Source organism: Anaerococcus groningensis, assembly GCF_046365465.1.
Taxonomy (GTDB): Bacteria; Bacillota; Clostridia; order Tissierellales; family Peptoniphilaceae; genus Anaerococcus; species Anaerococcus groningensis.
The window spans coordinates 57,672-109,043 of the sequence record NZ_JBGMEG010000009.1 but is presented as its reverse complement, the minus strand read 5'-3'; the positions used below and the strand labels follow the sequence as shown (position 1 = coordinate 109,043).

At 31.9% G+C, this 51,372-nt stretch carries 49 protein-coding genes, 12 tRNA genes, 1 rRNA gene, 1 CRISPR repeat array and 1 other annotated feature (1 of these 64 cut by a window edge); of the genes, 55 read left to right on the top strand and 7 right to left on the bottom strand.

The annotated features are described in order from the left end of the window. Nucleotides 1-167 precede the first annotated feature (167 nt). The 29 genes from rrf (at nucleotide 168) to AB9Q04_RS05780 (ending at nucleotide 18,974) form a co-directional block, all read left to right on the top strand. Nucleotides 168-284: ribosomal RNA gene (rrf, locus tag AB9Q04_RS05920) — 5S ribosomal RNA — on the top strand. Between the two features lie 77 nt (nucleotides 285-361). Further along, nucleotides 362-436: transfer RNA gene (locus AB9Q04_RS05915), tRNA-Asn, on the top strand. 97 nt (nucleotides 437-533) lie between these two features. Next, nucleotides 534-610: transfer RNA gene (locus tag AB9Q04_RS05910), tRNA-Met, on the top strand. A gap of 51 nt (nucleotides 611-661) precedes the next feature. After that, a tRNA-Met gene (locus tag AB9Q04_RS05905) sits at nucleotides 662-738 on the top strand. Nucleotides 739-796: 58 nt separating this feature from the next. Continuing rightward, a tRNA-Glu gene (locus AB9Q04_RS05900) sits at nucleotides 797-871 on the top strand. Nucleotides 872-1,034: 163 nt separating this feature from the next. After that, nucleotides 1,035-1,109, top strand: a tRNA-Glu gene (locus AB9Q04_RS05895). A 100-nt stretch (nucleotides 1,110-1,209) separates the two neighbouring features. Continuing rightward, a tRNA-Val gene (locus AB9Q04_RS05890) sits at nucleotides 1,210-1,285 on the top strand. Between the two features lie 136 nt (nucleotides 1,286-1,421). Beyond that, nucleotides 1,422-1,497: transfer RNA gene (locus AB9Q04_RS05885), tRNA-Thr, on the top strand. Nucleotides 1,498-1,602: 105 nt separating this feature from the next. Beyond that, nucleotides 1,603-1,679, top strand: a tRNA-Asp gene (locus tag AB9Q04_RS05880). Nucleotides 1,680-1,711: 32 nt separating this feature from the next. Beyond that, nucleotides 1,712-1,786: transfer RNA gene (locus AB9Q04_RS05875), tRNA-Gly, on the top strand. A gap of 55 nt (nucleotides 1,787-1,841) precedes the next feature. Further along, a tRNA-Gly gene (locus AB9Q04_RS05870) sits at nucleotides 1,842-1,915 on the top strand. A gap of 114 nt (nucleotides 1,916-2,029) precedes the next feature. Further along, nucleotides 2,030-2,106 (top strand) — tRNA-Arg (locus AB9Q04_RS05865). A gap of 127 nt (nucleotides 2,107-2,233) precedes the next feature. Beyond that, on the top strand, nucleotides 2,234-4,390 hold the full coding sequence (gene cas3 / locus AB9Q04_RS05860) for a CRISPR-associated helicase Cas3' (protein WP_410024431.1): 2,157 nt from the start codon (nucleotides 2,234-2,236) through the stop codon (nucleotides 4,388-4,390). Nucleotides 4,391-4,423: 33 nt separating this feature from the next. Next, nucleotides 4,424-4,681 (top strand): hypothetical protein, encoded by a 258-nt coding sequence (locus AB9Q04_RS05855; RefSeq protein ID WP_410024430.1) that lies wholly within the window; start codon nucleotides 4,424-4,426, stop codon nucleotides 4,679-4,681. Between the two features lie 203 nt (nucleotides 4,682-4,884). After that, on the top strand, nucleotides 4,885-5,613 hold the full coding sequence (cas5c, locus tag AB9Q04_RS05850; RefSeq protein ID WP_410024429.1) for a type I-C CRISPR-associated protein Cas5c: 729 nt from the start codon (nucleotides 4,885-4,887) through the stop codon (nucleotides 5,611-5,613). Beyond that, the gene (cas8c, locus tag AB9Q04_RS05845; RefSeq protein ID WP_410024428.1) at nucleotides 5,610-7,571 is read left to right on the top strand and encodes a type I-C CRISPR-associated protein Cas8c/Csd1; all 1,962 of its coding nucleotides are present in this window, start codon (nucleotides 5,610-5,612) and stop codon (nucleotides 7,569-7,571) included. The genes cas5c and cas8c overlap by 4 nt, the downstream gene beginning before the upstream one ends. Further along, nucleotides 7,558-8,430 carry a type I-C CRISPR-associated protein Cas7/Csd2 gene (gene cas7c / locus AB9Q04_RS05840; RefSeq protein WP_410024427.1) on the top strand — a complete coding sequence of 291 codons (873 nt, stop codon included), beginning with the start codon at nucleotides 7,558-7,560 and terminating at the stop codon, nucleotides 8,428-8,430. The genes cas8c and cas7c overlap by 14 nt, the downstream gene beginning before the upstream one ends. Further along, nucleotides 8,431-9,078 carry a CRISPR-associated protein Cas4 gene (cas4, locus tag AB9Q04_RS05835; RefSeq protein ID WP_410024426.1) on the top strand — a complete coding sequence of 216 codons (648 nt, stop codon included), beginning with the start codon at nucleotides 8,431-8,433 and terminating at the stop codon, nucleotides 9,076-9,078. It abuts the gene before it with no gap. After that, on the top strand, nucleotides 9,079-10,110 hold the full coding sequence (gene cas1c / locus AB9Q04_RS05830) for a type I-C CRISPR-associated endonuclease Cas1c (protein WP_410024425.1): 1,032 nt from the start codon (nucleotides 9,079-9,081) through the stop codon (nucleotides 10,108-10,110). It begins immediately after the preceding gene. A gap of 5 nt (nucleotides 10,111-10,115) precedes the next feature. Continuing rightward, nucleotides 10,116-10,409 carry a CRISPR-associated endonuclease Cas2 gene (gene cas2, locus AB9Q04_RS05825; protein WP_410024424.1) on the top strand — a complete coding sequence of 98 codons (294 nt, stop codon included), beginning with the start codon at nucleotides 10,116-10,118 and terminating at the stop codon, nucleotides 10,407-10,409. Nucleotides 10,410-10,531: 122 nt separating this feature from the next. Further along, nucleotides 10,532-11,564: a CRISPR direct-repeat array (repeat unit 32 nt; unit sequence GTCACCTCCCATACGGAGGTGTGGATTGAAAT). Nucleotides 11,565-11,803: 239 nt separating this feature from the next. Beyond that, on the top strand, nucleotides 11,804-13,078 hold the full coding sequence (locus tag AB9Q04_RS05820; RefSeq protein ID WP_410024423.1) for a S1C family serine protease: 1,275 nt from the start codon (nucleotides 11,804-11,806) through the stop codon (nucleotides 13,076-13,078). Between the two features lie 174 nt (nucleotides 13,079-13,252). Beyond that, nucleotides 13,253-13,576 carry a YlxM family DNA-binding protein gene (gene ylxM / locus AB9Q04_RS05815; RefSeq protein ID WP_410024422.1) on the top strand — a complete coding sequence of 108 codons (324 nt, stop codon included), beginning with the start codon at nucleotides 13,253-13,255 and terminating at the stop codon, nucleotides 13,574-13,576. An 11-nt stretch (nucleotides 13,577-13,587) separates the two neighbouring features. Further along, a complete protein-coding gene (gene ffh, locus AB9Q04_RS05810) occupies nucleotides 13,588-14,940 on the top strand; it encodes a signal recognition particle protein (RefSeq protein ID WP_410024421.1) in 1,353 nt (450 codons plus the stop codon). A 62-nt stretch (nucleotides 14,941-15,002) separates the two neighbouring features. Next, nucleotides 15,003-15,248, top strand: coding sequence for a 30S ribosomal protein S16 (gene rpsP / locus AB9Q04_RS05805; protein ID WP_394011277.1), 246 nt, complete (start codon nucleotides 15,003-15,005; stop codon nucleotides 15,246-15,248). Between the two features lie 4 nt (nucleotides 15,249-15,252). Further along, nucleotides 15,253-15,477, top strand: a complete 225-nt coding sequence (locus tag AB9Q04_RS05800; RefSeq protein WP_262122006.1) for a KH domain-containing protein — start codon at nucleotides 15,253-15,255, stop codon at nucleotides 15,475-15,477. Continuing rightward, nucleotides 15,474-15,959 carry a ribosome maturation factor RimM gene (gene rimM / locus AB9Q04_RS05795; protein ID WP_410024420.1) on the top strand — a complete coding sequence of 162 codons (486 nt, stop codon included), beginning with the start codon at nucleotides 15,474-15,476 and terminating at the stop codon, nucleotides 15,957-15,959. Before AB9Q04_RS05800 ends, rimM begins: the two co-directional genes overlap by 4 nt. Beyond that, complete coding sequence (trmD, locus tag AB9Q04_RS05790) at nucleotides 15,952-16,659, top strand: tRNA (guanosine(37)-N1)-methyltransferase TrmD (RefSeq protein WP_410024419.1); 708 nt, start codon at nucleotides 15,952-15,954, stop codon at nucleotides 16,657-16,659. Before rimM ends, trmD begins: the two co-directional genes overlap by 8 nt. Further along, the gene (gene rplS, locus AB9Q04_RS05785; RefSeq protein ID WP_410024418.1) at nucleotides 16,646-16,993 is read left to right on the top strand and encodes a 50S ribosomal protein L19; all 348 of its coding nucleotides are present in this window, start codon (nucleotides 16,646-16,648) and stop codon (nucleotides 16,991-16,993) included. Before trmD ends, rplS begins: the two co-directional genes overlap by 14 nt. Nucleotides 16,994-17,732: 739 nt before the next feature. Next, nucleotides 17,733-18,974, top strand: coding sequence for an aminotransferase class I/II-fold pyridoxal phosphate-dependent enzyme (locus AB9Q04_RS05780; RefSeq protein WP_410024417.1), 1,242 nt, complete (start codon nucleotides 17,733-17,735; stop codon nucleotides 18,972-18,974). A gap of 41 nt (nucleotides 18,975-19,015) precedes the next feature. Here the strand turns inward: AB9Q04_RS05780 and AB9Q04_RS05775 are convergent, their stop codons facing one another. Further along, nucleotides 19,016-20,758: a phosphoenolpyruvate carboxykinase gene (locus AB9Q04_RS05775; protein WP_410024416.1), complete on the bottom strand. Its 1,743-nt coding sequence runs from the start codon at nucleotides 20,756-20,758 to the stop codon at nucleotides 19,016-19,018. Nucleotides 20,759-20,993: 235 nt separating this feature from the next. Here AB9Q04_RS05775 and ylqF point away from each other — a divergent pair, with 235 nt between their 5' ends. Genes ylqF through topA form a run of 5 tightly spaced genes read left to right on the top strand, consistent with a single transcriptional unit; the run spans nucleotide 20,994 to nucleotide 25,935 of the window. Then, on the top strand, nucleotides 20,994-21,830 hold the full coding sequence (gene ylqF, locus AB9Q04_RS05770; protein ID WP_410024435.1) for a ribosome biogenesis GTPase YlqF: 837 nt from the start codon (nucleotides 20,994-20,996) through the stop codon (nucleotides 21,828-21,830). Next, a complete protein-coding gene (locus tag AB9Q04_RS05765) occupies nucleotides 21,827-22,450 on the top strand; it encodes a ribonuclease HII (RefSeq protein WP_410024415.1) in 624 nt (207 codons plus the stop codon). The genes ylqF and AB9Q04_RS05765 overlap by 4 nt, the downstream gene beginning before the upstream one ends. Continuing rightward, nucleotides 22,447-22,794, top strand: a complete 348-nt coding sequence (locus AB9Q04_RS05760; RefSeq protein ID WP_410024414.1) for a YraN family protein — start codon at nucleotides 22,447-22,449, stop codon at nucleotides 22,792-22,794. Before AB9Q04_RS05765 ends, AB9Q04_RS05760 begins: the two co-directional genes overlap by 4 nt. Next, nucleotides 22,784-23,875 carry a DNA-processing protein DprA gene (dprA, locus tag AB9Q04_RS05755; RefSeq protein ID WP_410024413.1) on the top strand — a complete coding sequence of 364 codons (1,092 nt, stop codon included), beginning with the start codon at nucleotides 22,784-22,786 and terminating at the stop codon, nucleotides 23,873-23,875. The genes AB9Q04_RS05760 and dprA overlap by 11 nt, the downstream gene beginning before the upstream one ends. Before the next feature lie 5 nt (nucleotides 23,876-23,880). Further along, nucleotides 23,881-25,935: a type I DNA topoisomerase gene (topA, locus tag AB9Q04_RS05750; protein WP_410024412.1), complete on the top strand. Its 2,055-nt coding sequence runs from the start codon at nucleotides 23,881-23,883 to the stop codon at nucleotides 25,933-25,935. Nucleotides 25,936-25,950: 15 nt separating this feature from the next. Here topA and AB9Q04_RS05745 read toward each other — a convergent pair whose 3' ends face one another. From AB9Q04_RS05745 to mscL, 5 genes are all read right to left on the bottom strand, one after another. After that, nucleotides 25,951-26,613, bottom strand: coding sequence for a hypothetical protein (locus AB9Q04_RS05745; RefSeq protein ID WP_410024411.1), 663 nt, complete (start codon nucleotides 26,611-26,613; stop codon nucleotides 25,951-25,953). A gap of 52 nt (nucleotides 26,614-26,665) precedes the next feature. Beyond that, the gene (locus AB9Q04_RS05740; RefSeq protein WP_410024410.1) at nucleotides 26,666-27,328 is read right to left on the bottom strand and encodes a hypothetical protein; all 663 of its coding nucleotides are present in this window, start codon (nucleotides 27,326-27,328) and stop codon (nucleotides 26,666-26,668) included. Nucleotide 27,329: 1 nt separating this feature from the next. Next, the gene (locus AB9Q04_RS05735; RefSeq protein ID WP_410024409.1) at nucleotides 27,330-28,193 is read right to left on the bottom strand and encodes an ATP-binding cassette domain-containing protein; all 864 of its coding nucleotides are present in this window, start codon (nucleotides 28,191-28,193) and stop codon (nucleotides 27,330-27,332) included. Next, the gene (locus AB9Q04_RS05730; protein WP_410024408.1) at nucleotides 28,186-28,557 is read right to left on the bottom strand and encodes a GntR family transcriptional regulator; all 372 of its coding nucleotides are present in this window, start codon (nucleotides 28,555-28,557) and stop codon (nucleotides 28,186-28,188) included. The genes AB9Q04_RS05735 and AB9Q04_RS05730 overlap by 8 nt, the downstream gene beginning before the upstream one ends. 131 nt (nucleotides 28,558-28,688) lie before the next feature. After that, a complete protein-coding gene (gene mscL / locus AB9Q04_RS05725) occupies nucleotides 28,689-29,120 on the bottom strand; it encodes a large conductance mechanosensitive channel protein MscL (RefSeq protein ID WP_410024407.1) in 432 nt (143 codons plus the stop codon). A 126-nt stretch (nucleotides 29,121-29,246) separates the two neighbouring features. On the opposite strand from mscL, the gene AB9Q04_RS05720 reads away from it, so the two are divergent. The 11 genes from AB9Q04_RS05720 (at nucleotide 29,247) to AB9Q04_RS05670 (ending at nucleotide 39,324) form a co-directional block, all read left to right on the top strand. Further along, entirely contained in the window at nucleotides 29,247-29,825 is a 579-nt protein-coding gene (locus tag AB9Q04_RS05720; protein WP_410024406.1) for an NUDIX hydrolase, read from the top strand. Between the two features lies 1 nt (nucleotide 29,826). Continuing rightward, entirely contained in the window at nucleotides 29,827-30,657 is an 831-nt protein-coding gene (locus tag AB9Q04_RS05715) for an aminoglycoside 6-adenylyltransferase (RefSeq protein WP_410024405.1), read from the top strand. Between the two features lie 8 nt (nucleotides 30,658-30,665). Beyond that, nucleotides 30,666-31,874: a D-alanyl-D-alanine carboxypeptidase family protein gene (locus AB9Q04_RS05710; RefSeq protein ID WP_410024404.1), complete on the top strand. Its 1,209-nt coding sequence runs from the start codon at nucleotides 30,666-30,668 to the stop codon at nucleotides 31,872-31,874. 212 nt (nucleotides 31,875-32,086) lie between these two features. Then, nucleotides 32,087-32,163, top strand: a tRNA-Arg gene (locus tag AB9Q04_RS05705). A gap of 69 nt (nucleotides 32,164-32,232) precedes the next feature. Further along, the gene (locus AB9Q04_RS05700; protein WP_410024403.1) at nucleotides 32,233-32,763 is read left to right on the top strand and encodes a nucleoside deaminase; all 531 of its coding nucleotides are present in this window, start codon (nucleotides 32,233-32,235) and stop codon (nucleotides 32,761-32,763) included. 86 nt (nucleotides 32,764-32,849) lie between these two features. Then, nucleotides 32,850-33,800: an NAD(P)-dependent oxidoreductase gene (locus AB9Q04_RS05695; protein ID WP_410024402.1), complete on the top strand. Its 951-nt coding sequence runs from the start codon at nucleotides 32,850-32,852 to the stop codon at nucleotides 33,798-33,800. After that, complete coding sequence (gene udk / locus AB9Q04_RS05690) at nucleotides 33,797-34,417, top strand: uridine kinase (protein WP_394018584.1); 621 nt, start codon at nucleotides 33,797-33,799, stop codon at nucleotides 34,415-34,417. Before AB9Q04_RS05695 ends, udk begins: the two co-directional genes overlap by 4 nt. Before the next feature lie 5 nt (nucleotides 34,418-34,422). Further along, nucleotides 34,423-36,240: a 1,4-alpha-glucan branching protein GlgB gene (gene glgB / locus AB9Q04_RS05685; RefSeq protein WP_410024401.1), complete on the top strand. Its 1,818-nt coding sequence runs from the start codon at nucleotides 34,423-34,425 to the stop codon at nucleotides 36,238-36,240. Further along, nucleotides 36,224-36,682, top strand: coding sequence for an acyl carrier protein (locus AB9Q04_RS05680; RefSeq protein ID WP_410024400.1), 459 nt, complete (start codon nucleotides 36,224-36,226; stop codon nucleotides 36,680-36,682). Before glgB ends, AB9Q04_RS05680 begins: the two co-directional genes overlap by 17 nt. Continuing rightward, complete coding sequence (locus tag AB9Q04_RS05675; protein WP_410024399.1) at nucleotides 36,679-37,785, top strand: FAD:protein FMN transferase; 1,107 nt, start codon at nucleotides 36,679-36,681, stop codon at nucleotides 37,783-37,785. Before AB9Q04_RS05680 ends, AB9Q04_RS05675 begins: the two co-directional genes overlap by 4 nt. Before the next feature lie 63 nt (nucleotides 37,786-37,848). Further along, nucleotides 37,849-39,324: a DUF1846 domain-containing protein gene (locus AB9Q04_RS05670; RefSeq protein ID WP_410024398.1), complete on the top strand. Its 1,476-nt coding sequence runs from the start codon at nucleotides 37,849-37,851 to the stop codon at nucleotides 39,322-39,324. A 24-nt stretch (nucleotides 39,325-39,348) separates the two neighbouring features. Here AB9Q04_RS05670 and AB9Q04_RS05665 read toward each other — a convergent pair whose 3' ends face one another. After that, the gene (locus AB9Q04_RS05665; protein WP_410024397.1) at nucleotides 39,349-41,508 is read right to left on the bottom strand and encodes a metallophosphoesterase family protein; all 2,160 of its coding nucleotides are present in this window, start codon (nucleotides 41,506-41,508) and stop codon (nucleotides 39,349-39,351) included. Between the two features lie 159 nt (nucleotides 41,509-41,667). Beyond that, nucleotides 41,668-41,880, top strand: a binding site (T-box leader). Nucleotides 41,881-42,190: 310 nt separating this feature from the next. On the opposite strand from AB9Q04_RS05665, the gene AB9Q04_RS05660 reads away from it, so the two are divergent. The 10 genes from AB9Q04_RS05660 to AB9Q04_RS05615 form a co-directional block, all read left to right on the top strand. Continuing rightward, a complete protein-coding gene (locus tag AB9Q04_RS05660; RefSeq protein WP_410024396.1) occupies nucleotides 42,191-43,318 on the top strand; it encodes an ABC transporter substrate-binding protein in 1,128 nt (375 codons plus the stop codon). A 10-nt stretch (nucleotides 43,319-43,328) separates the two neighbouring features. Further along, nucleotides 43,329-44,378: an ABC transporter permease gene (locus AB9Q04_RS05655; protein WP_410024395.1), complete on the top strand. Its 1,050-nt coding sequence runs from the start codon at nucleotides 43,329-43,331 to the stop codon at nucleotides 44,376-44,378. Next, nucleotides 44,375-45,121 carry an ABC transporter ATP-binding protein gene (locus tag AB9Q04_RS05650; protein ID WP_410024394.1) on the top strand — a complete coding sequence of 249 codons (747 nt, stop codon included), beginning with the start codon at nucleotides 44,375-44,377 and terminating at the stop codon, nucleotides 45,119-45,121. The genes AB9Q04_RS05655 and AB9Q04_RS05650 overlap by 4 nt, the downstream gene beginning before the upstream one ends. Before the next feature lie 268 nt (nucleotides 45,122-45,389). After that, nucleotides 45,390-46,298, top strand: coding sequence for a hypothetical protein (locus tag AB9Q04_RS05645; RefSeq protein WP_410024393.1), 909 nt, complete (start codon nucleotides 45,390-45,392; stop codon nucleotides 46,296-46,298). After that, nucleotides 46,288-48,294, top strand: a complete 2,007-nt coding sequence (locus AB9Q04_RS05640) for a DHH family phosphoesterase (protein WP_410024392.1) — start codon at nucleotides 46,288-46,290, stop codon at nucleotides 48,292-48,294. The genes AB9Q04_RS05645 and AB9Q04_RS05640 overlap by 11 nt, the downstream gene beginning before the upstream one ends. Next, nucleotides 48,272-48,721, top strand: a complete 450-nt coding sequence (rplI, locus tag AB9Q04_RS05635) for a 50S ribosomal protein L9 (protein ID WP_394011309.1) — start codon at nucleotides 48,272-48,274, stop codon at nucleotides 48,719-48,721. The genes AB9Q04_RS05640 and rplI overlap by 23 nt, the downstream gene beginning before the upstream one ends. After that, nucleotides 48,721-50,052, top strand: a complete 1,332-nt coding sequence (gene dnaB / locus AB9Q04_RS05630) for a replicative DNA helicase (protein ID WP_410024391.1) — start codon at nucleotides 48,721-48,723, stop codon at nucleotides 50,050-50,052. Before rplI ends, dnaB begins: the two co-directional genes overlap by 1 nt. A gap of 1 nt (nucleotide 50,053) precedes the next feature. Beyond that, on the top strand, nucleotides 50,054-50,617 hold the full coding sequence (locus AB9Q04_RS05625) for a GNAT family N-acetyltransferase (RefSeq protein WP_410024390.1): 564 nt from the start codon (nucleotides 50,054-50,056) through the stop codon (nucleotides 50,615-50,617). Further along, nucleotides 50,607-51,338 carry a DnaD domain-containing protein gene (locus AB9Q04_RS05620; RefSeq protein ID WP_410024389.1) on the top strand — a complete coding sequence of 244 codons (732 nt, stop codon included), beginning with the start codon at nucleotides 50,607-50,609 and terminating at the stop codon, nucleotides 51,336-51,338. Before AB9Q04_RS05625 ends, AB9Q04_RS05620 begins: the two co-directional genes overlap by 11 nt. Then, nucleotides 51,328-51,372, top strand: the 5' portion of a protein-coding gene (locus AB9Q04_RS05615; protein ID WP_410024388.1) for an ATP-binding protein. 924 nt of this gene lie beyond the right edge of the window; 45 of the gene's 969 nt are visible here — the first part of the coding sequence; its start codon is at nucleotides 51,328-51,330; its stop codon lies off the right edge, out of view. The genes AB9Q04_RS05620 and AB9Q04_RS05615 overlap by 11 nt, the downstream gene beginning before the upstream one ends.

Below are 51,372 nucleotides of genomic sequence, written 5' to 3'. Positions count from 1 at the left end.
ATACTAATACTTATAATCTTGACTGGAAATATTGTCTGCTATTTAAAAGTTCATAAACACCAACTCAAACTTTAAGCTGATAGGGTCGGCTACAAGACGAAATCAGAGATTTCTGTTTCGCGACATCTGACCTACCAGCGAAAACAAGTTTTCGGGTTAGGTCATAATATAGTGACGATGGCAGTAAGGATACACCTGTTCCCATACCGAACACAGAAGTTAAGCTTACTAACGCCGATGGTACTCGGAGGGTGACCTCCCGGTAGAGTAGGAAGTCGCTAAACATCTAATACATACTAGCCACATTGGCTAGTAGAGTATTAAATGGAAAAATATTAAATTAGATTAAGTATAGATATATGCTTAGGTAGCTCAGTGGTAGAGCATCCGGCTGTTAACCGGCAGGTCGTGGGTTCGAATCCCACCCTGAGCGCCAATTAGGTGTATGCTTTATATAGTATAGGTAAAATTTATTAATTTACTAGTGTGCATTTAAATCACTTAAATATTGCAAAAGAGCAAGTTTTAACTATCGCGGGATGGAGCAGTTTGGTAGCTCGTCGGGCTCATAACCCGAAGGTCGTAGGTTCAAATCCTGCTCCCGCAACCATTTTTAAGTAAAATATGATAGGTTAATTTTACTATAAAATAATTATTATATGGCGAAGTAGCTCAGCTGGCTAGAGCATTCGGTTCATACCCGGAGTGTCGGCGGTTCAAGTCCGTCCTTCGCTACCATTTTTTAATATCTTTTACTCTGTTGAGATTTTCAATAGAGTGATCCTTATTAATCTTTGGCCCCATGGTCAAGCGGTTAAGACATCGCCCTCTCACGGCGGGTTCTCGGGTTCGAATCCCGATGGGGTCACCATAATGTTGAAAGAGGCCCTATAATCAGCAGATCATTTCTCACCAATCGGTTAAAGCCTTTTGGGAAATGAGTTGCATGGAACCTACTAAAGCTCGCTATCGTTAACTAAGTTAGGTTCGTAAGCTGGTTAAAATAAATATCTATCATATATATTATTATATATGGCCCTATGGTCAAGCGGTTAAGACACCACCCTTTCACGGTGGTATCCCGGGTTCGAATCCCGGTAGGGTCACCAACAGCAAGCCCCTCCGGATCATGGAGGAGTCGTGCAACAGCACGAAATACCGCAGGATGAAGTCCGAGGACTATAAAAGTTCTGTGAGTATTGCTCATATGGAAGTATAGCTCAGTTGGGAGAGCATCTGCCTTACAAGCAGGGGGTCACAGGTTCGAGCCCTGTTACTTCCACCATATAAGAATTAGCTTGATTATCTTGTCTTTCCGCCTGCACGGAATGATCGCGGGGTGTTAACACGATGATATATGGCTAGTTAAATAAACTCTAGGGTATAAATTTTACCCTAGCCCAACCCTTTACATAAGGCACGCTGATGTAGCTCAATTGGCAGAGCAATTGATTTGTAATCAATAGGTTGTAGGTTCAAGTCCTATCATCAGCTCCAAATAAGTCTACCTGGCTTAATGATTATTATCCTTGGAAGTTTAATTTTTTGTTTAACAAAATTATTCTGCGAAGGGTTATTCATTAGCTATAGAGGCTTGTTATTGGCCTGGTAGTTCAGCTGGTTAGAATGCCGCCCTGTCACGGCGGAGGTCGTGGGTTCGAATCCCATCCAGGTCGCCATTTAAATTTAATTAAATTATTATGTTAGTTATGCGGATGTGGCTCAGTGGTAGAGCATCGCCTTGCCAAGGCGAGGGTCGCGAGTTCGAATCTCGTCATCCGCTCCATAATATCACCAGATATCCCGAACAGTCGATGTTTGGTTTGGTGATTTTTTAATATGCGGGTGTAGCTCAGTGGTAGAGCCCCAGCCTTCCAAGCTGGTTGCGAGGGTTCGATTCCCTTCACCCGCTCCAAGTCACTTGAGTTTTTAGGTGCATAGCATCTGAAAACTTTGAGATGATCGTATCGAATTAAAAGAACTTAGTGAAAGAATCGTAAGCTTCTAGAGCGCATGAAAACAAATATTTGTGCCATTAGCTCAGCTGGATAGAGCGTCTGGCTACGGACCAGAAGGCCTGGGGTTCGAATCCTCAATGGCACGCCAACATTTTAGCACCCGGTAGGGTGCTTTTTTTATGCTTATTTTTAAAAAATATATAAATTAATATATTAATCCTATAAAATATATTAAAATAGTACTTAGATATAATTTTATCAATAATGGAGGAACTATGATTATAGCTCACAAAGATGAAAATGGTAGGGAACAATCGTTATTTAATCATTTGATAAATGTAGGCGACGCAAGTTTTAGCTTAGGTAAACAACTAAATATTGAGTATATGTCCTTAATAGTTGGCTTTTTACATGATCTTGGTAAGGCTGACCCCTTGTTTCAAGATAAAATAAAAAATAATAAATATAATAGTGTAAATCACTCTTCAGCTGGTGCAAAATATTTATATCAAATTTATTGCGATATAGGAGATAAAAATGAAGACTTTAAAAGTCCTATATGCCAATCTTATACGGAAATTTTAATGTATGTCATAGAGGCCCACCATGGAGTTTTTGACATAGGTACTTATAATAAAAAAGTTATCAACAGTATATATCAAAGGCTTGAATATGATATCCAAAATAGAAAATACAATTATAGCTCTGTAAAGAATTATGCAAATAATATTAGTAAATATTGCTATGAAAATTATAAGCTTTCCCTTGAAGGTATCTTTAAAAAAGGATTTGAAGAATACAGAGATATTATAAATAAAGTAGAATTAGAAAAATCAAATAATCCTAACGTAGACTTTTATTATTATAACCACTGCATAATCAGACTTATCCTTTCTATACTAAAAAATGAGGATATTTATGACACTATAAATGCCTATGAAAAAATTATTGATAGAAAAACTAATAATGAAAGTCAAGATGTCATAGAATATTTTTACCAGCAATTAGAAGCTGAATACGAGTCTTATCCTACACCAACTAGTGATATAAATAAGGTAAGGGCAAGCATAGTAGATGATATCCGCACTAGGTATGACACGGATAGCAATGGGATTTACAAACTAGATTTACCTACAGGAGCTGGCAAAACTAAACTATCATTGTTATATTCTCTTCACCAAATGAAAAATAATAATAAAAATAAGATGATTTATATAGCGCCTTTCTTATCAATTCTTGAGCAAAATGCCTTTGAGTATAGAAAAACCCTAGCGAATGATAGTTATATATTAGAGCACCATACAAATGTTGTTAATAATGATTCTTTTGATAATGAAGACACTGACGATAACAATAAGGCTGCTATGAGAGAGTATATAAAAGAATCTTGGGATCAAGTAGTAATATTATCTACCATGGTACAATTTGCCAATACCTTGTTTAAGTCAAAATCATCAAGCCTTAGAAGATTTTATAACTTAAGCAATAGTGTAATCATTTTGGATGAAGTTCAATCTTTGCCAGAGAATATGACCCATATCTTTAATCTAATGCTTAATTTTATAAGCAAAGTGATGAATTCTATAATTATCTTATGTTCAGCTACCCAACCTAGTCTCAACCATGATTCTATCAGACATAAAATTATATATGGTGGTTCAAATAATGAAGACTATGATTTGATAAATCTAGATGATAAGCAAAAACAGATCTTTGACCGAGTAGAAGTAAGTTTACTAAATGATGGAAAAGAGTCTAAACTAACTGACATATATAATTCTGTTTTAAGTGATCATCAAAAATCTACCCTTATAATTTTAAATACGAAAAAATCTGTTATGACCTTGTATAAGATGTTTGAATTAAATATAGAAAATACAGAAAATTTATATTATTTAACTACAAATATGTGCCCAAAACACAGGCTTGATATCATAAATGAGATAAAAGGAAAATTAAACAAAGATATAGCTGTAATAGTTATAAGCACTTCTTTAATAGAAGCAGGAGTAAATTTAGATTTTAGAAGATTATATAGGTCATATGCAGGATTTGACTCTATTATCCAAGCCATGGGTAGGTGCAATAGAGAAGGAAAATACGATAAGGGGGAGACCTACCTAGTAAATCTAAATAAAGATGATGAAAATCTAAGAAGTTTAAAGTCTATTAAGAATAAGAAAAATATAACAAAAAAAGTATTAGATAATTACGATGGAAAATTTGATATAGACGTTTTAAATAAAAGATATTATGCTAAACTTTTTTCTAATTTAGATGATTTAGACAAGAGAGTATCAGCCAACAAAACTCTAATAGATTTACTTTCTGTAAACAAAGAAATTAGAGAAACTGGATATATTAATGGGGTAAATATCCAAGCTCTTAAAGAAGCCTCTGATCAGTTTAGTCTAATAGAAGATGATGGATAATCAGTAATAGTTTACTATGGTGAAAGTTTTGATTTGATAGAAGAACTCATAGCTGCCATAGAAGAATTTAGAGGTTATGATGGCAATAAAGAAAAGATTAATGAAATCAAAGATTTACTAAATAAACTACAACCTTACACTATAAATATATATAATACTAAAGATTTTGAAGATAAATTAGTAAATGTAGATGGATTAGATATATTTGGAATAAAAATATTAAATGAATCAAATTATGATGAGAAAGTTGGATTGACTGAAGAATCTAAGTTGGAAAGTTTTATGCTTTGATATACCAAATAGAAAAGAAATGAACTTTTCTATTTGAGTATAAATAAGACATATTTTCAATCCGCTAGTAAGTGTTACTAGATACAACATAGATTATACTTTTTATTTATATAAAAGCATTTGACTTTTTTATTTTAAAAGTATATTATAAATACGGAGATGTTAGAAGCATAAATAAAACATAGAATAGAAAAGGAGGTAAGATGAATCAATCAAAAACTTTTTTTGCGAAGATTTATGGGGATTATGCATTATTTAGCTCCCCATCTTCCAAGAGCTCCGGTGATAAAGCAAGCTATCAAGTTCCCACAAAAGAAGCCCTACGTGGGATAGCTGATCAAATTTATTTTAAACCAACTTTCAAGAATGTAATCGAAGAAGTGAAAGTTCTAAATGAAATAAAAACAGAAGCTATGGGTGCTAGAACTCTAATGATGGGTGGGTCTAATGATTTGAACTCTTACACTTATTTGAAAGATGTATCTTATCTAGTCAAGTTCTACTTTGAGTGGAACCTAGATAGAGAAGACTTAGCCCATGATAGAAATATCAAGAAACATGAAGCTATCATGGAGAGATCTTTAAAAAAGGGTGGTAGAAGAGATGTTTTTCTAGGTACTAGAGAATGTTTTGCTTTAGCGGAGCAAATAGATAAAGAAGAATATGAAAATGCCAAAAGTTTCTATGACGGTCAAAGTCTATCCTTTGGTATCATGTTTTCTGAATTTATCTACCCTACTGAGCCAGGTGGAGAATTGATATCATGTTTTACAGAAACTAGTATGGAGAACGGAGTTATTACCTTTAAAGATAGCAAAGACTGTGAGATAAAAAATACATTGGACACCTATAGTTTTAAATACCCAAATGAAATAAAATCTGTTAAAGATGAGTATGCTGATTACGAGAATTTTGAGGATGGTAGTATATGAATGCACTAGAAGCACTGCTTAACTCATATAATTATGCTGAAAATATTGGACTAGTAGATAATAACGATTATCCAGCATTGCTCCCTATCTACCATAGCAAATTAAGATCTAATGGGACAAACATTATAAAAGTTGAGATTAAAAAAGATTCAAGCTTATACCAAGCTTCCTACTTAGACCAATATAAAAGTAAGGCTGATGAAGAAAATAAGATAAGTGATGTAATAATTTTTCCAGTAACAAAAGATTCAGCATCAAGGTCAGGTAGGAAGGCCCCATCCCACGCTCTAGTAGATAAAGTTAAGTATATATTTAATGAAGATGGAAACTTACTTGAAGGCTATAAGGAAAATCTACTAGCCTGGATAGATTTTGAAGATGATAAAGATATTAAAAAGTTCATCAAGACTATTTTTGATTTTCTAGATAAAAAATATGCTTTAAAAAATATAGCTAGTAATTTAGTAAGTGATTTTAAAAATTTAAATGGCTATGATATAGAATATGAAGATAAAAAAGTAGATATATCAGATGTCTTTTTAGAGTTTGAGATAAGCTCATTTATAGGTGAAAAAGATATGAGCGTAAGCTCTTATAAAAACTTGCACAAGTCATTTATAGACTTTACTAACTATGTCGATACTCCAAATGGAGTATGCCATATATCAGGAGCTAAAGAATATATAACTCAAAAACATAGGGGGCTTTTAGGTAATGCAAAACTTATAAGTGTGAGCAATAACAAAGAAGCTTATGTAGGCAGGCTTAATAAAGATACTAGCAGTTTAAAGGTGGGCAGAGAAACATCTGAAAAAATCCACCTAATGCTCGCCTATCTTATAGAAAATAATAAGTCACATATAAGAATAGCTGAAAAACAATATTTAATAACTTGGTTTTCTGAAGATGTTAAAAACTCTCAAAATATAGATATAACCTTTAAAAAATCCAGTGGAAAAGACTTAGACTTTCTTAACCAACTTGCAAGTATTAGCAGTAAAGCAAGTCCTGCTAATATAAATACTGAAAATATAAGTCAGTCATTTAAGCTAGGAAAAGCAAATTATAGTGATGATTCGGACTTTTATTGTATGATAATTGACTCATTTAACCCTGGCAGGGTAGTCATAAAATACTTTAACCAACTAAAAGTATCAGAGTTACAAGATAACCTTAAGAAATGGGAGGATAGATATAATTGGAGTAAATATAACGAAAATATTGAAGATTTTATCCCTCTTACCCCTTCATTTTATAGTATCTTTATAAATGCGTATGGCATAGAGAGAGACCTAAAACTTGGCAGGGGTCTAGACTATGATAATAAAAACTTTATGAATAACCAGTACGTTTCTTTGGTAACTAGTCTACTTAATGGAAGTTTTTTACCTAAAAATATAGAAAATAAATTTAAACAAAATATTAGAAAAAGAAATAGTTATAAAGATCCTAGGGTCTGGAACAATTTGTTATTTGTAGCAAGAGCAGTACTTAAAAACTCAAATGAGGAGAATTTTACAAGAATGATTGATAAAGATAATAATGATAGGTCTTATCTTCTGGGAAGGTTACTTAGTGTCTATCACAATATTGAACTAAGCACATATCAGAATAAAAATATAATAGAAAATGGAGAATACCAACCACAAAGACTAACAAATGCTGAAAAATTTTGGAGTAACTATCTAGATAGACCAGCGACAACAATTACTATATTAGAAAAAAAGACCAATACTTATCTAAATAAGCTAAAGACAACAGATTATAGAATGTATAAGGGACTAGATAAAATAAAATCCCAGTTGCTTACAAAAATTAGTGAAAACTATAAGCTAGATGATAAAAGTTTTAATGCACCCTTAGACTATAAATTTTTGTTTGGATATACCGCTCAAAATAGCTCTATATATGGACTAAGAAATCAAGTAAATGAGGAGAGAGAAGATGATAAAGAATAAAGTTGATTTTTTAATGACAATTGAAGTAAAAAATGCCAATCCGAATGGGGATCCTTTAGCAGGAAATATGCCTAGGATAGACTCACTAGGCTATGGAATAATCTCTGATGTATGTATCAAAAGAAAAATTAGAAATAGAATGCAAGACCAATTTAAGGAAAATGACTTGGGAGAAGGTTATGATATCTTTGTAAAGGCAAATGATAGAATAGACGATGACTTTAGATCCTTAGAAAAAAGATACAAGGCCTACTTTGATAAAGAAAAGGATAATGAGGTAATAGAAAAATCCATGAACGAAAAATGGATAGATGTAAGATCCTTTGGTCAAGTAGTAACATTTAACAATAAATCAATTGGCATCAGAGGACCTGTATCAATATCTATTTCTAAATCCCTAGACCCAGTCATCACAGAAACAATGCAAATAGTTAGAAGCACCAATGGCAAAGATGCAGGAGAAAAGAGAGCATCAGATACCATGGGTAACAAAAACTTTGTTGACTATGGAGTTTACCTAGTACAAGGAAGTGTAAATTCATTTTACTCAGAAAGAACAGGTTTTGATGAAAAAGACCTCGAAATATTAAAAGAAGCTCTAAAAACATTATTTATCAACGATGTATCAAGTGCTAGACCAGATGGAAGTATGGAAGTAAAAGAGATTTACTGGTTTATCCACAGCAACAAACTAGGCAATGTATCAAGTGCAAAGATAAAGCAATTAGTAAAATATGATGAATTAGACATAAATAATACCAATCCTTCCTATGAAGATTATAATTTTAGATTAGATGAAGAAAAGTTAAGGGAATACAAAGATAAGGGACTAACACTCGAAATTATTGAGGGAATCTAAATGCCGGCCCCAGATGACTACCTAATGCTAAGTGGCATCCAACACTTTTACTTTTGTAAAAGACAATGGGCCTTAATCCATATAGAACAAGTATGGTCTGACAACTCATTTACAGCAGAAGGCAATGAGCTCCATGAAATAACAGATAATCCCTACCTAAAAGAAAAAAGAAAAGATATTATTATCTCTAGAGCTATACCAGTTAGTTCAAAAATCTTAGGCCTATCAGGTATCTTAGATACTGTAGAATTTATAAAAGGTGATAAGGGTATAGAAATTGCCAATAAACAAGGTTTGTGGATGCCAAATGTAGTCGAATATAAGAGAGGGAAAGCCAAAAGAGATAATAGGGATGTAGTACAATTAGTTGCCCAAGTAATGTGTTTAGAAGAAAAATATAATATTAATATAGAAAATGCAGATTTATTTTATTTTTCTACTAAGAAAAGAGAAAGTATAGCTATAACAGATAAGCTAAAAGATGAAGTTAGAGATATTGCAGAACAAATGCATATTATGTATGAAAATAAACTAACTCCAGATGCCGAGTATTTTAAAAATTGCACTATGTGCTCCCTATACGATTTATGCATGCCCAGACTTACAAAAAAGAAAAAGTCAGTTAAAAACTACTTATTAGGTGATTAGATGAAAAAGTTACAAAATATTTTATACCTTACTATAGAAGATGCTTACCTATCAAAAGATGGGGAAAATGTAGTGATAATACAAGATTCTAAAGTTTTAAAGAGGTTCCCTATCCATATACTAGATGGGATTATGTGTTTTAACTACACAGGAGTGAGTCCAGCTTTGATGAAATTTGCTATGGAAAATAATTTGCTCATATCCTTCTTTACTCCAGAAGGTAGATTTTGTGGTAGGATAATAGGTAAGACAAATGGTAATGTGCTTTTAAGAAGACGTCAATACCAGATAGCCGATAGTGAAGAAAGTTTAGAATTTGTACAAAATATTATCTATGCAAAAATCTTTAATTCTAGAAAAGTACTAAAAAGAGCAATAAGAGATCATGGTCAAAAAATAGACTCTGAAAAACTATTAAAGACGATAGAATTTATAGATATTTCTTTAAAAAGTATATGGCAGGCAGATAATAAAGATAGCCTAAGAGCCATTGAGGGCAATGTAGCTAGTAGGTACTTTGCTTGCTTTGACGAGATGATAGTATCCCAAAGAGATGAATTTTATTTTATAGATAGGAATAGAAGACCTCCAGAAGATAATACAAATGCCCTCTTATCATTTATGTATTCGCTTTTAACATATGAGATGCAATCTGCTTTAGAAGGTGTAGGTATTGACAGTTATGTAGGATTTTTTCATGTCGATAGACCAGGCAGAAGCTCCATGGCCCTAGATATGATAGAAGAACTAAGAGCCTATATGTGTGATAGACTTGCCCTTACAATGATAAACAAAAACATTATTACTTCCAAAGATTTTGAGAAAAAAGAAACAGGAGCAGTACTGTTAAATGATAAGGGCAGGGCAAAGGTACTAGAAAATTGGCAAAAAAGAAAGCAAGATGAGATTAACCATCCCTTTATAAATGAAAAAATAAAGATAGGACTCATCCCTCATGTTCAAGCAATGCTATTAAATAGATATATAAGAGGGGATCTAGAAGCTTATCCACCATTTTTGATGAAAGGATAATAATTATGATGGTACTAATTACCTATGATGTAAATACAAAGTCACAATCGGGTACAAAGAGATTAAGGAAAGTAGCTAAACAATGCGTAAACTATGGTCAAAGAGTACAAAACTCAGTTTTTGAATGTTCACTCACTCCAGCGCAATTAGTAAATCTAAAGAACAAGTTACTAGAAATAATAGACCAAGACCATGATAGTGTAAGGTTTTACAATTTAGGTAAAAATTGGCAAAATAGAGTAGAAACTATAGGAAAAGATGATAGCTATGATCCCGACAAAGATCTTCTTATAATATAGACGACCCCAAGCACCCATAAAACACCGAGGCACTCGCGCTAGATATGACCATAATATGATGAATTTTATGAGTTTTCGTATTTTTTCTAATAAAATTCATACAAAAACCCCTAAAAAATGCGGTCACCTCCCATACGGAGGTGTGGATTGAAATTTTGTGTCATCTGATAAAACTGTTACACCATTTATGTCACCTCCCATACGGAGGTGTGGATTGAAATAAAGATAAAAAATTAGGTGTTTTAGCGGCATTTTTGTCACCTCCCATACGGAGGTGTGGATTGAAATCACCTAATATCTAGGCCTTTTATATAAGTCTCTGTCACCTCCCATACGGAGGTGTGGATTGAAATAACGATAAATTTAATAACAATAAACCTGCCAGAAGTCACCTCCCATACGGAGGTGTGGATTGAAATCTGTATGCGGACTTTGGGATTCGGACTGACCCTTGTCACCTCCCATACGGAGGTGTGGATTGAAATCCAGATTTTAAAGATGATAGCGTTTTTAATGATAAGTCACCTCCCATACGGAGGTGTGGATTGAAATCTTGTCCAGTCCATGGAGTTTGTTATAGGCAACTGTCACCTCCCATACGGAGGTGTGGATTGAAATTTTTAGTATCAGTGAGCAAAAAAGATAACCAGCTGCGTCACCTCCCATACGGAGGTGTGGATTGAAATTATAAATGAGTTTTTTAGCTTGTTTTGTGTCTGTCTGTCACCTCCCATGCGGAGGTGTGGATTGAAATATCATTAAAATAAAAAATGGAGTCTTTATCATAGAGTCACCTCCCATACGGAGGTGTGGATTGAAATACCGCGCCTAGCTCCAGTATAAATGGATAGTCTCATGTCACCTCCTATACGGAGGTGTGGATTGAAATTCCAAGCATAGTTTTTGTCTCTAACTCATTAGATGTCACCTCCCATGCGAAGGTGTGGATTGAAATTTTAAATAATTTTGGACTGCCAACATTTCTACTTAGTCACCTCCCATGCGGAGGTGTGGATTGAAATTTTGCCTCTTTTTAAGGCATTACTTATCGGGTCATGTCACCTTCCATACGGAGGTGTGGATTGAAATTACTCCTACTATATATATTATAGATTACATTTTTGTCACTTCCTATACGGAGGTGTGAATTGAAATAGGTGCTTTGCTAACTTTAATTGTAGAGGGTTTGGGGTCACCTCCCATACGGAGGTGTGGATTGAAATAGTGCTACCTATATAGTCAATCACAGATTTCCAAGTCACCTCCCATACGGAGGTGATTTTTAATTACGCACGAAACCCCCGTAACTTTAAAACCTTTATATCCTCTTAACACTAATTGGAGTATGATATTAATACAAATAAATATTAATATTTATAGAAAGGAATAAATTTATGTCTAATAGGCGAGAAAATAGTAATAAATCAGGTTCATCTTTTTTATCTGCTCTTGCTGGGGCTTTGATTGGTGGGCTTTTGGTGTTTTTGTTAACTAGTGGTTTCGGGGCAAAGGAGAATGAAAATTCCACTCCTGATCCAGTTGAAGCTCCTAAAACTGAGCAAAAAAGTGAATCTGAGGTTTCTAAAAAGGAAATTGATAAGAGCATAGGCAATTTAGATTCTAAAGATGTTGACGAATCTATGGAATCTACAGTTGTTAAAAAATCTATAGATAGTGTTGTAGGGATTACTACTAAAGCTCAGGTGACTCAGCAAACATATTTTGGTCCTCAATCAGGTTATGTAGAAGGTATTGGCTCTGGATCTATTGTATCTAGCGATGGATATATTCTAACTAATTCTCATGTTGTAAGTAATGGAGAGGCTAGTGATATCAGTGTTTTATTTAATGATGGATCAACCACTCCTGCAAAACTTGTGTGGAATGATTCTACCCTTGACCTAGCTATCTTAAAAGTAGAAAAGGATAATCTTCCAGCTGTGAAACTAGCTGATAGTGATGATGTGGGTGTTGGCGATAGGGTTGTTGCTATTGGAAATCCACTTGGTTTTGAACTTCAATCGACAGTAACTAGTGGAATTATATCAGGTCTTAACCGTACAGTTAATTTTCAAAATGGTGCTCAAATGGATGGGTTAATGCAAACTGATGCTGCTATAAATTCTGGTAACTCAGGTGGAGCCTTACTAAATTCAAAGGGAGAACAAATAGGTATAAACTCTGCTAAGGCAGGTAATAGTGATGGAATTGGTTTTGCTATTCCAATAAATACTGTAAAAAACGTAATAAATAAAATTATTGAAAATGGAGAATATAATTCAGTTTACCTTGGTATAACTGGTCAATCTCTAGACTACTTTAGACAATTCCCACAAGCTAATATGGGAGTACTAGAAGATGTAGAAGGCGTTTATGTATTTAGTGACTTTGATGAAAATGGAGTTTTTGAAAAAGGAGATGTTATAACTGCTATTGATGGCAAAAAAGTAACTGACATGGCATCTCTTAGAAAAGTTCTGCTTGACTATCAGGTGGGTGAAAGTGCAAAAATTACTATAATAAGAGATGGCAAAGAACAAACCCTTGACTTTACTTTTTCTATAGATTCTTCAAATGTTGATCAATACAAAGAAGCTAGTCCAGAAAATAAAGTAGAAACAGATCAAAACACTAGAGGAAGATTAAATCCATTTTCAAATATGCCATAATAAAAGAAAGCTTACTATATAAAATAGTAGGCTTTTTTGTTGGTCAAAAATTAATCGTTTCACGGTCAAGAAATTTTCTTGACACCACTATTAATTCGTTGTATAATGCATAGGTCAAGTAAAAAACTTGACTAGGTAATTTGTTGAAAATTACAATAATATTAGTGGAGCATTATGGAAAAAATTGTTAAAGTGGCCGAACTATTCGACATTTATGGACCACTACTAAATGAAAAACAACGTGATGTTATAAATTGCTATTATAACGAGGATTTATCCTTACAAGAAATTGCGGATAATAATAACAAATCCAAACAGGCAATATCTGATATGATGACTCGTTCAGTTGACAAATTATTTGAGTTTGAAGATGAGCTTTCTTTGCTAGAAAAAAAAGAGGGGCTCAAAGATGCTCTTATGAGTATAAGAGAGCTGATGGAAAGTTCAAATTATGAAAAAGCAATTGAAAAAATAACAGAAGAAATTGAAAAAATTTAGGGAGTGATAATATGGTGTTTGAAGGCCTATCCGATAGACTCCAAGAAACCCTTGGTAAGCTAACCGGAAAAGGAAAATTAACAGAAAAAGACATCGATAGTGCAATGAGAGAGATAAGACTTTCACTTCTTGAAGCTGATGTTAACTACAAAGTTGTAAAAGAGTTTGTAAAAACAGTTAAAGAGCGTGCATTAGGTGAAGATGTCATGCAGTCACTAAGCCCAGGTCAAATGGTAGTTAAAATCGTAAATGAAGAACTAACCAATTTGATGGGAAAAGAAAACTCCAAACTAGATCTTAAAGGCAGCACGCCACATATGGTTATGATGGTAGGTCTTCAAGGTTCTGGTAAAACCACTCACTCAGGTAAATTAGTATATAAATTAAAAAATGAAAACAGAAACCCAATGCTAGCTGCCCTAGATATTTATAGACCAGCAGCTATAGATCAATTAAAAGTAGTTGGTAACAAGGCAGGAGTTCCTGTTTTTGAACAAGGTAAGCAAGACCCAGTAGTTACTGCAAAAGAGGCTAGAGATTATGCTCGTGCAAATAACTATGATACGGTCATCCTTGATACCGCAGGTCGTCTTCAAATAGATACTGATTTGATGGAAGAGCTAAAAGAAATCAAAGAAGCAACCAAACCTGACGAAATCCTTCTAGTAGTAGATGCGATGACAGGTCAAGAAGCAGTAAATGTTGCAAAAACATTTGATGAATATCTGGACATCACAGGTGTAATACTCACCAAGCTTGACGGTGATGCTAGAGGTGGAGCAGCTTTATCCATTAGACAAGTAGTTGGAAAACCAATAAAATTTGTCGGTGTAGGAGAAAAACTAGAAGACCTAGAACCATTCTATCCAGATAGGATGGCAAATAGGATTCTGGGTATGGGAGATGTTTTATCTTTAATAGAAAAAGCAGAAGCCCAAATTGATCTTCAAAATGCCAAAGAGCTTGAAGAAAAGATGAGAAATCAAACCTATACCCTAGATGATTTTATGGAACAAATTAACCAAATCAGAAATATGGGTCCATTAGAAGACTTACTTGCAATGATACCTGGTGTAAATAACAAAATACTAAAACAAATAAATGTGGATGATTTAGGTTTTGAAAGAATCGAAGCTTTAATTAGCTCAATGACACCAGAAGAGCGAGCAAAACCAGAAATGATTGGCAAAAGCCGTAAAGATCGTATATCAAAAGGATCGGGAGTTGATGTAAAAGAGTTAAATAAACTCTTAAAGCAGTTTAAAGAACTGAAAAAAATGATGAAACAAGTTTCTAATATGCAAGGTAAAGGTAAAAAAGGCAGAGGCATGAGAATGCCAAAGATGCCAAAATTCCCTTTTTAGTAGATAGATACTATTAATAAATATTAAATTTGTTTCAAATGCTAAAATGAAAGGAAGTAAAAATGGCAGTAAAAATTAGATTAAAAAGAATGGGACAAAAGAAAAAACCATTCTACAGAGTTGTAGTAGCAGATAGCAGAAGCCCAAGAGATGGTAAATTTATCGAAGAAATCGGATATTACAATCCAGTAAGCCAACCAAAAGAATTTAAAATCGATAACGAAAGAGCAAAATACTGGGTTGGAACTGGTGCAAAACCAACATCTATCGTTGAAAAACTTTTCAATGATAATGATGTTCTAGCTTAAGACTATGAAAGAATTAGTTGAAACAATAGTTAAAGAACTTGTAGAAGAAAAAGATCAAGTAGAGATCGAAGAAAGTCGTAATGACGGCGAAGTTAACATTATTATCCATGTAGCTGAATCTGATAAAGGCAGAGTAATAGGAGTAAGAGGAAATATTATAAACTCAATCCGTACTATTGCAAGATCAGCAGCTATAAAAGAAAATGTTAAGGTAAATATAAAAATATGAGAATTACAGTAGCAGAGATAGTAACAACTCATGGAGTAAGAGGAAATCTTAAAATAAAAAGCCTAAGTGATTATGAAAAAAGATTTGAAAACGGGGCAAAATTACTCATAGAAGATAAAAAAGTCACTGTAGAATCATCCTTTGATCAAAAGGGACTAAAGGTTATCAAATTTTTGGAATATGATGATATAAATGATGTTTTAAAATTTGTGGGCAAAGATATAACCATAGAAGATTCTGATTTAGGTGAGCTAGGTGATAATGAGTATTATGTTTTCAACCTTATTGGACTAGATGTGAAAAGCTGTGGGCAAACAGTAGGCGAAATCACAGATGTAATTACAGGTGTATATCCAAACGATGTTTACGTTATAAAGACAGATAAAGATGAAATTTACTTTCCAGCCTTAAATGCTACTGTAAAAAATATTGATATAGAAAATGGCTTTATAGAAGTAGAAAACTTTAGTGACTATGAATAAAATAACCATTCTGACCCTATTTCCAGAAAGTTTTGAGTTTTTAAAAACTTATGGAGTAATAGGTAAGGCTATTTCAAAAGGACTATTAGAACTAGAATTTATAAATATAAGAGATTTTTCAAACAATAAGCACAACCATGTAGATGATACAGTATATGGTGGAGCAGCAGGAATGCTAATGAGACCACAACCTATATATGATGCTTTAATGTCTGTAAAAAAACCTGGATCCAAGGTAGCCTATATGTCTGCTGCAGGATCTCAATTCAATCAGAAATTAGCAATCGACTTTGCAGAAATTAAACATCTTATATTAATTTGTGGCCACTATGAAGGTATAGATGCAAGAATAACCAACCACTATGTAGATTATGAAATCTCAATTGGAGATTATGTTCTAACTGGTGGAGAAATCCCAGCTATGGTTGTCATAGACTCTATGGCAAGATTTATAGAAGGAGTAGTTGGTAAAGAAGAATCCTTAGTTACAGATTCACATTACAATATATTATTGCAGCAGGATGAATTTACCAAGCCACGCGAGTTTAATGGATATATGGTACCTCAAGAACTACTAAGTGGGGACCATAAAAAAATTGCAGCTTGGAATAGAAAATCAGCAATAGAAAAAACTAAAAGAGTCAGACCAGACTTATATGAAAAATTCCTAAGAGAGGAGAATAAAAATGGACTTAATTAAAAAAATTGAACAAGAAAACTTACGTGAAGACCAATTTGACTTTAACGTAGGAGATACAGTTAGAATATCATACAGAATAAAAGAGGGTGAAAAAACTAGACTTCAAGACTTTGAAGGAACAGTTTTAAAAATCAAAGAAGGTGGAATCAACAAATCATTTACCCTAAGAAGAATTTCTTATGGTGTTGGTGTTGAAAGAACATTCCTTTATAACTCACCAAGAATTGAAAAATTAGTAGTAACAAGACGTGGTAAAGTACGTCGTGCACAACTTAACTACCTACGTGGTCGTCAAGGTAAGGCTACTAAAGTTAAAGAAAAAACAAATTATTAATAATAAGCAAGGATACCTAGTATTCTTGCTTTTTTTATATATAAAAATATACATAGTACTTATCAATTATAGTATTCCAATATACTAATAATATCTTACCCTTACATTGGAATAAGCTTCTACTTATTAATGTATCTAGTAATGCTATAATTATATTTATTTTTATAGAAGAAGTATGCATGAAAGGTATAATTTTACTTGAATAAAACATAAGGAGGTTATTTTTAATGAAAAAATTACATATAACTTCAGTATCTACGTTAAAACCTAACCCTTTTAGACATATAGTAGGATTTGGAAGATATTAATGGAAAAATTTAAAAAAGTCTTTAGCTACATATTAGTATTTATATCAATAATGATTTTGCTAATTGGCGATAAATATTTAGATAAAGATTATAATTTCTTTTTATCTATAATATCTATAATAATAATAATTTTTTTCACTAATACAAACGAATCTTTTAGCAGAACACAGAGAATAATAACTACTATAACATTTATTAGCCTTTTTATATCAAAAATTTATTTATATTTAACGATATAATAATCAAACCATATTTATACTTAAAACACAGAAGTTGAAGAAAGCAAATTTTTAATATTAAGCAAGATTACCTAGTATTCTTGCTTATTTTGTATATAATTTTCTACTTGCAAATCGACTAATAATTTTATTTTCTTTAAAAAAGTATCAAAAAGTGATACAATATCTAAAATAATAATAAGGGGAAATATTGTGGGAAAAGATATTATAGCAGACCATGCAAGGTGGCCAAGACTTGAAGATGAAATATTTAAAGTAAATAAAGAATGTAAAGAAGCTATAAAAGAAAAGGGAAGAGATAAGATAATTGACTCTACTCTTGGTACTTTAATAGATGATAATGGAAATCTAGTTGCTTTTGATAGTGTATATGATACATTAAAAGATATGGACAAAAATTCAATAGCAAGCTATGCTGCCATTGAAGGGGATCAGGCATATCTTGACCTATTAGTTGATAACTGCTTTGGGCCATATAAACCTGATGCTTATATAAAAGCTATTGCTACTGCTGGTGGTACTGGAGCTATTAGACATAGTTTTTGGACATTTTTAAACCAAGGCGATTATGTAATTTGTCCAAACTGGTATTGGCCAGCTTATCAAACTATGTGCGAAGAGTTTGATAGAGAATTTAAAACGTATGAGTTTTTAGATCAAGATTTTAATTTCAACTTAGAAGAGTTTACCAAGACCTTAGACTTTGCCTTAGAGAAAAGAGATAGGGTTCTTTGCGTATTTAACTCTCCTGCCAATAATCCAACAGGTTTTAGCATAGATGATGCTATGTGGGATAAGATACTTGATGTTATAAAGAAAAGAGCAGTCTCCGGCAAATTTATCACTATGCTTCTTGATGTTGCTTATATAGAATTTGCAGGTGATGGATCTCAAAAGAAATTTTTTAAGAAATTTTCATCTTTACCAGAAAATATAATAACAACAGTTGCCTATTCTATGAGTAAATCTTATACCGCTTATGGAATAAGGACAGGTGCGTGTATAATAATTTCATCAAATGAAGACATTGCAGACAGAACCTTTGATTCGATGAAACATTCAAACAGGTCTATCTGGTCGAATATAACCCATGCTGGGATGAATATTTTAGTTGATATAGAAAGTGATAAATCAAAGAAAAAATCCTATGAAGATGAGCTTAAAGAAAATAGACAGCTACTTGAAAAAAGGGCTAGGGCTTTTGTAGAAAATTCAAAAGAAGTAAGTCTTATTCACCTACCATATTTTGGAGGATTTTTTATATCTATTCCATGTGATAAACCAAAAGAAGTTGCTGAAAAATTAAAGGAAAAAGATATGTATATAGTTGCAAATAAAAATGGTCTAAGATTTGCAGTTTGTGCAGTAAGTGAAGAAAAATGTATTATTTCCCCTAGACTTATAAAAGAAGCAATAGATGAGGTAGATAAGTAAAATAAAAACTCAAGCAAGTATTTTGCTTGAGTTTTTTTATCTTACATATCTTTAATTAATTCAAATAATTCAATAGCTGCAGCTTTTGGGCCTTCAAATTGCATATTTTCAAGGGCTAATTGAGTTCTTATAGTTCCAACCTTTACTTCATTTTTATATAAAGTTTCAAAGTATTGATCTAATAATTTGTCACATTCTTCCATTTTTTGAACAGGACCAAATGGATTTGCAAAATAGGTTTGCACAAGACCGGTTTCAGTTGTAGTTCCTTTAGCAAGCCTGCCACCTCTTTTAAAGATTCTTAGGGCTTCTTTTTTCTCATCAAGTATATCTATTGAAGATTCATTATCCAAAACTGCTGAGTAGTTATCAGCATAGAGGAAAAAGTCAACTTCATATCCCTTATTTATTTCCTCAAAACTTGCTACTGGCATTATAAGTCGTGCGTTTACTTTATCAGGGTTCATAAAAATTGATCTATCAATTTGCTTAAAAGCATAACCTGCATCAAGGTCATCAAGTCTTACAAAGGCACCTATTTCTGTACCATAAGCATAGACTTTTCCATCTTTTATTCTAAATGATCCCATATCATCAAAGACTATGGTCATTTCTTTTATATAATCTTTGGCAAGAGTTCTAAAGGCTTCGATTGATTCACTTTTTCCAGCGCCACTATCACCAAGGATTACTATATTTACTGTTTTATCGTTTTGTAAAACTATAGAAAGACCAGCGCCATGTATTGGTAAGTATCCTTTTTTGATGTTTATTACATTGTTTAAGGTTAAAACCATTTTTTTAAGATAACCAAAATAATCGATCTTATCGCTATAGGCAGCATAGCCTACATATAACTTATTTTCCTCATCATAATAGAAAGAATTTTTCCTATTACCCTTATCTTTTGGACCATAGATATAAATGGCATCAGGAGTTTTTTCTTCTATTTCTTTGACATCTGCAAGTTCAAATAGGTTTGATGCGGAAACTCCGTGGGTAAGTAGGTCTCTATGAAAATATATATAAATTAGATTATCTCCTACTTTTGCAGGATAGCAGAAAAAGTGATTGTAATTTATATTTGTATCTAGTATGGGATTTTCGTAAACTTCTTCAAATATTCCATCTCTTTTATTTGATTTAGTATAGGTAATATAAGGAGTTTCAATCATAACTTGAGTTATAAAGGGAATCTTATTTAAATTATCGTAAATTTTTGGAAAATCTTTATCAAAATACCTAATCATAATAGATGCATCAGCAGCCGCTGGTACTTGCCTATATACTTTTGGCCATGCTCCTACTATAGACATTTCTATTCTTCTGTAGGCTTGAAGAATCATATTTTTTAGTTTTTCATTTATTTCAACAAAATTTACTACTCCAACTCCACGTGAATCTTCTTTTTGTTCTATTATTGAATATCTTTCAAGATTTCTCCAATAATCATAAAACTCCTCCACTATCTTTAATAGCCCGTCTTTTTCCTTGTTTAGATTATGGTATTTGTTTATCTTTGATGATATTTCATCAATATTCATAACTGTAAGTAGCTTTAGTATATCAACCAACTCTCTTGAAAGAGAGTCTACAGATGAATTGATAAAAAATTGTTCTATGTATGTGTAGACCCTAGATGATTCCTCTTTATGATAGTTTATAAATGATTTTGTTAATTCAAAAAAAGAATTGCTATTTAAAAGTTCATTGATATCATTAAAAAATTGCTCTGATAAGTTTAAGATAGCCTTGTTTCCTGTAATAGAAAATTCTTTACTCATTTTCTTCTCCATTCTTTATTCTTTTCTATTTTTAGTTGATAATTTTTATTAATTGTATATCAAAATTTAGTTAAAAACAAGAATTAATATATAAAAAAATTAAGCATATATAAGAAGATAGTAGCTATATGATTTATAAATTGGTACACTTTTAAGTACAACAAATTAGCTAATTCTAGATAAAAACCATATATTATGTATAATATATTTAGAAAATAAGGAGAATATTATGGCGATGAATATAAATTGGTATCCAGGTCACATGAAAAAGACCAAAGAAGAGATACAGAATAATTTAAAACTAGTAGACATAGTCTTAGAAATAATAGATGCCCGCATTCCAGAATCATCTAGAAATCCTATGTTAGATGAGATTTTAAGAGATAAACCACGTTTGATAATTATGAATAAATCAGATCTTGCTGATAGTAAGGTAAACAAAATGTGGATTAACAAATTTAAACAAGAAGGTATACCAGCTACTCTTATGAATTCTAAAGAAAAAATAAATGTTTCTAGAATCTATGATATGGCAAAGGCAGAACTAGCTGAAAAATTTGAAAGAATAGAAGCAAAAAATATAGAAAATAAAGTCATTCGTATGATGATAGTAGGTATACCAAATGCAGGAAAATCTACTTTTATAAATAATGTAGCTAAAAGAAAGTCTGCCAATGTCGGAAATCGTCCAGGAGTTACAAAGACTAAGCAATGGATAAAAACTGGAGCAAATATTGAACTTTTAGATACACCGGGTGTACTTTGGCCTAAATTTGATGAAAAAACAGGTCTACACTTATCCTATACCCATGCCATAAAGGATGAAATATTAAATATAGAAGATTTAACCCTTAAATTCTTAGAAAAAATTAAAGAAGAATATCCAGAAAATTTAACAGAAAGGTATGGGGTAGACCCAGAAAAATCAGCCCTAGAAATCTATGAAGATATTGCAAAAAAACGAGGGGCAATAATTAGGGGTGGAGACTTTGACTATACCAGAACTGCAAATATTATTTTAACTGATTTTAGATCAGGAAAACTTGGAAGAATAAGCTTAGAACGCCCATGAGATATTCAGAATATAATGAAAAGATAAAAAAAGAAATCTATGAAAAATATCAGCTTATAGCAGGAGTGGATGAAGTGGGCCGAGGCCCCTTGGCTGGTCCTGTGGTAACCTGTGCAGTTATTATGAAAAAGGAATCTAATATTGATGGTGTTACTGATTCTAAAAAGCTAAAAAGAGCTAGGATGCTAGAATTAAAAGAGCAAATATTAGAAGATGCCATAGCAGTTTCCTATGGTTATGCTAATAATAAAGTAATAGATGATATAAATATAAGGCAAGCATCTCTTTTTGCTATGAAAAGTGCGGTAGATAATTTAGAAATAAGACCAGATATATTACTCATAGATGCGGAGAGAATAGCTACAGATATTCCTCAATTAAATATCGTAAAAGGTGATTTAAACGAATATGCCATATCATGTGCATCAATTCTTGCTAAAGTCCACAGGGATGATATTATGATTAATTTTTCAAAAATCTATCCAGAATATTCCTTTGATACGAATATGGGCTACGGTACAAAAAAACACTATGAATCCATAGATGATGTTGGGATTACACCAATCCATAGATTAAGTTTTTTAAAAAAATATTTTGCCAAACAGGAAAGTTTTTTATGAGTGAAAAAAGAAAAATAGGAAATTTAGGAGAAGAATTAGTTGTAAATTTTCTAATAAAAAATGGCTATGAAATCCTAGATCGAAACTACCTAAAACCCTATGGGGAAGTAGATATCATAGCCTTTAAAAATAATCTAGTTTGCTTTGTAGAAGTAAAGGCGAGGAAAAATATAAAATATGGGTATCCTAGAGAAGCTGTAAACTATCACAAACAACAGAGAATTACAAAAGCAAGCCAAGTTTATTTAATTGAAAATAATCTTACTGATTATATAATGAGGTTTGATGTAGCAGAAGTATTTACCGAAAGTAGAAAGATAAATTATATTGAAAATGCATTTTAAATATACAAATAGAGAAATAATTCTCTACCTAAACTACATATTTTTAGATAATCGCATCATTTTAAAAATCCATGAAAATATAGGCTTTGATAATTTATTTGAAAAATCTAGGGTAGACCTAGATTTTTTAACAGATAAGGCCTATGAAAAAATCTTTAATGACAAGTCTATGGAAAATTTTAAAGCTTATCTTGAAAAAGTTATAAAATATGGCTATAACTTTGTGACTATTTTGGATGATGATTACCCAGAAAATCTAAGATATATAGAAGATAGGCCAGCTATTTTATTTTATAAGGGAAAGCTTGATTATGAAAAAGATAAAAATTCTATAGCCTTTGTTGGAGCTAGAAAATGCACCGATTATGGTAAATGGGCCTCTAAAACTTTAAGCCAAGGAGTTTCTGCAGCTGGTATTACAACTGTATCAGGTCTTGCTTATGGGATAGATGCAGTTTGCCACAAATCTACTTTAGACGTTTCAGGTAGGACCATAGGTATAATTGGCTGTGGTATTGATAAAATATATCCAAAACAAAATCGTAAGCTATACGAAGATTTAGAAAATAATGGCTTAATCTTATCAGAATTTCCCCTAGGAACAGAACCAAAGCCTTATAATTTCCCACGTAGGAATAGGATAATATCTGGTATATCTTTAGCAACTGTAGTTATAGAAGCTAAAGAAAAATCTGGAACAATGATTACTACTAGGTGTGCCCTAGACCAAGGCAAGGAAGTTTTTGCAGTACCTGGAAATATAAATTCTATTTACTCTAAGGGTACGAATAAACTTATCCAAGAGGGCAGCAAATTAATAACCAGTCCTGATGATATTTTAGAAGAACTTGACTATCTTTTAGATATAAATCAAGTAAAATCAAGTATAGATTACTCTTCACTTGCAAAAGATGAGTTGGAAATAGTAAGATATATCGAAGAAAATCCAAACACAAGTGCAGATATTTTAGCAAACAACTTAACTTATAGCATAGATGAAATTAACTATCTTTTAACTTCTCTGGAGCTAAGAGATTATATAGAAAATATTGGAAATAATGAATTTACAACGAAGAGGTGAAAAGCTTGGCTAAAAATTTAGTGATAGTAGAATCCCCAACAAAAGCAAGATCAATCGGCAAGATGCTAGGTAGCAATTACAAGGTAATGGCTACCATTGGGCATTTGCGCGATTTACCAAAGTCAAAATTTGGTGTAGATATAGAAAATAACTTTGAACCTGAATATATTAAAGTAAGGGGAAGAGCAAAAACTATAAACGAACTTAAAAAAGAAGCAGATAAGGCAGACAAAGTTTATCTAGCAACGGACCCAGACAGGGAAGGTGAAGCCATTAGCTGGCATTTAGAATATCTTTTAGGGCTAGATCCAAAAGATAAAAATCGTGTAGAATTTCATGAAATTACTAAGGACAATGTAAAAAATGCCATCAAAAATCCAAGACAAATCGACCAAAATCTAGTAGATGCCCAACAAGCAAGAAGAGTAATGGATAGGATAGTAGGTTATGAAATAAGCCCTATTTTATGGAAAAGAGTAAAGTCTGGCCTATCAGCAGGGCGTGTACAATCCGTTGCTCTAATGCTGATTGTAGAAAAACAAAAAGAAATAGATGCCTTTGTTCCAGAAGAATACTGGACTATAACAGCTAATCATAAGCATGATAATACAAAATTTATCTCAGAATTTTATGGTAAAGCTAGTAAAAAGATGAAAATCTCCAATGAAGCTGGAGCAAACAAGGTATTAAATGCCATAGATAAGGATAATTTTAAGGTAGTAGAGGTAAAAAAGACTAAAAAATCTCGTAAGCCACCAAAACCTTATACCACATCGACCCTCCAACAAGATGCATCAAATAAATTAGGATATTCAACCAAATATACCATGCAACTTGCCCAGCAACTTTTTGAAGGTATAGATGTAGGCGATGGATCAGTTGGTTTGATTTCTTATATGAGAACAGATGCAACAAGAATTTCTCAAGAGATTGTAAATGAGTCCTTATCATATATAAATGAAAAATATGGGGCAAAATATGCATCAAAAGGAAACTCTCACGGTGGTAAGAAAAAAGGCAGTCAAGATGCCCACGAAGCCATCCGCCCTACTTCTATTTATAGAGATCCTATTTCCTTAAAACCATATTTAACAGACCAGCAATATAAGCTTTATAAATTAATATGGACTAGGGTAGTCCAATCACAAATGACAGATTATGAATACCTATCAACCACTATTAATTTTGATAATAACGGTTTAATCTTTAAATCAAATGGTAAGATAACTATCTTTGAAGGTTTTAATAAAATAAGTGGGGCCTTGGAAAATGAAAATATCCTCCCAGAACTAAACGAGATGGATGTAATATCTGCTAGCAAAATAGAAAAAGCTCAACATTTTACAAATCCTCCTGCAAGATATACTGAAGCAAGCCTTGTAAAAGTCTTAGAAGAATTTGGTATAGGTCGTCCATCAACATATTCTGCAACTATAAACCAAATAGTAAATAGAAACTATGTAGAATATGAAGGCAGGTCAATTTATCCAACAGATCTTGGTATAACAGTAAATAATTTCTTACAAGAAAACTTTGATGATATCATAAACGTAGAATTTACTGCAGAAATGGAAGATCAGCTAGATGAGATAGCAGAACATGAAATCTATTGGAAAGATGTCTTAGGTAATTTTTATAAAGACTTTGAAAAAGATATGACAAATGTCAAAAAAGATTCTACTGACTATAAAGTAAAGGATAAGGTTTTGGATGAAAAATGTCCAAAATGCGGCCATGCCTTAGCTATCAAGCACGGCAGAAATGGTAAATTCATAGGATGTACCAACTTTCCAGACTGTGATTTTACAAAATCAATTGTAAAAACAACTGGAGTGACCTGTCCAAAATGTAAAAATGGAGAGATAATAGAAAAAGTTAGCAAAAAAGGCAAGAGATTTTACGCTTGTGACAATTATCCAGACTGTGATTACGCAGTATGGGATCCACCTACAGGAGAAAAGTGTCCAGAATGTGGCGACCTTTTAGTCCATAAGAAAAATAGAAGAGTAGATGAGATAAGATGTGCTAACTGTGATTATATAAAAGAAAAAAAGAGATGAGTTTTTACTCATCTCCTATTTTTTTGAATCAACTTTAACTATAACTATATGTCTAAATACTATTGCTAGGATAAAAACTATAAACCCTATAAGTAAGTGTATGGGATTGCTGCCAAGGATTTGATTTCTCATAAGAGATGAGAATATTACATAAAGTATAATTCCAGCAGGACCTGGAGGAAATCCAATTATAAAGGCCAGGGTAGAAGCAATTATAGCAAAATTGATACCCATAAGGACTTCTGTAAATATAGCAGTAAAGCTTGGCCTACCATTTACAAAAAAGTCTAATATATGGCTACCATAATTTGGCATGGCATCTACTTGCCCTACAAATACCTGGGATAAACCATATATTATTAGGCTAGTAACTAATAAAAAAATTACATCCTTTACCAGTAAGCTATAGGATATTTCTTCTCTGGTAAAGCTTAGTTTGTTAGCTAGGGAATAAGTCTTATCTAATGAGTCTACTACAGATACAAAGGCAAATATTGCTGTCACTAGCATAACTAAGATTACTGCGGAAAATAAATATCCCGATTTAAAACTGCCAAAATCGTTTCTTTTAGCAAAAGCTAGGACAACTCCACCTAATAATGCTATTAAAACAGCTGTTAAATAAGATTTTATATCATTTTTACTATTAATTTTTAAAAATTTTCCTATTTGATTCATAGTATCTCCTATATTATTACTTAATTTACAAACCACCAATTAAATTAAAACCTTAATACCTATCAACTTTTTTTATTATAATTGCTCTAATAATTTGCACTAAGACAAATATAATAAGAGTTATGATAGGGTAGTTAGGTATATTTTGAATAAAATTACCTGAAGATACAACCAAGTATCCTGCTGATCCCTGCAGCCCATAGATTAGAGAATCTTTAAATTTTAATATATAGAATATCATTGGGATAATACTTGTTAGTGAAGCTATCATTGTAAAATACAAGAGCAATTCACCTACGCTAGTAAAATTAAATTTATCGTAAATCATTCTAGTAACAAAAAATACTCCGCTTTGATCTAGATGTCTTGGCATTAGGTAATATAAGATTAAATAGGAAACTACTCCAAAAATTATAATCCCTAATATATCCTTTAAAAGTATGGCAATGACTATATCATTTCTGGTATTTGCAAATTGCAGACCTAATTTATTTGTTTTTATAAGTGAATCAGTTGCTGATGCTAGGAGTAAAGATAAGCAGCTGATAAATAATAATCCTCCTATGGAAGCTCTAACATTTTCTAAGGAAGTATTTGAACCCTTAGCCATTAGTCCCAAAATACTACCAATCACAATTGAGATTCCAGCAAATATTAAAAAATAGTGAGAGTAGTCTTTTATTTCTACTTTTAGCAATTTTTTTATGCTATTCATATCAAACCTCCCCATTATTTATTGCTATAAATAAGTCTCTTAAATTTAGTCTTCTAATACTAGCTTTTTCTCTAAGGGCAACTAACTCTTCTTCGGTAAAATTATCATATACACTAGCAATAACTTGATTTGCAAATATATTTTTACTTATAACATTCTTACTATCTAGCATATCTAGATTTTTTGGATCAAGAGTTATAGAATATGATTTTTCTTCGATACCATATATAGGCTCATTGATTATAACTTTTTTGTCCTTTAAAATTATTACATCAGTAATCATTTTTTCTATATCGGCTACATTGTGGGAGGATATAATTACTGTTGATTTGTCCTTATCTTGATACTCCATAAGTTTTTTATAGAAATTGTCTTTATTTATTTCATCTAGACCAGTGGTTGGTTCATCAAAAAATATAAAGTCTACACCACTGGCAAGACCTATAGCATTTCTAAAAAGACATTGGTTACCAAAAGAAAGCTTTCTATACCTAGTTTTCATATCAATAGCAAATATATCAATTAGCTCCTCAAATCTTTCTTTATTGAAATTCTCTAAAAGGATGTAGATTAAATCCATAATTTTGTTAAGGCGTTCGGGTTTTAAAGTTTCTGAAATAAAATCTTCTCCTACTAGCAGTACTCTTTTCTTATAATCCTTATTTTCTCTAATAGATTTATTATTATAGCTTATTTGTCCTTGATAATTTACTAACTGGTCAGCTAAAATTTTAAGGAGAGTGGTTTTTCCAACTCCATTTCTAGCAAATAATCCATAAATTCTGTTTTCTTCTATATTTAGGTTTGCATTTTGAAATACAATTTTATCATCAAAGGATTTATTTAAATCTCTTACTTCAATCATCTGTATCCTCCTTTTTATAGATATCTTCGATTTCATTTATCAATTCATCTTTACTTATTCCAAGTAATTTAATATTTTTAATTAAATCAGGAAGTATATTATCTAGATACTCTTGCCTTCTTTTTTCTTTAATAATATCTATGGCTTTATCAGTTACAAACATGCCCATGCCTCTCTTTTTATAAAGTATGCCTTCATCTACTAAAATATTTAGACCCTTTCTAGCTGTAGCGGGATTGATACCGTAGGTATTTGCAAAATCAGTAGTAGAAGGAGATTGATCATTTTCTTTTAACAGGCCATCTAAGATTTGATTTTCTACCATTTCTGCTACTTGTTCAAAAATAAGCTTATTGGAATCCATTCATATTGCCTCCTTATTAGTTAGTTGCTTGAGTAACTAACTATCTTAAGTTAATTATAACGTATAAATTTATAATGTCAATAAAAATCAACAAAAAAAGAACCACCCTAGGTGGTTCTTAATTTTAAATATTATTTTACAACTACACGGTTAGCGTTAGCATGCTCGTTGTGGTAGCCTTCTAGTTCACTAGTACAGTGTGGGCATCTGGTTGCTTCTACTGGTATAGAAGTTTTACAGTATGGGCAGTCTTTGCTTGCAGTATCTTCTTCAACTTCTTTATTATTTCTATTAAATGTTCTTACAATAGCAAACATAACTAAAGATATGATTAAGAATGTTATAATAGCATTAATTAAATTACCAAATCTTAGTTGAGCGCCTGCTATATTTACATTTAATTCTGAAAAATCTACTCCAGCTGTAAGACCTGTTATAATTGGCATTAGTAAATCTTCTACTATTGAGTTAACTATAGCTGTAAAAGCAGTACCCATGATAATACCTACTGCCATATCAAGAACATTACCCTTGGCAATAAATTCTTTAAATTCTTTAAACATTATAAATTCCTTTCTTAAATATTGTTTATATAACATTATATATTATACCAATATTATAAGACTTCAAACGTCATTTTATTTGACTAAGAGCTAATATTTTTATAAGATAAAGTAACAGAGGTTATTATGAAAAATTTATTGGTTGATGACGAGTTTTATGATAAAATTAGAAATTATGCAGTACTTATTCCTATAATAGAAGTAGATGGGAAAGACCATATTTTATTTGAGGTAAGATCTCAAAAAATTACTCAGCCAGGAGAGGTAAGTTTTCCTGGTGGTCGTGTTGAAATGGGTGAGACATTTGAAGAGGCTGCGGTTAGAGAAACTATGGAAGAATTATTGCTTGACTACGAAGATATAGAATATCAAGGCTATTCTTCTATGATTTTAAATGCATCATATATGCATGTAAAAGCTTTTTATGGTAGGATACATAAAAAAATTGATGAAATAAAGTATAATGAAGAAGTTGAAAGAGTTTTTGCAGTAGATATAGATTATCTAAAAAATAATAGACCCATAGTCTATCACACTCCATACAAAATGGAGTTTCCAGAGGACTTTCCATTTGAGAAAATCCACAAGGGTAGGGACTATGATTTTTGGACTACCTTTAATGATGTGTATTTTTATGATACAGATCCAGTAATATGGGGGCTTACTGCAAAGCTTTTAAAAGATTATATAGAAAGCTTAGATTAATATGAGAAATGATATTAATAATAAACTCATCTCTTATGCCAAAACTAATGATGCTATAGAGTCTATTTTTTGTATAAAAAATGAAAATTATGACTCCTTTTATAAATTTTATACCATTGTAAATGATATTATAATTGGCAAACTCGAAGAAGAATTAGTGGGCTTATTTGATGATGTATTCCTTGTAAATAGAATAAAAGAAGAATTTACTATTGATAAGGCTAATGTGCCTTTTACTAGCATAAATATTTATAAAACAGATAATACAAAAATTACTGAAAGTATCATAGCAAGTGATTATGCTGATGTTTTTCTAAAAACTTTGCCAAAAGATATAGAATTTATCTACACAAAAATAGGCACAGATAGACTAGATGCAAATCAAAACTTTAGATATGATGTACCAAAAGAATACGAATTTATATCTACTATAAGAAACTTTTTTGCAAGCGCTGTGGAAGTTTCTTTGTATATTAACGAAATGGATGAAATAGCTTCCAGTCTAAAAATGGGGGAAGTAAGAAATTATCTTCTAACTATGATAGATTTCTATATAAAAAATAAGTATGCTTACACCATGGATAAGGGTTATGATGGCCAAAAGTTAAAGAGTACTTTAGATATGAATACTAAAGAAGATTTTCTTTTAACTTACCACCATGAAGATCTTATGGATATTTATAATTCTCTATTTAAGGCTTGTGTCTTATTTAGAAAGATTGCTATGAATCTATGTAATGAATTAGGTTATTCTTATCCAAGGGAAATAGATGTTGAAAGTCTTAAAGTTTTAAGAAGTAATTACAAAAAACTTGAGTCATTCCTAAGTTAGGGGAGTATATGAAAAATAAAAAAGTATTGTCCTTGCTTTTATCACTTATCTTAATTTTAGCTCCATTACCATCTTTAGCTGCTGACCAAACACAAGTAGTTGGCCTAGATGATAATGTCACAAGCTATCTAATAGGCAATGAAAAAACAGGGGATATTTATTACGAAAAAAATGCTGACCAGTCCTTGCCAATGGCTTCACTCAGTAAACTGATGACTTATCTTTTAACCAAAGAAGCCATAGATGATGGAGAAATAAGCCTTGATCAAGAGGTAGTAGTGGACGAAGAAGCTGCAAAATTTAATAGCTGGGAATATTCTGCTCTTGGTTTGGAAGAAGGAGAAGTATTTACAGTAGAAGAATTATTAGAAGGACTAATAGCAGTTTCTGGAAATGACTGTGCCTACCAACTTGCAGTAACTGTTGCTGATTCCGAAGCGGAATTTGCAAGAAAAATGACTATGAAAGCATCAGAATTAGGTCTAGATAGTCAAATTTACTATAATGCAAGTGGAGTAGAAACAGAAAGTGGACAAGAGAACTCATCCTCAGCTCGTGATTTATTTAAACTAACTCAACATATTATAGAAAAATATCCAGAAATTTTAGAATATGGTGACGTTAGAGAAATTGTAGATCATAGACGCAATATAGATGTAGAGTCCACAGTACCACTTATAGGAGATATTCCAGGGGTAGATGGACTAAAAACTGGAACGACAGATAAAGCTGGAGCGTGTCTAATAAGTACAGCTGATATGAAAAAAATCGATGAAAAAGATGATTTTAGAACTATCGGTGTAGTAATGGGAGCTGATCAAAAAGATACTAGAGATAGTGTAATGAGCGACTTAATTTATTATGTAAGTAGATATTACAATCTTGAAAATGTGCTAGATAAAAATGTGGCGGTAAAGTCTATAAAAAATAATACCACTACCCAAGGATATATAGATTTATATCCAAGTGAAGATGTAAATGTTATAGTAAAAGATGGAACTCATGCTGCCATAAAGTATAATATTAAGGATAATATAAAAGCACCAATTAAGGCTGGAGATGAGTTAGGTGAAGCTTATATAAGCTATGAAAACGAGGAATATGCCATACCTCTTCAAGCCAAAAGTGATTTAAAACAAGCAACTAGATTTTCTAGAATTATGAGAACTAGTGAAGAAGCAGCTAACTTTTTACTTAAGGTATTGATTGCTAGGTGATAAGACAAGGCTGTCCGCCTTTTGGAGGACCCGTGCTTCAGTACGGAATACCGCAAGCCCCTCTGGGGCTGAGGACTATAGATAGTATTAAATTTAGTTCGGAACTTTGTTCCAACTGCTCATGCGGCGCAGGGCCTTTGTCCTCGAGCTTTGCTCTGCGGGCATTCCGTGCTTATGGCACGGGTGCTCCTATAGCCGCACGGGCTTGTTTTGTTTCAGTAGCTCAGCTGGATAGAGCACCGCCCTCCTAAGGCGGGTGTCAGAGGTTCGAATCCTCTCTGGAACACCATTTATAATTAACTAAGAAATATCTTTTTATAAAAGATATTTTTTTTGTATTTATTTTTAAAGGATTTTTATGACTGAGATTAGTGAAAAAGAATTTAGTGATGCTGATTATTTTTTTATGAATGAGGCACTTTATGAGGCGCGTCTTGCTCGATTTATAGAGGAAGTGCCGGTGGGTTGTGTTATTGTATATGATGGGAAGATTATAGGGCGTGGACACAATTTTACCTACAAAGGCAAATCTGCCCTCTTACATGCGGAAATGAATGCTATAAAACAGGCTAACGAGTATTTCGATGATTTTAGACTTGAAAATTGTACTATGTATGTAACTATGGAGCCTTGCTCAATGTGTGCTGGGGCGATTATAAATTCTCGTATAGATAGATTAGTAATTGGTATCCCTGATTATAAAAGAGGGGCTTGTGGCTCTAATACAAATATCACAGGGGATAGGTCTCAGCTACACTTTGTTGATGCAGAATTTGGGCTTATGGCAGAAGAATGTTTATTTGAACTTCAAAGTTTTTTTAAGATGCTAAGGGCGAGAAATAAAGAAAATAAATTAAAAGAAAAATCTCAAAGTGATTTACAAGCTTGACTCCAACAGTAGTTGGAGTTTTTTTATCCCGATAATTAAAAATTTTATAGTATAATCAAAATAGAAGAAAAATTAAGGAGAGTTCTATGAAAATATCTTTAGTAAATCCATTAGAAATTGATGATAAAATAATTAATAACCATAAAGAAAAATTAGAAGAAATGGGCCATGAGTTTATTTCTTATGATGATAATGCCAAAGATGATGATGAGCTTATAGAAAGATTAAAAGATACTGATATAGCTATAGTAACAAATAAAGTTTTATCAGCAAAAGTTATAGATGCTTCAAAAAATCTAGAACTAATCGACGTTGCCTTTACAGGTGTTGACCATATAGATTTGGATGCTGTAAAAGAAAATGGTATTACCCTAGTAAATGCTAGTGGTTACTCAGATGATTCTGTAGCAGAACTTGTAATTGGTCTAACTATTGCTGTTATGAGAAAATTCAATGCCAATAATGCAAATATTTTTGATGGGCAAAGTTATAATCTAATGGGAGAAACCATACAGGGTAAAAAATTTGGAGTAATTGGTACTGGTAATATTGGTATAAAATTAATAAAAATATTAAAAGCCTTTGATTGTGAAATACTAGCTTATTCTCGTACTCAAAAAGATGAAGTTAAAGATCTTGGAGTAAGCTATGTAGATTTAGATACACTTTTAAAAGAGTCTGATGTTATTTCTCTCCACATTCCAAATAATAAGGAAACCAAACATTTCTTAGGCAAAGAAGAACTTGATAAGATGAAAGAAAATGCTATTCTTATAAATTGTGCTAGAGGACCAGTTGTAGATAATGACTACCTAGCAGAGCTTTTAAATGATGATAAGCTACGCGCTGGTATAGATGTTTTTGATATGGAACCACCACTTCCAGAAGATTATCCACTAAGAAATGCAAAAAATACTGTTCTTACTAATCACGTAGGATTTTATACAAAAGAGGCTATGGCAAATCGCGCTGAAATAGTATTTAAAAATATTTATGAATACCTTAATGGCAATGTTATAAATGAGATAAAATTATGAGTCATATAAAAATAATTGCCGTTGCGGGAGGGTCTGCTTCAGGTAAGTCTTCTATAGTAAAACACATTGATGAGTACTTTAAAGATGATTTAATAGTTATAGGTCATGATAATTATTACAAGGCTCATGATGATATAAGTTTTGATGAGAGAGCAAAGCTAAATTACGATTATCCGGGCGCCTTTGATAATGATTTATTTTATGAAGACTTAAAAAAATTACAAAAAGGCAATTCTATAGAAATGCCAACCTATGATTACACAGTTCACACTCGTAGTAAGGAAACTATAACAATAAATCCGACAAAGATTATCCTTATAGAAGGTATTCTAGTTTTAGAAGATAAGCGTATAAGAGAAATCACAGATACTAAAGTTTTTATAGATGCAGATAGCGATGTGAGACTTCAAAGAAGAATCCTAAGAGATACTAAAGAACGTGGCAGATCTCTTGATTCTGTTTTAGAACAATTTATCAAACAAGTAAAGCCAATGCATGAAAAATATGTAGAGCCTACCAAAAAATATGCAGATATCATTATTCCACGTGGGGCAAAAAATACCAAAGGAATAGAAATATTAGTAAGACATATTACTGACATGATAGAGGATAATTAACAATAATGGAAATAAGTATTATTGAAACTGACTATGAGCAGATAAAAAATTATATAGCTGGTCATGCCAGCAATGGCCATGAATTATTTGGTCCAATTCCCCATGAAGATGGATATATTTTTAGAGTCTATGCTCCAAATGCCGATCAGATGTTTATAAAGGGTGACTTTACCAATTGGCAAAATCATGAAATGAGCAAAAATCCCGAATACGGTTACTTTTATACATTTTCAAAGGCAAAAATAGGAGATTTTTATAAGCTAGTTGTTGTAAAAGATGGCAATTGGGTAGAGCATACTGATCCTTTTGCAAGGGCCATGGACTATGAGGGAGATTTTGCATCTTTAATTGTAGATGAAAACTATAGTTTCACTGATGATAATTTTATAAAAAATCGCAGCAAAAATTTTGATAAACCTATGAATATCTACGAGATACATATAGGTAGCTGGCTTAGATATGGCAGGGATGTTAATTTTTTAGATATAGTAGATAAATTAATTGCCCATATAAAAGAAATGAACTATACCCATGTAGAAATTATGCCAGTTACAGAATATCCATTTTATCCATCTTGGGGTTATCAATCGACAGGATTTTTTGCTACATCATCTCGTTATGGAAGACCAGAAGATTTTAAAAAATTTGTTGACCTTATGCACCAAAATGGTATAGGTGTTATTCTAGATGTGGTTGCAGTACATTTTGCCAATGATTATTATGGTTTAAAAACTTTTGATGGAACTCATTTGTATGAATCACCCTATGAAGGTCTTACTTATTCTGAATGGGGATCTATAAATTTTGATTATTCCAAAGGCCATGTCAGAAGTTTTATGAAATCAAGTTTTTCATATTGGATAGAAAATTTTCACTTAGATGGCATCAGGGTAGATGCAGTTTCTTATATGATTTATTATAATGGCAATGAAAATCGTGGAGTCCATAAGGATAATATAAATTTTATTAGTGATTTAAATAAAACTTTGGCTACAAATTATCCTGATGTAATGCTCATTGCAGAGGACTCTTCATCATATCCTTTAGTAACTAATAAAAATTCTAATGAGGGTTTAGGTTTTGATTATAAGTGGGATATGGGCTGGATGAATGATACTATAAAATATTTTGAGGTTGATTCTTATAATAGGTCTATGTACCATAATAAAATAACATTCTCTATGTTTTATTTTTATAACGAAAGATATTTATTACCCCTAAGCCATGATGAGGTTGTTCATCTAAAAAAACCTATGATTAATAAGATGAATGGGTCTTATGAAGATAAGTTTAAACAATTAAAGCTTTTAAATACCTACCAAATGACTCATCCAGGTAAAAAACTTAACTTTATGGGTAATGAAATAGCTACTTTTGATGAGTGGAATGAAAATGAATCTATAAATTGGGATATAAAAAATTATCCTGTCCATGATGACTTTAACCGCTACATCAAAGACTTAAATTATATTTACAAAAATAATCCGGCATTTTTTGCTGGAGATTATGATGAAGACGGTTTTAAGTGGATAGTGGTAGATGATGCCAAAACATCGGTATTTGCCTACGAAAGAATCGCAGATAATTCCAGATTTTTAGTAGTTTTAAATATGGCAAATGTTTATCACAAGGCTTATGAATTTACTTTTGATGAAGATTTAATATTTATTGAAAAATTAAATACCTTTGCTAGTGCCTATGGGGGTGCTAGGGAAGAAAATAGAGAGATGGAGATTAGAAAGGGAGAGGTTTTAAAGCTGGAGCTTTGGGAATATGAAGCAGCAGTTTTTGAAATAAGAGAAAAAAATGAAAAAACCAATTAATTTATCTTGGTTGGTAGAAAAGTGGACTCTTTTAGATGAGGATTCTTATTTAAAAGCTATTTGGATAAATACTGAAAGTCTAGATTTTGTCCGCATTAACCAAGGTCAAACAGAAGAAGATATAATAAGAGATTATTTAGACATAGAAAACGATATAGAAAATTATGTGCTGATGCCTAGCCGTGATGAATTTGATAGAGCAAATATTCGCGAAGCTTTTATAGAAACTTTAGATAGGTTTCAAAAAGATCAATTCATCGACGAATTTGATGGTTATTCACCAAGTGAAGAATTTTTAGATACGGTATATGCCCTTGGACTTGAAAATAACTATTACGATTTTAGATCAAAAGCTGCTGGTAATATTTTGTTATATTGGGCAGATGATGCAGGCATACACATAAAAAAAGATATGGAGACAATTAATATAAATAAAATATGAATTATAAAAAAATACTAATGTCGCTAGCCTTAGTTTTAGCTTTAACTTCTTGCCAAGTTCAAGATGATATTAAGCAACAACAAGGAGCTGAAGTAAAAGAAACTACTGAAACAAATACAGATTTAAAAAAATATAATACCGTTATTTACCAATATTTTGATACGGTTACAGATTTTTTGGTCTATGCTAAAGATGAAGAAGAATTTGAAAAATACAAAGAAATTCTAGAAAAAGATCTAAAAAAATACCACCAGTTATTTAATACATACAATAACTTTGAAGGGGTAAATAACGTAAAAACTATAAATGAAAATGCAGGAAAAGAGCCAGTAAAAGTAGACCCAGCTATAATCGAACTAATGGAATATAGTAAGTATATTTATGATATAACCGATGGTAAAATAAACATGGCTTTGGGAAATCTTTTAGGCTTATGGCATGAATACAGAGAAGCTGGTCTAGATAATCCAAAAAATGCCAAAATTCCAAGTGCAGAAGAGCTAGAAAAAGCTGCTAGCAATAAAGATATAAATAAAATAGAAATTGATAAAGAAAATAATACGGTATTTATTACAGATCCTAATTTACAAATAGATATTGGAGCTTTAGGAAAGGGTTATGCTATCAAAAAAATAGCAGAAGATTTAAAAGAAGCAGGCCTATCCCATGGAATTTTATCAGTAGGTGGAGATGATGTAATAATTGGTGAAAATCCAGCTAAAAAAAATGGTTTATGGAGAATAGCCATTCAAAACCCTAATATGGATGAGAAAAATCCTTATTCCAGTATCATAGACTTAAAAAATACAACTGTTGTAACAAGTGGGGATTACCAAAGATTTTACAAGGTTGATGGAAAAGTCTACCACCATATCATAGATCCAGATACTAATTATCCATCAAAGTATTTTAAATCAGTATCAGTAGTTCATCCTGATATAGCCCTAGCAGATGCTTTAAGCACTTATTTATTTATAGTAGACCTTGATACTGGTAAAAAAGTAGCCGAAGAATTTGATGCAGAAGTCCTATGGATAGACCATGATTATAATGTTTATAAAACAGAAGGCTACGAAAATTTAGAAGTAAAATCGGAAGATTAATTATTCCGATTTTTTTATTTTAAAATTTATCTGTTATAATTAGAATAGCAAATGGGAGGGATTATGAAAAAGATAGCCTTTGATAATGACAAATATATAAAATTACAATCTGAAAAAATCTTAGAACGCATTAGCCACTTTGATAAACTTTATCTGGAATTTGGGGGCAAACTTTTTGATGATGGACACGCATCTAGGGTATTGCCAGGATTTTTACCTGATAGTAAATTAAGAATGCTAGATAGTATCAAAGATAAGGCAGAGATAATTATAACTATAAATGCAAATGATATAGAAAATAACAAAATTAGGGGAGATAATGATATTTCCTATGATATAGAAAGTATCAGGCTAAAACAAGCCTTTGAACAAAAAGGATTTTTAGTAAATAGCATAGTAATCACCCAATTTTCCTACCAAAATAAGGCTGTCAGATTTGAAAAATATTTAGATAATCTTTCCATAAATCATTATAGAACATACAATATCAATGGATATCCAAATGATATTGACCATATATTATCAAAAGATGGATTTGGTCAAAATGATTATGTAAAAACCACAAGACCGCTTGTAGTAGTAACAGGACCAGGACCAGGATCAGGAAAAATGGCAACTTGTCTTTCACAAATGTACTTAGACCATGAACAAGGACAAAGATCATCTTATTCGAAATTTGAAACTTTTCCTATATGGAATCTAGGTTTGATGCATCCTGTAAATATGGCTTATGAGGCGGCAACTGCAAATCTAAACGATATAAATATGATAGATCCTTATCACTTAGAAGCCTATGGCACTTCTGCAGTAAATTATAACCGTGATGTAGAAGCTTTCCCAGTCCTTAAAAAGATGTTAGAAAAAATAATGGGAGATGCCCCTTATAAGTCACCTACAGATATGGGGGTAAATATGGTTGGCTTTTGTATAGTAGATGAAGAAGCTGCCATAGAAGCCAGCAAAGAAGAAATTATTAGACGTTATTTCAATTCTTTGGTTGATTTTCGTTTTGCTAAAGAATCCTATACCAGTGTAGAAAAAATCCAAACTCTGATGAGTAACTTGGATATAAAACCAGAGGATAGGAAAGTGGCTATAGCTGCAAAGAAAAAACAAGATTTAACAGGCAAGGAGTCTTTTGCCATAGAACTTGAAGATGGAAGATTGATTACAGGTAAAAAGTCCAATCTATTTTCTGCGCCTGCTGCAGCTATTTTAAATACCCTTAAAAAATTAGGCAAAATAGATGATGAAATACTTTTACTTAGCCCTCACATAATAGAGCCAGTGTCTAAACTAAAAACTGATTCTCTAGGGGAAAACGAGCCATCACTTTCTATAAATGAAATGCTAATAGCCCTAGCTATTTCGGCTACTACAAATCCATTGACCCACATGGCCAAGGAGGAAATTAAGAATTTAAAAAACTTAGATGCTCACAGCACAGTTATTTTAAATGATAGTGAAAAAAGAGAGCTTAGAAAATTGGGATTAAACTTTACCCAAGATGCAGTTTTTGGTGAGGATAGTCAATATTAAAACAAAAAAGACTTTTAGTAATTTCTAAAAGTCCTTTTTTATATCTTTATTAGTTAAGCTTGTATCATCGTATTCGATATAGTTAAAGTATTTTTCTAGTTCATTTAAGTCTTCATTTTGATATATTTCTACCATTTCTTCACTCATGGAGTTTACCAAATCTATTACAAACTTTCTTAGGCTTGATTGACCAAACATATGATTTGAAAAGTTTTCTTTAGCAACTCTTACAGATTTTGTATTTAAGATTTTTTTAGCAAAACCTGCACCTGTCAAATCTTTTTCATGGGTAATATAGATTGAGAAATAATCTAGTAAGTCTCTTAAAGTATCTACTCTTTTGATAAAACTTTTGTAAACAAATCCTGAAATACGTCCCTTAGTTTGGACTAGGTCTTTAAAAAACTTTTCTTTACTTCCATCTTTTTTAAGCTCTATTGATCCTGCAAATTTATTGAAAGCCTCATTTATTTCTTCCCTGCAATAGTCTATTAAAATATTTGTAATATTATAGCTAGGATTATTTAGATTATCAATCATTTTTGATACAAATTCAGGACGTTCATCTTCTCCAAGTGGCTTATATTGGTAGATATAATTTGCAAAATCGTAGAAAGTATGGCCGTCATCATCTATTGGCATTTTCCAAGCCTTATTAATTATCTTATCCCAGTATCCTACAATTTGATAGGGAATCAAAATTTTATTATCAAATTGCTTAAGAATAATATCAATAGCTTCTTCAAGATTACTAGCTTTTATAGTCAAAAGATTTTTTGCTGCTTTAATTTGAAACTCAAATTCTCCATTTATTCTGGCTACATCAATTTTTCCTACATATCTCTTTTTAAATGGGAAGTACTTATAAATCATTGGAAATACTATGTCATTCATGTATCCATGATTTGGTATATCTTGATCTAAAAAGTCGCTAGCTTTTTCAACTAAAAGAGCCTTAGAATTTATATGTGCATATTTTGGATTATTGGCCTGAATTCTTATATAATTGTGCAAGACATCTCTTAATGAAAGCTGCTTTTCAATTGTATAATTTATAGCATCATCTACAACTTCAATTTCATCAGCTAGATTTCTATAGGTAAATTCTTTTATAAGTTCTGTTTTTATATAAACTTCATAGCCACTATTTTCTTCTAGCTTATTAATAATTTTTATATGCCTAATTGGTAGGGGATATGTTACAGTAGATCCTGTTTGCACATCATAGATTTCATTACCCATTTCAGAAACATATTTGGCTGTTCCATTTTCATGTAGGTGGCCAGTAAATACAAATTTCACTTCATTATCAGCCAAAACTTCTATTGGAGTTTTATTATTTATTCTAGGATCATCATCTATAAATTTTGTTCTCCATTCTTTTATAATAAAAGGAGAGAAGACTAATTCTTGATTTCTAAAATTTGGCATAAGAGCATGGTGGGCCATTACGAAAATGAGATCTTTTCGCTTTTTTGCTTCTTCTATTTTTTCTACAGCCCATCTCATTTGCTCTAAAGTTACAGAACCTGGTACATTTTCTCTATTATCTTTGTGAGATTGTTCAGTATCTGCTGAATAGATTGATGTATCTAAGCTTATTATTGTTAGACCGCTATCGCTAGTTTCACTTGGTATCCTGGATACATAAGAAAAATATCCATGAGCGTAATATTGGTATTTTTCTTCTCTGTCATATTTTTCATTTACCTCTTTTAGATAATTTTTAAAAATATTTGAGTCCTTGTACATCTCTAGTACATAGGGGTTTTCATAAATAAAAGAATATAAATCATAAAATTCTTTTGGATTTATATTCTTTGTTTTCTGATGATTTTTAAAATCATAGGACTTGTGATTATTTAAGTCATGGTTGCCTGGTATCATAAAGATCTGACGACCTTCTTTGCTATTTTTCCAGTCGCATAAATAATCTTTAACTATTTCATGCGATTTGTATTCACCATCTTTTACTAAGTCACCGGGTAAACATAGAAATTGACTATTTACTTTGTCAACCATCTTTAAAGCTTGATCTAAAAGAGCTTCACTTTCTACTAAAAGTTTTCTATCTATTTTTATTTCTTTTGTAAAATCTTCTGTATCTGCTATCAAATCATAAGCAAGCACATGAGGATCACTTATGATTGATATATCAAAATTATTTATTTTTTGTAAATTCATATATTCCTCATAACGTTCATCATAAATAATATACCAGCAAATGCAAAATCTTAAACATAGACTAAACAAATACAAATTTTTTTATAATATTATTCTAATGACAAAATATTACAAAAAAATATTGACACGGAAATTTATATATGGTATATTTGTCTTACATGAATAACAGTGAGAAGAAGAGTACATATTTATATTTATCTACAGAGAGATTTGTTGGCTGAGAATAATCGTTAAATTATTTATGGAAGTGCATCTTTGAGTTTTATACCGAAACTATAGTAGGCTATAACGCTAGTGCCCGTTAAGCACACCAAGGTTTTAAGATTTTCTTAAAATAAATTAAGGTGGAACCACGATTACCTCGTCCTTTGTCTGGGCGAGGATTTTTTATGTTCATGTAATATTATATAGAAAGGATAAGTAATAATTATTGTAAAAACTAAAATACTTTAACTGGCCCGTTTAAAAATGCTTGATCATCTTTATCTAGCAGAATTCTAGCTAAATACAATGACATAATCAAGTAAATAACTAGTAAAAGTAACTACTTATTAAAAATTATCACAATATTTGACCATAATGTGTATATTGTGGTTAAACTAAGTTGGCTTTATGATAAAATTTAATCTCATTAGTAAGATTAAATTCTTGTTAAAATCAATATATTTTATAGGAGAACAAAATGAAAAATAACAAACTTTTAGCTTTATTACTAGTTGGAGGTATAGCTCTAACAGGTTGTGTAAACAACAATGACAATGCAGATGAAAATACAGCTCCTGCTACAGAACAAACTGAACAAACAGAAACAACTGAAAAAGATACTGCTAATAGCACAGATACAAGCAAAACAGAAGATACAGTAGTAAAAGCTGCTTCTATAGAAGAAGAACCAAGATATGATACTCCAATCAAAATAGGTTTTGATGGTGATTTATGTATGGCAGGCCAAAACCTTGCAGACATTAATGATTACTACAAAGAAAAAGGTATAGAAGTAGAATTTGTAAACACACAAAATGGTAAAGATGCCCTATCAACTGGACAAATCGATGTTCTTACAGGAGAATTTGGTTCAATGATAGTGCCAGCAACACAAGGTCTAAACTACGTATTCTCAACAGCTTCTCACTCAGGATGTAAGTCACTATATGTTCTTGATGAAAACGAAGAGTTCCAAGAAACATCAGATTTAGTAGGTAAATCTGTTGCAGTAACAAATGGTATTGGTGCAAGTGGTCATAACACACTACTTAGATTCTTATTACATGATGATGTTAATCCAGACGATGTCAGTGTAAAACCAGTTGATAAATCAGCTGTAATCCAATCTCTACAAAAAGGAGAAATCCAAGGTGCAGTTCTTGATGACCAATTTGCTCAAGAATTCCTAGAAAGTGGAATTATTAGACCAATCAGATCACTTACAACAGATGAAGACTTTGGTAAAGAAGTATGCTGTGTAGCTGCATTTAACAGAGACTTTGCTGAACAAAACCCAATGCTTGCAGAACTATTAGGTGAAGCTATAGATATGGGTAATGACTATGCAGCTGAAAATCCTGAAGAATCAATCAAGTTACTTCAAGAAAACAACATGGCTGAAGGTGATCCACAAGTTGCAACTGACCTACTTGCTGCATATGACTATTCACTAACAAATGAAGATGGTGAAGAAACACTTAGAAGATACTTTGATGATTACAAAGAACTTGGATTAATTGATGCTTCTAAATCAACAGATGATTTAATAAAAGAATTCTGGAGACCATTTGGAAATGGAGAAGTTGAAGTAATTAAAAAGAACTAAGGAGAAATAAATGGAAGAAAGTAAAAAATCTAATGGCTTTAGTAAGAACAATCAAAATAAGAAACTTACTAAAGAAGAATTAATAAAACTTGAATCTAAGCCTAGGAATAAGGGCCGTGAGAGATTTAGACTGATTCTTCCAATCCTAGCTGGTTTAATAGCTATATTTGAATATGTATATCTACCAGACCATAATCCTAGTGCCCAAAAGACAAATTTATACAATGGTTTTTTGTGGATTCTACTAGGAATATATGGCATAGCCTTAGTTGTTTCTATAAAGAAAGAAAGTTTAAGGGAGAGACTTGTTTATAGGTCTCCCTTTTATACTTTTGTCTTTATCCTACTAATATTGTATGATGTTCTAACTTTGAAGACTGGGAAACTTGATTTACCATATTTTCCATGGATAGATATGATTTTTAATTCTATGAAAGAAGATAAGAGTTTCTTGATAGAATCAGTCTTAAGTTCATTAAAGCTATTATTTACTGGCTACTTTATAGGAGCAGGACTTGGAATTATTACAGGAATACTTGCAGGATATTTTGACAAAGTAAACTATTGGGTTGATCCATTTTTAAAATTACTTGGACCAATCCCAACTACAACTTGGCTACCAGTAGTAATGGTACTTGCTATAAATCTCTTTCAAGGAGCAATATTTATAATTTCACTTGGTGTATGGTTTTCAACTACTCTTGCAACTATAACAGGTATTCACAACGTAGATCCTGCTTATTATGAAGCTGCACAAACATTAGGAGCTACAAATTCAGAGCTAGTAAGAAAAGTTGCTATAAAATCTGCCTCTCCAAACATATTCCAAGGTTTGGTAGCTGGTATGTCTGCAGCTTGTAATGCTCTTATAGTAGCAGAGATGCTTGGGGTAGAAAGTGGATTAGGTTGGTATATAACTTGGAAGAGTTCATGGGCTAATTATTCAGCAATGTATGGAGCTATCATTTTATTAGCTATTACCTTTATATTAGTTAATAGTGTAATAAAAAGAATCAGTACAAATGCTTTAAAATGGAGAACTGGGGGTGTTAGTAGATGAGTAAACTAGAATTTAATAATGTATCTAAATCTTTTATTAGAAGTGATAGTGACACTATAACTAATGCTCTTTCAGATATAAACTTTGAAGTCCACGATGGAGAATTTATTAGTATAGTAGGACCATCTGGTTGTGGTAAGTCTACTATACTTAGACTTATAGCAGGCTTAATATTTCCTACTACTGGAAATATTAGCTTAGATGGAAAAGAAATCACAGGCCCATCTAGCTCTAGAGGTATGGTGTTTCAAAAATCTACTCTATTTCCTTGGCTAACTGTAAAGGAGAATGTAGGATTTTCTGGAACTCTTAAAAATGAAGAGAAAATTGATGAGGCTACTGTAGATAAGATGCTTAAAAAGGTAGGGCTACTTGATTTTAAAAATTCCTATCCATCGAACTTATCTGGTGGTATGGCCCAAAGAGTTTCTCTTATTAGAACTCTTATCAACAAGCCAGAAGTCTTGCTATTAGATGAGCCACTTGGTGCTCTTGATGCCTTTACAAGGATGAATATGCAAGATGAGATATTAAAGCTTTGGAATGAAGAAAAAAACCTAAGTATTATGGTAACTCACGATGTTGATGAAGCTGTATATATGTCAACAAAAGTCATAGTTATGGAACCTAGACCTGGTAGAATAAAAAAGGTAGTTCCTATAGATTTAGAATATCCTAGAAATAGAACAAGCAAAGAATTTACAGACTATAGAAATGACTTACTAAATACTTTAGATATATAAAAAAAGACGAGGATTTTAATTTCCTCGTTTTTTATATAGTTATTTTTATTTTTCAAACTTATTTTTCACTTAATTCTACATCGATTACTTCAAAAGTCATGTCATGATATTTTAAAATTATACTATCATGATTTACAACAATTATTTAATAGTAACTATTTATATTAAAATTGATACTTAGTAAGTTAAGAGTAAAATATATAAAGTCAATTTGGGCAAAGATTGTTCAACTTTAGCCTTTATGATAATATTAAGTGAAAGGAAATTTATGAACATTAGTAAAAATATAAATAAGAAAGTAAATATATTATTTTTTATTTGCTTGATTAGTATATTAACTTTAGCAGCTAGCGATAGCTTTTTAATGCTTGCTACCATCCCTATTTTATTTGCTGCTATTGGGCTTGATTATGGGCCAAAGGATTTTTTTATTATATTGCTTGGTTCATTTTTGATAGGGTTGATATTTGAAAGTATAAAATCAGTTACTTTCTTTTACCTACCGATATTAATCTTATCTTTAATCCAGATTGGACTTATAAAGTCAAAATTTAGCGATAAAAAGCAAATTTTAATAAATTTTGTTATTACAAGTTTTATTTTTATTGCTATTTATAAATATCAGATGTTAGAAGAAGGCCTTACTATTAATGATATGGCAAATGAACTTAAAGAAGTTCTAGCGCCTAGCATTGATTATGACATTCCAGATGAAGTTTATAAAACATCTTTTGCTATGTATCCTTCTATATTATCAGCCTTGGCTATGCTTTATAGTCTATTTTCTTTAAAATTAGTTAGAAATTATTTGGCATATAAAAATAAAGCTGCTGATATAAAAAATCTTAATAAATTTAGGATTAATAAGAAAGAATTTGTTATACTTCTTATAATTGCAGGAGGGGTATACTTTATACTAAGTACAGTGCTTAACATAGAGCCTACATATATAAGTGCAAATTTAATTAGTATAGTTATTTTGCTGGTAATTTTAAATGGTATTTTAACCTATGATTACTTAACTATGGCAAGATCTGGTGGAATCCTATCTAGAGGTATGCAGTGGTTTTTTATCATAATCTTCTTTTACTTTTTTATGATAATTTTCTTTATTATAGGATTAGCTGATATTTTTGTTGACTTTAGAAGTAAACGAAGGAGGATAGATGCGAAGTAATCCAAAAAAGGATAATGAACATATTTTATATACGATGATCCTACCGGTTATCACATCCGTAATTGTTTTTTACTATAACCAAATTTTAGGTGCTATTGCAATACTGGGATGTGGAGTTTTATTTTTTTACTTACAAAGGTTAAGGGATGATCAAGAAAATGCTATTCAAAAATATGTAGATGATGTTCATTCAAGTTTTGATAGTATAACAAAAAATTTAGTTTTTGAAATGCCTTTTCCTATTGCAGTTTTAACTGATGGGGCAAATATAAAATGGCATAATGGATATTTTAGAAATCTTTTCCCTAGAGAAGACCTAGTAGGAGTTGACATTGCAAAATTAATTCCAGATTTTAATGACATTGATTTTACTGATAAGGACTTTATCCAACCCGTTACTATAGAAGTAGATGATAAGTCTATGCAGTTTTATTTTTCTACAGTATACAATGAAGAATTGAAGACAAATGAAAATTTTGTCTATGCTATAGATAACACCTATGATGAGTCTATAAAGCAATTATTTAAAGATAAAAGATTAGTATTTTTTACAATATTTTTAGATAACTATGATGACTTAAGAAGTTCCACAGAATCTGTTAACCGCCCTCAAGTGCTAGGAGCTGTTGATAGGGTTATAAATGAATATTTCACAAGTCACAATGGTGTTGTTAGAAAATATGAAAATGATAGATTTATGGTAGTAATGGAGTTTCAAGATTATAGGGATATCCATGATGATAAGTTTTCTATCTTAGATGATGTAAGAGAAATAGAAGCTGGAAATACTATAAATCCTACCTTATCTATAGGTGCTGGTATATCAGGAGCAAATCCTTATGAGATATACGGTGACTCTAGGGTAGCTATAGATATAGCCCTATCCCGTGGAGGAGACCAAGCAGTTGTAAAAATAGATGATAACTATGAATACTTTGGTGGAAAATCAAAAGCTACAGAAAAAACTTCAAAAGTAAAATCTAGGGTGATATCAGGTGCCTTACGCAGAATGATAAATGCATCTAGCGATGTATATATTATGGGCCACAATAACCCAGATATGGATTCTTTTGGTTCATCTCTAGGAGTTTATGAGGGTGTCAGATTTTTAGAAAAAGATGCCTATATAGTTTTAAACGAAGTACCTAGACAAATCGAAAATATGTATAATAGTACAACTGGGAGTTTAGAAGAACTAAAAGATAATATTTTATCAGAAGACCAAGCCTTAGCTCGCATAAAACCATCATCTTTAGTAGTTGTAGTAGATAATCACAGGAAAAATTCAACTGAAGCTCCAAGCTTAATTGAAAAAACTGATCAAATATTTATCATAGATCACCACAGACGTGGTAATGATTATATTAAAAAAGCAACTATTGCCTATATCGAGCCCTATGCATCAAGTGCATCCGAGCTTGTAACAGAGATTTTAAATTATCTGGATGAGGACTTTAAGGCAAGAACTTCTATAGCAGAATCATTGCTTGCAGGAATAACTGTAGATACCAAAAATTTTGTTTATCAAACAGGAGTTCGTACCTTTGAAGCAGCCAGTGTTTTAAAACGCTGGGGAGCTGATTCTGTCTATATTAAACGCATGTTTAAAGATGACTTTGAAATTGTAAAATATAAGTCGGAAGTTATAGCAGATTCGAGTATAGTAAATGATATGATTGCCATAGCTCATTTTAATAGAGATATTGATGGATCAAGCTTAATTGCAAGTCAGGCTGCTGATGATTTGCTAACTATAAAGGGTGTAAAAGCATCATTTGTACTAACAAAGGCTAATAATAAAATTCACATTTCTGGTAGAAGCTTAGGCGATATATCGGTACAATTAATACTAGAACGTATCGGCGGGGGTGGTCACTTAACAGCTGCTGCTACCCAATTAGACATGAGCATGGAAAATGCTGAAAATATGCTAAGAAAAGCAATAAACGAATATTTAAGAGAGGAAGAAGAAAATGAAAGTAATACTAAAAGATAACATTGTAAGAGTTGGTGTAAAAGGAGACCTAGTAGACGTAAAGCCAGGATACTTCAGAAACTACCTTAACCCACAAGGACTAGCTGTAGAAGCTACAAAGAAAAACATGGCTGAGCTTGAAGAAATGCAAGCACAACTAAAAGCTGAAGAAGCGGAAAATAGAAAAGAAGCTGAAGAATTAAAAGAAAAAATCGAAGCACTTACAATTACTCAAAAAGTAAATGTTGGTGAAGATGGAAAACTATTTGGTTCTGTAACAAACAAAGACCTTGCTGAAGCACTAGCTGAACAAGGAATTGAAATCGATAGAAAAAGAATCGAAGATGTTGAACAAATTGAAGGTACTGGTGAGTTTAACCTAAACGTTAGACTTTACCCAGAAGTAAACGCAAACTTAAAAGTGGAAGTTGTAGCTGAGGTAGAATAATGACAGAGGCAAGTAGGCCTCTTCCATACGACTTCTTAGCTGAAAAAGCTATCATCGGAAGTATCTTAAAAAGAAATGAAACTTTCGATAAAGCAAATCAAATAATAAAACCTGTAGACTTTTATGATTCTAGGACACAGAGGATATATAAATCAATCATCACTATGGTAGAAAAAGATATCAAGATTGATGAAGTAAGTTTATTATCCCAGCTTAGAAATGAAAATATATTACAAGAAGTTGGAGGGGAGGAGTTTATCACTGAGATTACCCTCTCCTCATTTTATACTCCAAATATCGATACATATGCAAAAACAGTAAAAGAAAAATCATTGCTTAGAAGTCTAATAGGGGCAAGTGAAGATATTATGGATGTAAGCTACAGGCAAAATGATGATGTCTCTAGTATCTTATCAATGGCAGAAAGTAAAATCTTTGACATTTCCCAAAGCAAACTTAACGAGGGTTTGGTAAAGGTAGGAGATACCCTAGATGAAACTGTTCAAGTAATAAATGAATTATCCCTAAATGATGGGGATATCACAGGAGTTACAACAGGACTTGAAACCATTGATTTAAAACTTTCAGGTTTACAACCATCCCAATTAATTTTACTAGCAGCCCGCCCTGCCATGGGTAAAACTGCCCTAGGACTAACTATGGCCTGGAATGCAGCAAGAGAAGGCAAATCTGTAGCCTTTTTCTCCCTTGAGATGTCTGTTTTACAATTAAACTATAGATTATTATCTATGGTAAGCATGATAGATTTAGAACAAGTTATGAATGGTAGGATAAAGGATGATGAATGGGAATTATTATTTAGGGCTACCAAGGAAATAGCAAATAAAGACCTTTATGTAGATGAAACCCCGGGTATTACCCTATCAGAGATGAGATCAAAACTTAAAAGGCTAAAAGCAGAAGTAGGAGTAGACTTAGTTGTAATAGATTATTTACAGCTAATGCAAGCAGATAGCCGCCAAGAAAATAGGCAAAATGAGATTGCTTCTATATCAAGAGGACTAAAAACTTTATCCAAAGAACTAAACTGCCCGGTTTTATCCCTTGCCCAATTATCCCGTGAGGCTGATAAAAGAGCAGACCATAAACCGATATTATCAGACTTAAGAGAATCAGGTGCTATCGAGCAAGATGCTGATGTAGTTATGCTTTTATATAGGGAAGACTATTATGATGAAGAAGACAATCCAAATATAGCCAAGGTTATAGTAGCAAAACACAGAAACGGGGCTACAGGGACATTAGATTTATTTTTTAATAAACCTTGTACCACCTTTAGAGACCTAAGTTATAAGGAAGAAAATATATAAGATGCAAGAAAATCCTAGAGTTTATATAGAGAAAATAAATCGTGAAACAGCCTTTGATTTTAAATACCGGGGCGAATTTGAAGATCCTAGGCTAGCTGGATATAACTATGGAAACCTATCAGATTTTGAAATAAACTTTTGGTACAATTCTGTGACTACACCCCGTAAAAAATATTTTGCAGTAAAGAGAACTGATGATGATAGGTTTATAGGTTTTATGGGGCTAAAAAATTATAATCCCTTAATAAAAAAGGCAAAGCTAGGTATAGTTTTTGACCCGAATTTTGTATCAGCTGGCTACGGCTATGAAGCCATGGACCAGTTTTTAGATTATTATTTTAACGAGTTAAAATTTAGGGAAATGATTTTAGAAGTCAATTTATTTAATGAAAGAGCCATAAGACTTTATGAAAAACTAGGCTTTAAAGAATGCGGGCAAACAACAGAAATTTTTGAAAATCAAAATATAGACTTTGATCAAAGATACTTTGAAGAAAAAAGAGATATTATATATTCTAAGATACTAATAATGAATTTAACAAAGGATGATTATTATGAACTTTAAGATGCAAGATGTTAAACTAGATTTAGGTATGACGGCTTTTGAAAATATGTTTTTAAATACCTATGTCCAAATGGCAGATGGAGATGCTCTTAAAGTTTTTCTTTTAGTCTATAAAGATGCCTACAATACTGGTCTAGTAGATACCAAAAAAATTCAAAAACAGTTATCTTTTACAGAAGAAAAATTTAACGAGTGCATAGAATTTTGGATAAATATGGGAGTTTTTAGAGAAAAAAGAGACCCATCTGGTGAAATTTTCATAGAAATAGTATCTCTTAGGCAAATGTATTATGGAGATAATAGCAAATCAACCAATGAAATTAGCTTTGATAAGGCCGGTAGAAAGTCAATTATGTTTGATAATATAGAAAGAATATTAGACAGAAGCCTGACTCCAGCAGATATTACTCGTATCCAAGAAACTCTTACAGATTATGACCCTGATCCAGAACTGATAACAGAAGCCTTTCGCCAAGGCAAGGCCAATGGCAATATGGATGTAAAATATGTCCTAGGATATATAAAAACTTGGCGTGACCAGGGAATATTTACCTTAAATGACTTAAAAATGAGAGAAGAACGCCAAAAGCTTGCTAGAAAAAATTCACCAAGGCAATATAGAAAAAAAGCTATAGGCAATGATGATGTAAAAAATTATGCTCAAAAGGCCCGCGAAGAACGTTTTAAAAGGATGCTAGGAGAGGATAATAATGGAAACTAATAGTAAAGTAAACTCTATCTTAGCCCAAAGACGT

Excerpts from the sequence above, each read along its gene's own strand:
- cas3 (WP_410024431.1), top strand. The coding sequence starts at position 2,234 with ATGATTATAGCTCACAAAGATGAAAATGGTAGGGAACAATCGTTATTT.
- cas5c (WP_410024429.1), top strand. The coding sequence starts at position 4,885 with ATGAATCAATCAAAAACTTTTTTTGCGAAGATTTATGGGGATTATGCA.
- cas8c (WP_410024428.1), top strand. The coding sequence starts at position 5,610 with ATGAATGCACTAGAAGCACTGCTTAACTCATATAATTATGCTGAAAAT.
- cas7c (WP_410024427.1), top strand. The coding sequence starts at position 7,558 with ATGATAAAGAATAAAGTTGATTTTTTAATGACAATTGAAGTAAAAAAT.
- cas4 (WP_410024426.1), top strand. The coding sequence starts at position 8,431 with ATGCCGGCCCCAGATGACTACCTAATGCTAAGTGGCATCCAACACTTT.
- cas1c (WP_410024425.1), top strand. The coding sequence starts at position 9,079 with ATGAAAAAGTTACAAAATATTTTATACCTTACTATAGAAGATGCTTAC.
- cas2 (WP_410024424.1), top strand. The coding sequence starts at position 10,116 with ATGATGGTACTAATTACCTATGATGTAAATACAAAGTCACAATCGGGT.
- AB9Q04_RS05820 (WP_410024423.1), top strand. The coding sequence starts at position 11,804 with ATGTCTAATAGGCGAGAAAATAGTAATAAATCAGGTTCATCTTTTTTA.
- ylxM (WP_410024422.1), top strand. The coding sequence starts at position 13,253 with ATGGAAAAAATTGTTAAAGTGGCCGAACTATTCGACATTTATGGACCA.
- ffh (WP_410024421.1), top strand. The coding sequence starts at position 13,588 with ATGGTGTTTGAAGGCCTATCCGATAGACTCCAAGAAACCCTTGGTAAG.
- rpsP (WP_394011277.1), top strand. The coding sequence starts at position 15,003 with ATGGCAGTAAAAATTAGATTAAAAAGAATGGGACAAAAGAAAAAACCA.
- AB9Q04_RS05800 (WP_262122006.1), top strand. The coding sequence starts at position 15,253 with ATGAAAGAATTAGTTGAAACAATAGTTAAAGAACTTGTAGAAGAAAAA.
- rimM (WP_410024420.1), top strand. The coding sequence starts at position 15,474 with ATGAGAATTACAGTAGCAGAGATAGTAACAACTCATGGAGTAAGAGGA.
- trmD (WP_410024419.1), top strand. The coding sequence starts at position 15,952 with ATGAATAAAATAACCATTCTGACCCTATTTCCAGAAAGTTTTGAGTTT.
- rplS (WP_410024418.1), top strand. The coding sequence starts at position 16,646 with ATGGACTTAATTAAAAAAATTGAACAAGAAAACTTACGTGAAGACCAA.
- AB9Q04_RS05775 (WP_410024416.1), bottom strand. The coding sequence starts at position 20,758 with ATGAGTAAAGAATTTTCTATTACAGGAAACAAGGCTATCTTAAACTTA.
- ylqF (WP_410024435.1), top strand. The coding sequence starts at position 20,994 with ATGAATATAAATTGGTATCCAGGTCACATGAAAAAGACCAAAGAAGAG.
- AB9Q04_RS05765 (WP_410024415.1), top strand. The coding sequence starts at position 21,827 with ATGAGATATTCAGAATATAATGAAAAGATAAAAAAAGAAATCTATGAA.
- AB9Q04_RS05760 (WP_410024414.1), top strand. The coding sequence starts at position 22,447 with ATGAGTGAAAAAAGAAAAATAGGAAATTTAGGAGAAGAATTAGTTGTA.
- dprA (WP_410024413.1), top strand. The coding sequence starts at position 22,784 with ATGCATTTTAAATATACAAATAGAGAAATAATTCTCTACCTAAACTAC.
- AB9Q04_RS05745 (WP_410024411.1), bottom strand. The coding sequence starts at position 26,613 with ATGAATCAAATAGGAAAATTTTTAAAAATTAATAGTAAAAATGATATA.
- AB9Q04_RS05740 (WP_410024410.1), bottom strand. The coding sequence starts at position 27,328 with ATGAATAGCATAAAAAAATTGCTAAAAGTAGAAATAAAAGACTACTCT.
- AB9Q04_RS05735 (WP_410024409.1), bottom strand. The coding sequence starts at position 28,193 with ATGATTGAAGTAAGAGATTTAAATAAATCCTTTGATGATAAAATTGTA.
- AB9Q04_RS05730 (WP_410024408.1), bottom strand. The coding sequence starts at position 28,557 with ATGGATTCCAATAAGCTTATTTTTGAACAAGTAGCAGAAATGGTAGAA.
- mscL (WP_410024407.1), bottom strand. The coding sequence starts at position 29,120 with ATGTTTAAAGAATTTAAAGAATTTATTGCCAAGGGTAATGTTCTTGAT.
- AB9Q04_RS05720 (WP_410024406.1), top strand. The coding sequence starts at position 29,247 with ATGAAAAATTTATTGGTTGATGACGAGTTTTATGATAAAATTAGAAAT.
- AB9Q04_RS05715 (WP_410024405.1), top strand. The coding sequence starts at position 29,827 with ATGAGAAATGATATTAATAATAAACTCATCTCTTATGCCAAAACTAAT.
- AB9Q04_RS05710 (WP_410024404.1), top strand. The coding sequence starts at position 30,666 with ATGAAAAATAAAAAAGTATTGTCCTTGCTTTTATCACTTATCTTAATT.
- AB9Q04_RS05700 (WP_410024403.1), top strand. The coding sequence starts at position 32,233 with ATGACTGAGATTAGTGAAAAAGAATTTAGTGATGCTGATTATTTTTTT.
- AB9Q04_RS05695 (WP_410024402.1), top strand. The coding sequence starts at position 32,850 with ATGAAAATATCTTTAGTAAATCCATTAGAAATTGATGATAAAATAATT.
- udk (WP_394018584.1), top strand. The coding sequence starts at position 33,797 with ATGAGTCATATAAAAATAATTGCCGTTGCGGGAGGGTCTGCTTCAGGT.
- glgB (WP_410024401.1), top strand. The coding sequence starts at position 34,423 with ATGGAAATAAGTATTATTGAAACTGACTATGAGCAGATAAAAAATTAT.
- AB9Q04_RS05680 (WP_410024400.1), top strand. The coding sequence starts at position 36,224 with ATGAAAAAACCAATTAATTTATCTTGGTTGGTAGAAAAGTGGACTCTT.
- AB9Q04_RS05675 (WP_410024399.1), top strand. The coding sequence starts at position 36,679 with ATGAATTATAAAAAAATACTAATGTCGCTAGCCTTAGTTTTAGCTTTA.
- AB9Q04_RS05670 (WP_410024398.1), top strand. The coding sequence starts at position 37,849 with ATGAAAAAGATAGCCTTTGATAATGACAAATATATAAAATTACAATCT.
- AB9Q04_RS05665 (WP_410024397.1), bottom strand. The coding sequence starts at position 41,508 with ATGAATTTACAAAAAATAAATAATTTTGATATATCAATCATAAGTGAT.
- AB9Q04_RS05660 (WP_410024396.1), top strand. The coding sequence starts at position 42,191 with ATGAAAAATAACAAACTTTTAGCTTTATTACTAGTTGGAGGTATAGCT.
- AB9Q04_RS05655 (WP_410024395.1), top strand. The coding sequence starts at position 43,329 with ATGGAAGAAAGTAAAAAATCTAATGGCTTTAGTAAGAACAATCAAAAT.
- AB9Q04_RS05650 (WP_410024394.1), top strand. The coding sequence starts at position 44,375 with ATGAGTAAACTAGAATTTAATAATGTATCTAAATCTTTTATTAGAAGT.
- AB9Q04_RS05645 (WP_410024393.1), top strand. The coding sequence starts at position 45,390 with ATGAACATTAGTAAAAATATAAATAAGAAAGTAAATATATTATTTTTT.
- AB9Q04_RS05640 (WP_410024392.1), top strand. The coding sequence starts at position 46,288 with ATGCGAAGTAATCCAAAAAAGGATAATGAACATATTTTATATACGATG.
- rplI (WP_394011309.1), top strand. The coding sequence starts at position 48,272 with ATGAAAGTAATACTAAAAGATAACATTGTAAGAGTTGGTGTAAAAGGA.
- dnaB (WP_410024391.1), top strand. The coding sequence starts at position 48,721 with ATGACAGAGGCAAGTAGGCCTCTTCCATACGACTTCTTAGCTGAAAAA.
- AB9Q04_RS05625 (WP_410024390.1), top strand. The coding sequence starts at position 50,054 with ATGCAAGAAAATCCTAGAGTTTATATAGAGAAAATAAATCGTGAAACA.
- AB9Q04_RS05620 (WP_410024389.1), top strand. The coding sequence starts at position 50,607 with ATGAACTTTAAGATGCAAGATGTTAAACTAGATTTAGGTATGACGGCT.